Annotated in this window: 53 protein-coding genes and 1 riboswitch (1 of these 54 only partly in view); of the genes, 45 read left to right on the top strand and 8 right to left on the bottom strand. The window is 59.8% G+C overall.

Annotated elements, in window-relative coordinates; all coding sequences use genetic code 11:
• A protein-coding gene (gene zapA / locus BM235_RS04365; protein WP_158544106.1) for a cell division protein ZapA crosses the window boundary here: on the top strand, positions 1-79 show its 3' end. It extends 3,542 nt beyond the left edge of the window; 79 of the gene's 3,621 nt are visible here — the last part of the coding sequence; its start codon lies off the left edge, out of view; its stop codon occupies positions 77-79.
• A gap of 95 nt (positions 80-174) precedes the next feature.
• Here the strand turns inward: zapA and BM235_RS04360 are convergent, their stop codons facing one another.
• Together BM235_RS04360 and BM235_RS04355 are read right to left on the bottom strand one after the other, a co-directional pair.
• Positions 175-543, bottom strand: a complete 369-nt coding sequence (locus BM235_RS04360; RefSeq protein WP_090109811.1) for a cupredoxin domain-containing protein — start codon at positions 541-543, stop codon at positions 175-177.
• Positions 544-741: 198 nt separating this feature from the next.
• Positions 742-1,098 (bottom strand): phage holin family protein, encoded by a 357-nt coding sequence (locus BM235_RS04355; protein ID WP_090109809.1) that lies wholly within the window; start codon positions 1,096-1,098, stop codon positions 742-744.
• A gap of 152 nt (positions 1,099-1,250) precedes the next feature.
• On the opposite strand from BM235_RS04355, the gene BM235_RS04350 reads away from it, so the two are divergent.
• The 16 genes from BM235_RS04350 (at position 1,251) to BM235_RS04275 (ending at position 15,068) form a co-directional block, all read left to right on the top strand.
• Positions 1,251-3,620, top strand: coding sequence for an endonuclease MutS2 (locus BM235_RS04350; RefSeq protein ID WP_090109808.1), 2,370 nt, complete (start codon positions 1,251-1,253; stop codon positions 3,618-3,620).
• A gap of 17 nt (positions 3,621-3,637) precedes the next feature.
• Positions 3,638-4,069: a DUF350 domain-containing protein gene (locus BM235_RS04345; protein ID WP_090109806.1), complete on the top strand. Its 432-nt coding sequence runs from the start codon at positions 3,638-3,640 to the stop codon at positions 4,067-4,069.
• 112 nt (positions 4,070-4,181) lie between these two features.
• Positions 4,182-4,748, top strand: a complete 567-nt coding sequence (locus BM235_RS04340; protein ID WP_090109804.1) for a hypothetical protein — start codon at positions 4,182-4,184, stop codon at positions 4,746-4,748.
• Positions 4,749-4,758: 10 nt separating this feature from the next.
• A complete protein-coding gene (gene cysK, locus BM235_RS04335; protein ID WP_090109802.1) occupies positions 4,759-5,679 on the top strand; it encodes a cysteine synthase A in 921 nt (306 codons plus the stop codon).
• Between the two features lie 206 nt (positions 5,680-5,885).
• On the top strand, positions 5,886-6,110 hold the full coding sequence (locus BM235_RS04330) for a hypothetical protein (protein WP_090109800.1): 225 nt from the start codon (positions 5,886-5,888) through the stop codon (positions 6,108-6,110).
• A 30-nt stretch (positions 6,111-6,140) separates the two neighbouring features.
• A complete protein-coding gene (locus tag BM235_RS04325) occupies positions 6,141-6,509 on the top strand; it encodes a spore coat protein (RefSeq protein ID WP_090109797.1) in 369 nt (122 codons plus the stop codon).
• A 140-nt stretch (positions 6,510-6,649) separates the two neighbouring features.
• Positions 6,650-7,141: an Lrp/AsnC family transcriptional regulator gene (locus BM235_RS04320; RefSeq protein WP_090109795.1), complete on the top strand. Its 492-nt coding sequence runs from the start codon at positions 6,650-6,652 to the stop codon at positions 7,139-7,141.
• Positions 7,142-7,182: 41 nt separating this feature from the next.
• Entirely contained in the window at positions 7,183-8,394 is a 1,212-nt protein-coding gene (locus tag BM235_RS04315) for an aminotransferase class I/II-fold pyridoxal phosphate-dependent enzyme (protein WP_090109793.1), read from the top strand.
• Between the two features lie 94 nt (positions 8,395-8,488).
• Positions 8,489-8,749, top strand: a complete 261-nt coding sequence (locus tag BM235_RS04310) for an aspartyl-phosphate phosphatase Spo0E family protein (RefSeq protein WP_090109791.1) — start codon at positions 8,489-8,491, stop codon at positions 8,747-8,749.
• Between the two features lie 124 nt (positions 8,750-8,873).
• Positions 8,874-9,479 (top strand): bifunctional adenosylcobinamide kinase/adenosylcobinamide-phosphate guanylyltransferase, encoded by a 606-nt coding sequence (locus BM235_RS04305; protein ID WP_090109789.1) that lies wholly within the window; start codon positions 8,874-8,876, stop codon positions 9,477-9,479.
• Between the two features lie 17 nt (positions 9,480-9,496).
• Complete coding sequence (locus tag BM235_RS04300; RefSeq protein WP_090109787.1) at positions 9,497-10,123, top strand: cob(I)yrinic acid a,c-diamide adenosyltransferase; 627 nt, start codon at positions 9,497-9,499, stop codon at positions 10,121-10,123.
• Positions 10,124-10,128: 5 nt separating this feature from the next.
• Positions 10,129-11,109: an RluA family pseudouridine synthase gene (locus BM235_RS04295; RefSeq protein ID WP_090109785.1), complete on the top strand. Its 981-nt coding sequence runs from the start codon at positions 10,129-10,131 to the stop codon at positions 11,107-11,109.
• 33 nt (positions 11,110-11,142) lie between these two features.
• On the top strand, positions 11,143-11,508 hold the full coding sequence (locus BM235_RS04290) for a Spx/MgsR family RNA polymerase-binding regulatory protein (protein ID WP_090109783.1): 366 nt from the start codon (positions 11,143-11,145) through the stop codon (positions 11,506-11,508).
• Entirely contained in the window at positions 11,498-12,748 is a 1,251-nt protein-coding gene (locus BM235_RS04285) for a site-2 protease family protein (RefSeq protein ID WP_255374122.1), read from the top strand. The genes BM235_RS04290 and BM235_RS04285 overlap by 11 nt, the downstream gene beginning before the upstream one ends.
• A gap of 41 nt (positions 12,749-12,789) precedes the next feature.
• On the top strand, positions 12,790-13,986 hold the full coding sequence (locus tag BM235_RS04280) for an aminotransferase class I/II-fold pyridoxal phosphate-dependent enzyme (protein ID WP_090109781.1): 1,197 nt from the start codon (positions 12,790-12,792) through the stop codon (positions 13,984-13,986).
• Positions 13,987-14,081: 95 nt separating this feature from the next.
• A complete protein-coding gene (locus tag BM235_RS04275) occupies positions 14,082-15,068 on the top strand; it encodes a 5'-3' exonuclease (protein ID WP_090109779.1) in 987 nt (328 codons plus the stop codon).
• A 152-nt stretch (positions 15,069-15,220) separates the two neighbouring features.
• On the opposite strand, the gene BM235_RS04270 is transcribed toward BM235_RS04275, so the two are convergent.
• The 3 genes from BM235_RS04270 to BM235_RS04260 form a co-directional block, all read right to left on the bottom strand.
• Complete coding sequence (locus BM235_RS04270) at positions 15,221-15,484, bottom strand: hypothetical protein (RefSeq protein ID WP_090109777.1); 264 nt, start codon at positions 15,482-15,484, stop codon at positions 15,221-15,223.
• 81 nt (positions 15,485-15,565) lie between these two features.
• A complete protein-coding gene (locus tag BM235_RS04265) occupies positions 15,566-15,862 on the bottom strand; it encodes a DUF3055 domain-containing protein (protein WP_177244191.1) in 297 nt (98 codons plus the stop codon).
• 21 nt (positions 15,863-15,883) lie between these two features.
• Positions 15,884-16,990, bottom strand: coding sequence for a nitric oxide synthase oxygenase (locus BM235_RS04260; RefSeq protein WP_090111012.1), 1,107 nt, complete (start codon positions 16,988-16,990; stop codon positions 15,884-15,886).
• A gap of 288 nt (positions 16,991-17,278) precedes the next feature.
• Between BM235_RS04260 and BM235_RS04255 the strand changes: the two genes are divergently transcribed.
• Both BM235_RS04255 and BM235_RS04250 read left to right on the top strand, forming a co-directional pair.
• Positions 17,279-18,283 carry an HRDC domain-containing protein gene (locus BM235_RS04255; protein ID WP_090109775.1) on the top strand — a complete coding sequence of 335 codons (1,005 nt, stop codon included), beginning with the start codon at positions 17,279-17,281 and terminating at the stop codon, positions 18,281-18,283.
• Positions 18,284-18,411: 128 nt separating this feature from the next.
• The gene (locus BM235_RS04250; RefSeq protein ID WP_090109773.1) at positions 18,412-19,797 is read left to right on the top strand and encodes an MATE family efflux transporter; all 1,386 of its coding nucleotides are present in this window, start codon (positions 18,412-18,414) and stop codon (positions 19,795-19,797) included.
• Between the two features lie 87 nt (positions 19,798-19,884).
• Here the strand turns inward: BM235_RS04250 and corA are convergent, their stop codons facing one another.
• Positions 19,885-20,820: a magnesium/cobalt transporter CorA gene (corA, locus tag BM235_RS04245; RefSeq protein WP_090109771.1), complete on the bottom strand. Its 936-nt coding sequence runs from the start codon at positions 20,818-20,820 to the stop codon at positions 19,885-19,887.
• A 413-nt stretch (positions 20,821-21,233) separates the two neighbouring features.
• Positions 21,234-21,351, top strand: a riboswitch (SAM riboswitch).
• A 91-nt stretch (positions 21,352-21,442) separates the two neighbouring features.
• Between corA and metA the strand changes: the two genes are divergently transcribed.
• The 11 genes from metA (at position 21,443) to BM235_RS04185 (ending at position 34,690) form a co-directional block, all read left to right on the top strand.
• The gene (gene metA, locus BM235_RS04240) at positions 21,443-22,360 is read left to right on the top strand and encodes a homoserine O-acetyltransferase MetA (RefSeq protein ID WP_090109769.1); all 918 of its coding nucleotides are present in this window, start codon (positions 21,443-21,445) and stop codon (positions 22,358-22,360) included.
• A gap of 119 nt (positions 22,361-22,479) precedes the next feature.
• Positions 22,480-23,646 (top strand): PLP-dependent transferase, encoded by a 1,167-nt coding sequence (locus BM235_RS04235; protein WP_090111010.1) that lies wholly within the window; start codon positions 22,480-22,482, stop codon positions 23,644-23,646.
• The gene (locus BM235_RS04230; RefSeq protein WP_090109767.1) at positions 23,643-24,812 is read left to right on the top strand and encodes a PLP-dependent transferase; all 1,170 of its coding nucleotides are present in this window, start codon (positions 23,643-23,645) and stop codon (positions 24,810-24,812) included. The genes BM235_RS04235 and BM235_RS04230 overlap by 4 nt, the downstream gene beginning before the upstream one ends.
• Positions 24,813-24,933: 121 nt before the next feature.
• Positions 24,934-26,316, top strand: a complete 1,383-nt coding sequence (locus BM235_RS04225; protein WP_090109765.1) for an EAL domain-containing protein — start codon at positions 24,934-24,936, stop codon at positions 26,314-26,316.
• Between the two features lie 113 nt (positions 26,317-26,429).
• On the top strand, positions 26,430-27,566 hold the full coding sequence (gene mqnC, locus BM235_RS04220; protein WP_090109763.1) for a cyclic dehypoxanthinyl futalosine synthase: 1,137 nt from the start codon (positions 26,430-26,432) through the stop codon (positions 27,564-27,566).
• Positions 27,567-28,176: 610 nt separating this feature from the next.
• On the top strand, positions 28,177-29,058 hold the full coding sequence (locus tag BM235_RS04210; RefSeq protein ID WP_090109759.1) for a putative sporulation protein YtxC: 882 nt from the start codon (positions 28,177-28,179) through the stop codon (positions 29,056-29,058).
• Between the two features lie 438 nt (positions 29,059-29,496).
• Positions 29,497-31,437, top strand: a complete 1,941-nt coding sequence (gene thrS / locus BM235_RS04205; RefSeq protein WP_090109757.1) for a threonine--tRNA ligase — start codon at positions 29,497-29,499, stop codon at positions 31,435-31,437.
• A 71-nt stretch (positions 31,438-31,508) separates the two neighbouring features.
• On the top strand, positions 31,509-32,042 hold the full coding sequence (locus BM235_RS04200) for a 3D domain-containing protein (protein WP_369803470.1): 534 nt from the start codon (positions 31,509-31,511) through the stop codon (positions 32,040-32,042).
• Between the two features lie 83 nt (positions 32,043-32,125).
• The gene (locus BM235_RS04195) at positions 32,126-32,662 is read left to right on the top strand and encodes an RNA polymerase sigma factor (protein WP_090109753.1); all 537 of its coding nucleotides are present in this window, start codon (positions 32,126-32,128) and stop codon (positions 32,660-32,662) included.
• A gap of 133 nt (positions 32,663-32,795) precedes the next feature.
• Positions 32,796-34,253, top strand: coding sequence for a methyl-accepting chemotaxis protein (locus BM235_RS04190; RefSeq protein WP_158544108.1), 1,458 nt, complete (start codon positions 32,796-32,798; stop codon positions 34,251-34,253).
• Positions 34,254-34,348: 95 nt separating this feature from the next.
• A complete protein-coding gene (locus BM235_RS04185; RefSeq protein WP_143106627.1) occupies positions 34,349-34,690 on the top strand; it encodes a hypothetical protein in 342 nt (113 codons plus the stop codon).
• Between the two features lie 96 nt (positions 34,691-34,786).
• Here BM235_RS04185 and BM235_RS04180 read toward each other — a convergent pair whose 3' ends face one another.
• Positions 34,787-36,325, bottom strand: coding sequence for a sulfatase family protein (locus BM235_RS04180; RefSeq protein ID WP_090109746.1), 1,539 nt, complete (start codon positions 36,323-36,325; stop codon positions 34,787-34,789).
• A gap of 127 nt (positions 36,326-36,452) precedes the next feature.
• Between BM235_RS04180 and BM235_RS04175 the strand changes: the two genes are divergently transcribed.
• The 8 genes from BM235_RS04175 to BM235_RS04140 all read left to right on the top strand — a co-directional run bounded on the left by BM235_RS04175 (position 36,453) and on the right by BM235_RS04140 (position 48,283).
• A complete protein-coding gene (locus BM235_RS04175; protein WP_369803469.1) occupies positions 36,453-37,328 on the top strand; it encodes an AraC family transcriptional regulator in 876 nt (291 codons plus the stop codon).
• A 21-nt stretch (positions 37,329-37,349) separates the two neighbouring features.
• Positions 37,350-39,140: a sensor histidine kinase gene (locus BM235_RS04170; RefSeq protein WP_090109744.1), complete on the top strand. Its 1,791-nt coding sequence runs from the start codon at positions 37,350-37,352 to the stop codon at positions 39,138-39,140.
• Between the two features lie 3 nt (positions 39,141-39,143).
• Positions 39,144-40,751 (top strand): response regulator, encoded by a 1,608-nt coding sequence (locus BM235_RS04165; RefSeq protein ID WP_090109741.1) that lies wholly within the window; start codon positions 39,144-39,146, stop codon positions 40,749-40,751.
• Positions 40,752-40,875: 124 nt separating this feature from the next.
• Complete coding sequence (locus BM235_RS04160) at positions 40,876-42,462, top strand: extracellular solute-binding protein (protein WP_090109739.1); 1,587 nt, start codon at positions 40,876-40,878, stop codon at positions 42,460-42,462.
• Between the two features lie 123 nt (positions 42,463-42,585).
• A complete protein-coding gene (locus BM235_RS04155) occupies positions 42,586-43,545 on the top strand; it encodes an ABC transporter permease (protein WP_090109737.1) in 960 nt (319 codons plus the stop codon).
• A gap of 15 nt (positions 43,546-43,560) precedes the next feature.
• A complete protein-coding gene (locus tag BM235_RS04150) occupies positions 43,561-44,454 on the top strand; it encodes a carbohydrate ABC transporter permease (RefSeq protein WP_090109734.1) in 894 nt (297 codons plus the stop codon).
• A gap of 41 nt (positions 44,455-44,495) precedes the next feature.
• Entirely contained in the window at positions 44,496-46,526 is a 2,031-nt protein-coding gene (locus BM235_RS04145) for an alpha-L-arabinofuranosidase C-terminal domain-containing protein (RefSeq protein ID WP_090109732.1), read from the top strand.
• Positions 46,523-48,283 carry a glycoside hydrolase family 2 protein gene (locus BM235_RS04140; RefSeq protein ID WP_090109730.1) on the top strand — a complete coding sequence of 587 codons (1,761 nt, stop codon included), beginning with the start codon at positions 46,523-46,525 and terminating at the stop codon, positions 48,281-48,283. Before BM235_RS04145 ends, BM235_RS04140 begins: the two co-directional genes overlap by 4 nt.
• Positions 48,284-48,383: 100 nt before the next feature.
• Here the strand turns inward: BM235_RS04140 and BM235_RS04135 are convergent, their stop codons facing one another.
• Positions 48,384-49,661 carry an ammonium transporter gene (locus BM235_RS04135; RefSeq protein ID WP_090109728.1) on the bottom strand — a complete coding sequence of 426 codons (1,278 nt, stop codon included), beginning with the start codon at positions 49,659-49,661 and terminating at the stop codon, positions 48,384-48,386.
• A gap of 254 nt (positions 49,662-49,915) precedes the next feature.
• On the opposite strand from BM235_RS04135, the gene liaF reads away from it, so the two are divergent.
• The 7 genes from liaF (at position 49,916) to BM235_RS04100 (ending at position 57,651) form a co-directional block, all read left to right on the top strand.
• The gene (gene liaF / locus BM235_RS04130; protein WP_090109726.1) at positions 49,916-51,130 is read left to right on the top strand and encodes a cell wall-active antibiotics response protein LiaF; all 1,215 of its coding nucleotides are present in this window, start codon (positions 49,916-49,918) and stop codon (positions 51,128-51,130) included.
• A 6-nt stretch (positions 51,131-51,136) separates the two neighbouring features.
• Positions 51,137-52,177, top strand: a complete 1,041-nt coding sequence (locus BM235_RS04125) for a sensor histidine kinase (protein WP_090109724.1) — start codon at positions 51,137-51,139, stop codon at positions 52,175-52,177.
• Positions 52,178-52,184: 7 nt separating this feature from the next.
• Positions 52,185-52,862, top strand: coding sequence for a response regulator (locus BM235_RS04120; protein WP_090109722.1), 678 nt, complete (start codon positions 52,185-52,187; stop codon positions 52,860-52,862).
• A gap of 160 nt (positions 52,863-53,022) precedes the next feature.
• The gene (locus tag BM235_RS04115; protein ID WP_090109719.1) at positions 53,023-53,436 is read left to right on the top strand and encodes a YugN family protein; all 414 of its coding nucleotides are present in this window, start codon (positions 53,023-53,025) and stop codon (positions 53,434-53,436) included.
• 223 nt (positions 53,437-53,659) lie between these two features.
• Positions 53,660-55,354, top strand: coding sequence for a S1C family serine protease (locus BM235_RS04110; RefSeq protein WP_090109717.1), 1,695 nt, complete (start codon positions 53,660-53,662; stop codon positions 55,352-55,354).
• 71 nt (positions 55,355-55,425) lie between these two features.
• The gene (locus BM235_RS04105) at positions 55,426-56,112 is read left to right on the top strand and encodes a response regulator transcription factor (RefSeq protein WP_090109715.1); all 687 of its coding nucleotides are present in this window, start codon (positions 55,426-55,428) and stop codon (positions 56,110-56,112) included.
• Between the two features lie 288 nt (positions 56,113-56,400).
• Positions 56,401-57,651, top strand: coding sequence for a sensor histidine kinase (locus tag BM235_RS04100; protein WP_369803468.1), 1,251 nt, complete (start codon positions 56,401-56,403; stop codon positions 57,649-57,651).
• Positions 57,652-57,671: the final 20 nt, after the last annotated feature.

Here is a 57,671-nt window from a genome sequence, read left to right as displayed (position 1 = left end):
CGAGGCGCTGAAGATCGAGTACAACAAGCTGCAGATCGAGTACAACGAGTGGATCGACATGCTCGAAGAGCACACCTGACGGTCGCAGAAGGCCCGACGGTCAGTACGTCAAACCAAAAAATCGCCCTTCCGAACGGATCAGATCCGGCAGGAAGGGCGATTCCTTTATCCTGTTTATTCTACGATCAGCGTGGCCTTCATCGACAAATGCCCCTGCCCGCACACGACGCTGCATTTGATCGTGTAGGTGCCGGCCGCCAGCGTCGCGACCTTGGACTTTTTGCCGTTGCTCAGCTTGACGCCCGCCTTTTCGATCTCGACGCCGTGCGCGCCCTGCTCGTTTTCGAGCATGTAGCGAATCGGCGTATCCTTCGGCACCTTGTATTCGGCTTGGTCGAACTTCCAATTGGTTGCCCGAATGATCAGGTCCTGCGACGCGACGGCCGTCTCCTGCTCCGCAGCGTCGTCGTTCTTGCCTCCGCAGGCGGCGAGCGCGCCCGTGAGCGCGAGCGCGACCAACGCGGCGGCTATTTTTTTTCGCATATGTATTCCCCCATCCCATGATCGCCGGGTATGAGCGGGTCATGCCCAGACTTTACTATATTAGCATATCCTGCCGCGAGGATAAAAAAGGAAATAAGCCAGCTCCGCGACTGGCGTGCGGTATACGAAAAACCTCGCGGCTCCGTTACCGGAGGCCGCGAGGTTTTAGGGGGGGGCCGAGACCGTTGCGCGATGCTGTCAATCGTGGCGCTTGCCGGCTTTGTACGGGTTGCCGATCGGGATGAACAAGTCGATGATCCCGATGACTAGCGCCGCGAGCAGCGCGCCCAGAATCGAGGCGGAGACGCCGCTTACGACGAACTGCGCGAGCCAGATGACGAGCGCGCTGCATAGGAAGCCGACGATGCCGCGCCCGAACGGGGTCACGTTTTTGCCGAAAATCGCCTCGATGATCCAACCGAGCACGGCGATCACCAGCGCGAGCATGAGGGCGCTCCAGAAGCCGCCGACCGTGAAGTGCGGAACCAGGTATCCGACGATCATCAGGACGATCGCGGAGACGATAAAGCGTACGACATGGCCTAGAAAATGCATGGCTTGATTACCTCCCGTTGTGGGCTGTCGTCCGGCGTGCCGCCGGCATTAAAGGTATTGTATCCAGTTTGATCTCCTGTTATAACGGAGGCGTAATGCAAGCGCAGCCGCCATCGGATATAATGAGAGGCGAGAGGAGTTGTCGCAACGCCGTGAACGACAAGGCGCTATATACATTGGAATACCATAAAATCAGCGAGCGGCTGCGCGAGCTCGGAGAGACTTCGCTCGGCAAGGAGCAAGCGGCGCTCAATCGTCCTTCTTCCGATCTTAGGGAAGTGAACAGGCGGCTCGATACGACGGCCGAAGCCGTGCGCGCGACGGACGTCAAGGGCGCGCCGCCGTTCGGCGGCATCACCGACGTTCGTCCCGCGCTGGGGCGGGCGAAGCTCGGGGCGATGCTGCTTCCGTCGGAGCTGATCGACATCGCCCAGTTCATCATGGGCTCGAGGCGCATCCGCAAATACGTAGGCGCCGTATCCGAAGAAGCGGACATTCCGCTGCTCGAGGATCTATGCGAGCCGCTCATCGACGCCAAGCAGCAGGAGGACGAGATCCGCCGGTGCATCGACGAGCAGGGCGACGTGCTGGATGCCGCGAGCGCCGAGCTGGCCGCGATCCGCAGGGAGATCCGCACGAACGAAGGCCGCGCCCGGGAAAAGCTCGAAGGCATGATCCGCTCGTCCTCGGTGCAGAAAATGCTGCAGGACGCGCTCATCACGATGCGCGGAGACCGGTACGTCATCCCGGTCAAGGCCGAATACCGTTCTCACTTCGGCGGCATCGTGCACGACCAGTCGGGCAGCGGCGCGACGCTGTTCATCGAACCGGAGGCTGTCCTTCAAATCAACAACAAGCTCCGCGAGCTCAAGCTGCGCGAGACGCGCGAGATCGAGCGCATCCTGCGGCAGCTGTCCGAGAGCGTCGGCGTGAAGGCGGAGCTGCTCATCGGCGACGCCGAGGCGCTCGGCTACATCGATTCGATCTTCGCGCGGGCGAAGCTGGCCGACCGGATGCAGGCGACCAAGCCGCAGATGAACGGCGAAGGCCGCCTGCGGCTCAAGCGCGCCCGGCATCCGCTGATCGACCCCAAAAAGGTCGTGCCTACCGATATCGAGCTGGACGATACGCATTCGGCGATCATCGTCACCGGTCCGAATACGGGCGGCAAGACCGTGTCGCTCAAGACGGTCGGCCTGCTCAGCCTGATGGCGATGTCCGGCTTGTTCGTGCCCGCCGACGAAGGCACGATCCTGTGCGTCTTCGACGGCATTTATGCCGATATCGGCGACGAACAGAGCATCGAGCAAAGCCTGAGCACGTTTTCCAGCCATATGACGAATCTGATCGGCATGCTGGGCCAGGTGACGAGCCGCAGCCTCGTCCTGCTCGACGAGCTGGGCGCGGGCACCGATCCGGCCGAGGGCTCGGCGCTCGCGATCGCCATCCTCGAGCATCTGCACCGCTTGCGCTGCCGGCTGCTCGCCACGACCCATTACAGCGAGCTGAAGGCGTACGCGTACAATCGCGAGGGCATCATGAACGCCAGCATGGAGTTCGACGTCGCGACGCTGAGTCCGACCTACCGGCTGCTCGTCGGCGTGCCGGGCCGAAGCAACGCCTTCGCGATCGCGGAGCGGCTCGGTCTGCCCCGGTCGATCATCGACCGCGCGCGCGGCGAGGTGTCGGACGACGAGCTCAAGGTCGATACGATGATCGCTTCGCTCGAGCGGGACCGCCGGACGGCCGAGTCCGACCGCCAGCTGGCGGAGCGGATCAAGCGCGAGGCCGAGGAATTGCGCCTGAAGCTCGAAGAAGACCGCGCGAAGCTTCAGGATCAGCGCGTCAAGCTGCTCGAAGACGCTCGCGAGGAAGCCCGGCTTCAAGTGGCGAAGGCCCGGCGCGAAGCCGAGGAGATCATCGCCGACCTGCGCAAGCTCGCGCTCGAAGAAGCGGCCAGCGTCAAGGAGCACAAGCTCATCGAAGCCCGCCGCAGGTTGGACGACGCCGTCCCGGCGCCGGTCGAGAAGCCGCGTCCGGCCGCATCCAAGAGCGCGAAGCTCGGGCCTGGCGACGAGGTCAGGGTGTATAGCCTCGGCGGCCAAAAGGGGCACATCGTCGAGCTGGCGGGCAGCGATGCGTTCGTTCAGCTCGGCATCATGAAGATGAAGGTGCCGCTGGCCGATCTCGAGCCGGTCAAAGCGCCGAAGGATACGGGGGCCAAAAAGACGCAGCCCGTCCCTTCCGGCGCGACCGTGAAGCGCGCGGCCTCGGACCAGATCCGGACGGAGCTCGATCTCCGGGGCGCCACGCTAGACGAGGCGATCATCGAGACGGACCGCTTCCTCGACGAATCGTTTCTTTCGAATCTGCACCAGGTTTATATCATCCATGGCAAAGGGACGGGAGCGCTCCGAACGGGCATTCAGGAGTTCTTGCGCAGGCATAAGCACGTGAAGAGCTATAGGCTCGGCAATTATGGCGAGGGCGGCGCCGGCGTTACCGTGGCGGAGCTGAACTAGCGTTAGGAGCGTTCCGCATGAATGAGCCAAGTAGCATCGACCGACTGCTGTCCCATCCGGCGGTCGCGATCCCGGCGTATTTTTCCGTAGGCATCCTGATGCTGATCATCTGCCTCTATTGCTTCGAGCGGGTGACCAAATACGAATGCTGGCAGGAGATCCGCAAAGGCAACATCGCGGTCGCCATGGCGACCGGCGGCAAGATATTCGGCATCTGCAACATTTTCCGGTTTTCCATTCAGACCAAAGACAGCATTTACGAGAGCATGCTGTGGGCGGGCGGCGGATTTCTGCTCCTGCTCGCCGCGTACCTGCTGTTCGAGTTCGTCACCCCGGTATTCCGGATCGACGAGGAGATCGGCAAGGACAATCGCGCGGTGGGCCTGATCTCCCTGCTCCTGTCCGTATCGCTGTCCTATATTATCGGCGCGGCGGTGACGCTGGATTGACGGCGGCCGCCGCAGGAGGTTTCGTATGAAGTATTTATGGGGAACGCTGTTCGCGCTTGCGGCCCTTTTCTTTATTCTTGGCGTCGTTTATATGATGAGGGAGGGTTAAGCCTTGGCTGCCAACGTGATCATTTGCCCCTGGTGTCAATCCGAGATTATTCAGGAGGCGGGGGAAGAACCGGACAAGTTCTGTCCCGTCTGCGACAACGAGCTCAGCGGTTACCGCACGCTCCGCTTCGGCCTGGGAGACGAGGAGCCGGCAGAGGACGAGGAAGAGGCCGAGGACGATGCGCTTTATGGGCGCCAAGGCCTCGGCGACCTGCCGGAGGATCTGGAAGGGCTCGGACTGGACGGCGACGACGACTTGCGCGGCAAGGACGAAGCGCTGCTCCGATACGAGGACACGGTCGAAGCGATTCTGGACGAGCAGGAGTTCGTGCCGGAATGCCCGCAGTGCCGGGAGTACATGGTCGAGACGGGGCGGCAGGTCGTGCAGGCTGCCTCGTTCGCGCCCAAGCGGCCGGAGCGGCTGCGCGGCGGGGCGATTATCGAGGCTCCTTTTTCAATGACGTTGTATATGTGCCCCTCGTGCTTCACGATGGCGTACGCGCTGTCCGAGGAGGACCGCAGCCGTATCGGAGACCGGTTGAGCCGGGATCCCGAAGCCGACCGAAAGTGAGACGACGCGCATGAAGAAGCTTGTGTATCAAAGCGTAACGGAACTGATCGGCGATACGCCGGCCGTTCGGCTGAACCGATTGACCGGCCCCGGCGACGCGGAGGTGCTCGTCAAGCTCGAGCGCTTCAACCCGAGCGGCAGCGTCAAAGACCGGGCGGCGAGCTCCCTGATCGAAGACGCCGAAGCGAGGGGGCTGATCGGTCCGGGCTCGCTTATCGTCGAGCCGACGAGCGGCAACACGGGCATCGGCCTGGCCATGAACGCGGCGGCCAAGGGCTACAGGCTCATCCTCGTCATGCCGGACAATATGTCCAAGGAACGAATCGACTTGCTGAAAGCTTACGGCGCCGAGGTCGTGTTGACGCCTGCGTCCCAGCGTATGCCCGGGGCGATTCGGGAAGCGCAGTCGATCGCGGCGGGCACGCCGGGCAGCTTTATGCCGAATCAATTCGACAACGCCGCCAATCCCGATGCCCATCGCAGAACGACGGCGCTGGAGATTCTTGAACAGACGGACGGGCGTCTGGACGCGTTCGTTGCCACGGCGGGCACGGGCGGCACGATCACCGGCACGGGCGAAACGCTGAAGGAGAGGCTGCCGAACCTTCACGTGACCGTCGTGGAGCCGGCGGGCTCTCCCGTGCTGTCGGGCGGCGTGCCTGGCCCGCACAAGCTCGTCGGCACGAGCCCCGGGTTCATCCCGTCCATCCTTAATACGGACGTCTACGACGAGATCGTGCAGGTGACGGACGACGACGCGATCGCGACGATGAAGCGGCTGGCGCGCGAGGAAGGGATATTGGCCGGACCGTCGTCCGGCGCGTCGGTATGGGCCGCGCTCCAGCTGGCCCGCAAGCTGGGCAAAGGCAAGCGGGTGCTGTGCATCGCGCCGGATACGGGCGAGCGGTACCTGTCAATGGATTTGTTTTAAGCTCGCGTCGCGAAGCTGACGATCTCAAGAGGTCATTATTTGTCGTGGCGCGATCCCGCTGAGAGGCTCTGTATAGAGCCTCTTTTTCATTGGCGGCGTGGTACTGCAATTTAGCGCTGTAGAGCGCTTCTTTACAGTATGATGGGATAAGCATCCGAAGTTGGCCGCATACTATGCACGATTGTCCAATTACAGGAGGGATCGTCATGCTTCAACCGATCACCGGCAAGGAACTCGAGTACATCGCGGATTCGATGTCCAACGAGGACTTGCTCATCAAGCAATGCACGGCCGCGTCCGCGTCATGCTCGAATCAGCAAATCAAGCAGGTGCTCGACCATCAGGCGCAGGTGCACACGCAGCATTACCAGACGCTGATGTCGCTGCTCCAACAGCACCAGCCGCTCGCTCCTACGCAACCTCAAGCCTAATATCGCATCCGAAAAGGAGGCCACACTTTCATGGCGCCAGCAAACCAATTTCTGCCTGACGAGGATTTGGCTTATACCGTGCTCGCGGATCTGAAGCGCGTGACGCGCGAATACGCGACGGCGGCTACCGAATCGGTCTGCCCGACGGTCCGCCAGCAATTCACCCAGCTGCTGAACGTAACGCTGCAGATGCAGGGCGAATTGTTCAACGCGATGCAATCGGCCAACATGTACAACGCCTCCTCGCCGACGCTGAAGCAGGAAATCGACAAAAACCTGAAGACGTATCAGGACACCCAAACGAAGACGCAGCAGTTCGTGCAGCAAATCAAGCAGAGCGCGATTCCGGCCTGGCAGCAGCCGCAGCAAAACGCCCAGCAGCAAATGCAGCAGCACTGAGCATAGAGCATGCTCCAGGCATCATCCTCCCCCGGACGTCAGTATCCGGCGGGAGGTTTTTTGTAGGCGGACGAATTTGAAATTTCTTTTCACGGGACCTGTATTTGATGTAATATGAGAGGTATTCAGGAGGGATCCCCATGAACGAATTTAAGTTGAAGATTCTGGATCTGCTCAAGGAAGACGCGAGATTGTCCGCTTCGACCATCGCTACGATGCTTGGGGCGGACGAAGCCGACGTGTCTGCCGCCATCGCGGAGATGGAGCGGGACCATGTGATCGTGAAGTACGCGACGGTCGTCAATTGGAGCAAGGTGGACGACGAGAAAGTAACGGCGCTGATCCAAGTCGAATGCACGCCGGAGCGCGGCCGAGGCTTCGAGAGCATCGCCGAGCGCATTTATCTGTATCCCGAGGTGAAGTCGGTATACTTGATGTCAGGCGCGTACGACTTGCAGGTGGAGATCGAAGGCAAGACGCTTAAGGAAGTTGCGTCGTTCGTCTCCAACAAGCTCTCGACCATCGAATCCGTTATCGCGACCAAGACCTTTTTCATTCTTAAAAAATATAAACAGGACGGTATCATCTTCGAGGAATTCGAGGACGATCAACGCCTGCTCGTCTCGCCTTGACGCGATAAGGGAGCGAGTATTTCGAAAAGGACGGTTGTCCAATGATTACGAACCAACAGACGCGCGGCAAGGCATCTACCGGGGGGATGGATCGTTATTTGTCCGCCGGCGCGCGCGCCATTCCGCCGTCCGGCATCCGCAGGTTTTTCGATCTGGTGAGCGCCAGCAAGGACAGCAGCATCATCTCGCTCGGCGTGGGCGAGCCGGACTTCGTGACGCCGTGGCACATTCGCGACGCAGCGGTCTATTCGCTTGAAAAAGGCAAGACGCAGTATACGTCCAATGCGGGCATGCTCGAGCTGCGCGAAGAGATCGCCGCCTATTTGAGCAAGCAGTTCCATATGCAATACGAGCCTGAAAACGAAATTATCGTGACGATCGGCGGGAGCGAAGCGATCGACCTTGCGATCCGCGCGCTCGTCGAGCCCGGAGACGAAGTGCTGATCCCGGAGCCCAGCTACGTGCCGTACAATCCGATCACCTCGCTCGGCGGCGGCGTTCCGGTCGGCATCGAAACCTTCGCCAAGGACGGCTTCCGGCTGACGGAGGAGAGCCTGCGCGCCGCGATCACGCCGCGTTCCAAGCTGCTGATCCTCTCCTACCCGAGCAACCCGACTGGCGCGATCATGAGCTACGAGGATATGCTGCCGATCGCCAAGCTCGTCGAGGAGCACGATCTGATCGTCGTCTCCGACGAGATCTACGCCGAGCTGACCTACGGCTCGAAGCACGTCAGCTTCGCGTCGTTGCCAGGCATGAAGGACCGCACGATACTGGTAAGCGGCTTCTCCAAGGCGTTCGCCATGACCGGCTGGCGCATGGGCTACGCTTGCGGCCATCCCGAGTTGATCGGCGCGATGCTGAAGATCCACCAGTATACCGTTATGTGCGCCCCGATCATGGGCCAGGTCGCCGCGCTCGAAGCGCTCAAGAACGGCATGGACGAAATGTATCGCATGGTCGAGTCCTACAATCAGAGAAGAAGGCTCGTCGTTCAAGGCTTCCGCGAGATCGGCCTGGACTGTCACGAACCGCAAGGCGCGTTTTACGTGTTCCCTTCGATCGAATCGACCGGGTTGTCGTCCGAGGAGTTTTCCATGCGGCTGGTGAGGGACGCAAAGGTCGCCGCCGTGCCCGGACACGTATTCGGCACCGGGGGCGAGGGCTTCATTCGCTGTTCCTACGCCTCCTCCGTCGCGCAGTTGACCGAGGCGCTGGAACGCATCGGACAGTTCGTTCAGCAGCTTAAATAGGGGAAATGGAAAAAGGATGTTATTTTTTCTGAAGTTCTGCTATAATTACCCTTGTTTTGCAGACTTGCCCGTAGCTGCGGAGAGGGGGAAAACGATGGCGACAGCAAGCAATCATTCTTTGGAACCGGCTCAGCCCGCTTCATGGGTATCGGCCAGGAATGCCTACAGTGAAGTCGGCGCGCCTCCCTCTTATAACGACCGAAGCCTCATCGAAGAAATCGATCTGCTAAGGCGACGCATGACGGAGACTTTCTTGCGGGAGGACTCCTTCACCGCGGAGCCCGTCATGGAACTCAGCCGGATGCTTGACGTGAAGATCAACGAATATATGAGACTCAGCTATCATGCCCGTTAAGTCCGGAGCTTCGCTCCGGACTTTTTATTTTGCCGCGCGCTTGCGCCGGATCGGCGCTTTTTCAAGTCGCCCCGCGATTGTGCTATAGTTAAGCTAGATATTTTTGCGCCTGGGAGGTGACGGGATGCTCCTGTTGGTAACCGGCGGCACGGGTTCGGGCAAATCGGCGTACGCCAAGCGGTTGGCGGAGTCGCTGGGCCGGGAAGCGATCGGCTTTACCTGTCCCGCCTGGCCTCTGACCGGCGCCTGCCGGAAGGACGGCTCGGGCGCGGCGTCCGGCGAACCTGCCGCGAGGGCGTTCGCCGACGCGAAGCATGCGCCGGGACGGCGCGGATTCGCGTGGACGCAGCTGCCGGCGGACGGCGCCTGCGCGCAGGCGCTCACCCGCGTCAATCTGGATTCGAATCCGTATCGGGCCGAGCGAAGGGCGCTTGTGTTGGACAGCCTGTCGGGCTGGCTCCGGCACCGGGTGCTCGAGGCCCGTCCGGGCGAAGGGGACGAAGGGCAGGCGGCAGCCGAAGCGGGCAAGCTGCTCGGCGCGCTGCTGGAATTCGAGGGCGTCGTCATCGTCGTGACCGAGGAAGCGGCCGCAGGTCTGGTCTCGGATCCGCGCGAGCGAACTTATATCAAGCTGCTGGCCGAATCCAACCGGAGACTGGCCGCGGCGTCGCATACGATCTACCGTCTGTCGTTCGGGATCGCAGAGACGATCCGGGGCGAACGGATCTGACTCGGGAGGACTGGGCGATGAAGCTGTATACGAGAACCGGCGACAAAGGCACGACCTCGGTCATCGGCGGCAAAGTGAACAAGGACGACGAGCGCGTGGAGGCGTTCGGGACGATCGACGAGCTGAACGCGTTCGTCGGCCAAGCCGCGGCGACCGCGAGGGCGGGAAGGGAAGCGGGTGTTTCAACCGAGGCGACGGAAGGACTCCGCGGGTTCGAAGCCCGGCTGCTCGAGGAGCTGACCGTCATCCAGCATGAGCTTTTCGACTGCGGCTCGGATCTTTCCTACGCGGCGCCGGAGCCGGCGCAGCTGAAGGTGAAGTCCGAGCTGGCGGAGCGGCTCGAAGCTTGGATCGACCGCCACGAGGCGGGCAATCCGCCGATCGCGAGGTTCATTCTGCCCGGGGGGACGGCGACGGCCGCGGCGCTCCACGTCTGCCGCACCGTATGCCGCCGGGCGGAGCGCGCGGTCGTGACTTTGGCGGCCACGGGCAGGTCCTGCCCGCCCGAAGTCGGGAAGTATCTCAACCGGCTGTCGGACTATTTTTTTGCGGCGGCGCGCGCCGCCAATGCCAAGGCGGACGTGCGGGACGTCGAATACGAGAGGGGAGCGGCGGTATTCCGCCGCATCGGCAAGGAGCTATAGCATCGATGGAATGGGAACGAACGGAAGGCTATTACAAACCGCTTGTCCACGTCGCGGACGAGCGGGACGAGGGCCGCATGCTGCGCGACGTGCTGCGCAATCGCATCGGCATTTCGCGGCGGCTGTGGACGAAGCTGAAGGCTTCGGAGGAAGGCGTGACGGTCAACGGGAACGCGGTGTTTTCCAGCTTTATTTTATCGGCGGGCGATATCGTGGCGCTGCGCATGGCGGAGGAATCCTCGGAGGATATCCTGCCGCAGCCGATGGCGCTCGACATCGTGCACGAGGACGACGACCTGCTCGTGCTGAACAAGCCTGCCGGCGTCATCGTCCACCCGACGACCGGACACTACGCGAACACGCTCGCGAACGGCGTCGTGCATTACTGGCGGGAGCGCGGCGAGCGCTGCCGGTTCCGTCCGGTCAACCGGCTGGACGAGGACACGTCCGGCCTCGTGATCGTTGCCAAGCACCCATACGCGCAGCAGCAGCTGTCCGCCCAGATGTCGGCCGGCACGGTGCTCAAGTTGTACCGCGCATACGCCTATGGACGCCCGCCCGCGGACGAGGGCGAAGTGAACGCGCCGATCGGCCGCGTGCCCGAAGACCCGCACAGGCGGGCCGTCCGGGAAGACGGTCAGCCTTCGCTTACGTATTATTCGTTGTCCGAGGCGTACCCCTGCGGCGCTAGCGCGCTGGACATTCGGCTCGGCACGGGGCGGACGCACCAGATCCGCGTGCATATGGGCGCGATCGGATGCCCGCTTGTCGGAGACGCCTACTACGCCGATCCGGCATGGATGCGCACGCCGCTCGCCGACGCGCTCTCCGGCGCGATCGGCAGGCAAGCGCTGCATGCGGCTCAGCTCGCGTTCCGCCATCCGGTGACCGGCGCGGAGACGAAGCTCGAAGCGCCGCTCCCCGCGGATCTGCGCGAGCTGGAGCGCGTCCTGCGCGAGCTTCCGCCGCGCCTGGACGTCCAATGAGATGCATCTATCGAATCTGGAGGATACGCAGCGATGCCTAAAAAGTTGACCGTATACCAATACCCGTCCTGCGATACCTGCCGCAAGGCGATCAAGACGCTGCAGGCAGAGGGACATGAGCTCGAATTGATTCATATCAAGGAATCCCCGCCTTCCGTGAAGGAGCTTCGCAAGCTGGTCGCGGACAGCGGACTGCCGATCGGCAAGTGGTTCAATATCGCGGGCGACGCATATCGCTCGATGGGTCTGAAGGATCGAATGGCGCAACTGTCCGACGACGAGAAGCTGGAGCTGCTCGCCGGCAACGGCATGCTCATCAAGCGCCCGGTCGTCTCCGACGGGCACAAGGCGACCGTCGGTTACCGCGAGGAGGAGCTGAAGCGTGCCTATGCCGAATGACGGCCGGGAGCCGGAAGGAACGCACGACGACGATACGAAGCCGACTGGCAGCGGGACGGAAGGGCTGAGGGATCCGGGCATGCAGCCGGGCTCGGAGCTGCCGACGCCGAAGCCGATCGACCCGAATGCGCCGCCCGTGCCGCCTTCGCATGGCGACGAAGAACAAAGGCCGCCCGACGATGAAGGCGGCAAGCGCAAAGGGAACGGCGGCTCCTGGGCGTTCGGCGCCGTGCTCGCTTTTTTGCTGGGCAAGGGCAAGGCCGCGCTTCTGCTGTTCCTGAAGTTCGGCAAGCCGCTGATCTCGATGGCGATCACGGTAGGCGCGTACGCCATTATTTATCCTTGGTCGTTCGCGATCGGGCTCGTGGCGCTCATCTTCGTTCACGAGATGGGGCATGTGTGGGTCGCGAAGCGAAAAGGATTGCCGGTGACGGCGCCGTTATTCATTCCTTTCCTCGGTGCCGCAATCATGATGAAGCGCAATCCGAAGGACGCGGCGACCGAGGCGGATATCGCGCTCGGAGGGCCGTATCTGGGGGCGGCCGCTGCTTTCGTCTGCTACGGCATCGGCGTCTATACGGACAGCGGCGTATGGCATATGCTGGCGTATGTCGGCTTCTTTCTAAACTTGTTTAACTTAGTGCCGATCCGTCCGCTCGACGGCGGCAGGATTGCGTCTGCGGTAAACCGTTGGATCTGGCTCGCGGGCGTCGTGATCGGTCCGTTCGTCATCTGGTACACGCACAGCGTTATTTTCATCCTGATCTGGGTCTGGTTCCTGTTCTCGACATACCGGCAGTTCAAGGCGAAGAAGGGCGAAGGGCCGGTTCACATCGCCGAAGGCGTCTATCAAGCCAAGGCGGACCCCGCCCTGCCGGATTGGTATTACCGCGGCTCCAGCCATTTGCGCGAGCTGCCTTATACGGCCTACTGCAAGCTGGACGGCCAGCACGTGGTCGAGTTCGAATGGGAGGCGCTATCGTTCAAGGGAGAGCTGCCGATCGACCAGGCGATCCTCGTCCGGCGCGTCTATGCCCATCAGCTGGAAGGGCCGGACGGCGAGCAGAACTTGACCTTGAAGGTGCGGGTCGAAGGCAACGTGTACGAGCCGGACAATTATTACGAAGTGAAGAGCCGCGACAGATGGCGGATCGGCAGCTTGTACGTCGGGCTTATTATGATATTGGTGTATATGATGTGGGTCATTCAAGAAGCAGGCTGGACGAACCCGGCACAATAGCGCGGCCGGGTCGTGCGCGCATGGGAAGGAAGCTGTAAACGATGAATCGGCAAGCTTGGAGATCGGATCGGCTGGACCGTCTGGGTTCGGCTATATTTTCGGAGGTGGCGGGTTGGAAGGCGGCGGCCCGATCGGCGGGCCTGGACGTCATTCAGCTCGATATCGGCAGTCCCGATAGGCCGCCCGCCATGAGTATTCGCGAGCGGCTGGCAGAGGCCAGCCTGCGGCCTGAGCTTTACCGCTATCCCGGCACGGACGGCAGTCCCGCTTTTCGATCGAAAGTCGCGGAATGGTTCAAGCGCCGGTTCGGCGTCGCGCTCGACCCCGAGCGGGAGGTCCTCTCGCTCATGGGGACGCAGGACGGTCTGGCCCATCTGGCGCTGGCCGTGACGAATCCCGGGGATGCGGCGATGCTGCCCGACCCGGGATACCCCGTCTACCAAGCCGGCTTGGCGGTAGCCGGCGTGGAGACCGTGCCGCTGCCGCTGACGGCTGAGCGCGACTACCTGCCCGATTTCGACGCCGTCCCGGAAGGCGTCTGGGACAAGGTCAAGTTCATGCTGCTCAGCTATCCGAGCAATCCGACGGCCGCGGTCGCGGACTTGTCGTTCTTCGAGGAAGCGGTCGCCGTCGCGAAGCGCCGAGGCGTTCTGCTCGTGCACGACAACGCCTACAGCGAGATGGCCTACGACGGCTTCAAGCCGCCGAGCGTGCTGGAGGTGCCCGAGGCCAAGGAGATCGCGATCGAGTTTCACTCGCTGTCCAAGTCGTTCCATCTGGCCGGCGCGCGCATCGGCTTCGCGGTCGGCAATCCCGAGGTGCTGGACAGCCTTCGCGCGCTGAAGAACAATATCGACTTCGGCGTGTTCCTCGCCGTGCAGGAAGCGGCGGTCGAAGCGCTCGAGCTGGACCTGACGTGGCCGGATCCCGTCGCGCCCGAGTACGAGTGCCGCAGGGACGCCTTCATCGCGGCGATGGCCGAGGCGGGCTGGGCGATTCCCGCGCCGCGCGGATCGATGTTCGCCTGGGCGCCCGTGCCTGCCGGCTGGAGCTCGCGCGCGCTGGCCAGGGCGATGCTGGAACATGTCGGCGTGGCGGTCATTCCAGGCAACGCGTTCGGCGCGCTCGGCGAAGGCTATGTGCGCTTCGCGCTTGTCGAGCCGGAGGAGCGGCTGCGCGAGGCGGCGGCGCGCATCGGGCGGTTTTTGCGGGAGCATGCCCCGTCCGACGCGCGCTGATCCGAATCCGGCCGCTGGATAAATAAGGCGCCGGGATCAATACGCGCGGTATGCTATAATAGGTTGATAGTCTAACGCGCGAGGGTGAGAGATCGATGAACGGCAACCATCAACGAGTGCTGCTGGTCGACGGCATGGCAATTTTATTCAGGGCCTACTTCGCGACCTCCTATACCGGATACATCCGCAAGACGAAGGCGGGCCTGCCGACCAACGCGGTCCACGGCTTCATTCAATATTTTTTCGACGCGATCAAGACCTTCCGTCCGACGCACGTCGTGTGCTGCTGGGACATGGGGAGCTCCACGTTCCGGACCGAGCAGTTCGGCGCATATAAGGGCAACAGGCCGGAGCCGCCGCTAGAGCTCATCCCGCAGTTCGATCTGGTCAAGGAAGTCGTCGCGGAGATGGGCGTGCTGAACGTAGGCATGCGCGGCTTCGAGGCGGACGACTGCATCGGCACGCTCGCTTCGGCGCTCAGCGCGGACGCCGAGGTGTACGTGCTCACCGGCGACCATGACCTGCTGCAGCTCGTCTCGGACCGGGTGAAGGTCGTCATCATGAAAAAAGGCAAGCTGAATTATGCGGTATACGATCTCGATACGCTGATGAGCGAGAGGCAGCTGATGCCCGAGCAGGTCGTCGATCTGAAGGCGTTCATGGGGGATACGAGCGATAACTACCCGGGCGTGCCTGGCATCGGGGAGAAGACGGCGCACAAGCTGCTGCTCGAGTACCGGTCCGTCGAAGGCGTGCTGGAAAACCTCGATAAGCTGGCCAAGGGCGTGCGCGCCAAGATCGAGGCGAACCTGGAGCTGCTGCACCTGTCGCGCGAGCTGGCGAAGATCCGCCTGGACGCGCCGATCTCCTGTACGCTGAATGAGTGCGTGCTGGAAATCAGGCAAGAGGCGGCGGCGCGCAAGTTCGCGGAGCTGGAGTTCGGCGGCTTGTACAAGCTGCTGGGCGCCGCTGAATTGCTGGGCCGAGCCGAAGCTGCTGCGGCGGCGGAAGATCCTTTTGCGGAGCCGGAGGTTCTGCAGGGCGAGCTAACGTTTGCCGACGCGGACGCCAAGCTCATATAAGGGAAGTACGAATCGCCGGGAAGGCTCCGGCGATTTTTGTTTTATTCCACCGCTTTCTCATGTCGGCGCAAAGTCCACCGCATACAAAATTGTCGCGGTGCCCACGGCGGCACAGTTTCGGGGGATTCCCATTCTCACCGTTCTTTTTTACATTAACGGTCTTCGTCAGTGTCGCCCAGCGGGTCTTCTCCAGGGTAAACGCGGGGCAGGTCCTCGTGAAGCTCGATATTTTCGTAGCCGGCATGCGTATCCTGGTCGATGCGCCAAGGTTTTGAACGGCCCAGCTTCAGATTCGTGACGAGAGCGGCTCCGTAAGGTCCTTCCGGGAATTCTTCCAAAAATAAATCGTTGCGGGCAGACTCCACGGTGCTCAGATCTGTCGTGGTCCGACGGTCTTCAGAGAGGAAGCGGGACATGGAATAAGCCCTCCTTTAATAAGGATGGGCTTATTGTGCGTTCCGGATGGGCAGTTCATGCATGAGAATTGTACCGCACGGTCAGTCCGTAAAATGAACCTCGCCCAGGACGAGCGCCAAGAACTGGGACAGCTCGGCTGCTGCTTCTTCCTCTAAGCGGAAGACGGACCCGATGACGCCTTCTTCCTCGAGATCGTCGTAAGCGAGCACGCCGCTTCGGCCGGACTGCATGTCGACGACAAGCTTTTTGCCATAAAACCGGTTTGTCGTCACGATCGCCAAGTCGAAGCGGTTCAATCCCGGAGATACAAAGGTCACGAACCGCGTGGACGTTTGCTCGGTACTGTCCGAAAGAAAATCGAAGTCTGTCAATTCCATACGGAAAACTCCCTTCACTTTTTATGCGTAAGGCGGATTTTGATGAATGAATTGCGGGCTGACGATGCGATCTTCATAGCTCTTGTGGAACACGGACGTAGCGGAAGGGGACATTGGCGGAATCAGCCAGGACCAACGGCCGGTGACGTCTCTGCCGGCTTTTTCTTCATTGCGCTCGAAAATGCTGAACTGCTGCGCGGCCGTATGATGATCGACGATCGTCACGCCGGCAAGGCGGTAGGAGTGAAGCACCGCGGCATTAAGTTCGACCAGCGCCCGATCCTTCCAGAGCGTCGCATTCGAAGACGTATCCAGACCAAGATTGACCGCAACACGGGGCAGCAAATTGTACCTGGCCTCGTCGCCAAGGTTGCGCGAGCCGATCTCCGTGCCCATATACCAGCCGTTAAAAGGTGCCGCAGGGTACCGGATGCCCCCGATCTCGAGCAGCATGTCGGAAATGACGGGAACGGCGTACCATTTGGCAGAAAAGCCGGCGAACACATCCCGGTCCGGATGGCTGAGAGGAACCTCCAGCGCGTGCGTACGCGGAATTTCGAACAAGCGCGGCGGCTTGCCGCCATGCTGGACGGCGAGCGGCAGCAGATCGAACGGCGTACCTTCGCCGCGCCAGCCGAGCCGTTCGCAGATCCGGGTAAACCCGACCGAAGCGGGGTCGCCCACAATGCCTGCCGTACTCTCGTAGCCTGCGTACCGCAACAGCTGGTGATTCCAAATCCGAAACGATTCGCGGCCCTCTCCGGCCTGCGGCAGAATCGTGATCGCAGGCCGGATCTCCCCGCCGTTGGTAGCGAACGCGAGATGCCGCAGCAGTGCGTCGAACACCTCTTGCTCGCTGGCAGCACCGCGTTCGTCGAACACATGCATCCGGTTCCAGAACAATCGCCCGATGCAGCGGTTGGCATTGCGCCAAGCCATTTTAGCGCCGTGAATCAGCTCTTCGCGGGTATGGCTATATGTGCCCGTCGCCGTAATCTCGGCAAGTACTTCACGACGTCTGGCAGCGATTTCCTCCATTCCGGTTTCCTCCGCAAAACGCGCCAGAAAAAGCTCGGCTTCGGATTGAATCGATTGTACGCCAATTTCGGCTGAAGTCGTACTTTGCATCGACATCGGCTCTCCTTCGCGGCCATGTGGGCAAGATGTTGAGTTTACCTTAACATAACGGTTCTGACCCGGCAAAAGTCGATCCTGTGAATATCGTCGCCTGGAGCCTCTTGTCAAAACGGCCTGTTTTTGATACGCTGTAGCAGAACAGGTCGAACGGACGAGGAAGCACCTCTATCGCCAAGCGCGGGACGAGGTGCTTTCTTTTTTGTCGCCCTTTTTCTCCCTTGGACGACTTGTTATCCCAGTGCCGGCCGACGCCGGACCCATACAAGGAGGACAAAGGCTATGAAGATCGTGTTTTTGAATCGGCTTGAGCAAGACAGCGGTTACCCGGCGGGGCGCGAAGGACAAGTGTTCATCGGGGAGGAGCAAGGCAATTGGACCGCAGGCTGGCAGGAGACGGCCGAAGGCGGAGATGCGGAGCGGACGATCTGGTACGAGGGCACGAGCTGGGAGGAGCTGCTGTCGTCGTTCCGTCATGGCGTCGCCGGAAGGATGAAGGAAGGGTACCGTCCGATGCTGGACGGCATGCTCGAGGATACGCCCTTCTGGGAGCGCAAGCCGCAGCTGCAGACGCTGCTCCAGTGCTATGCGGACGGACAGCCGGCTTCGGACGAGGTCGTCGAATCGCTTCGCGTATGGCGACGGACGAAGGCGGCCGAAGAGAAGCGCCCGGCGTATATGATCGCGACCAACCGGGAGCTTCACGGATTGGCGGTATTCCTGCCGCACAGCCAAGCGGAGCTGCAACAGGTGCCCGGCTTCGGCAAGCTCAAGGCCGAGCGGTACGGCGCGGAGCTGGTCGCGATGCTGGCCAAGACGGAGCGGAGCCATGCGTTCCCGCTGGACTGGGTATCCGCGGCGGTGACCTCCGAGCGGTACGCGGCCTGGATGTTCGCCCAGCGGGAGGACCGCTACGGCAAGAGCTTGTCGCTCATTCAGGAGAAGCGCAAGCTGCTGGCGGGCATTCGGGAGGGGAGCTCGCTCGCGGAGCTCGCCGAACGGATGCAGTGCGCGCGCAGGGAGCTGATCGCGAGGATCGAGCAGCTCGACGAGGAAGGCTACGACGTGCTGCCGCTGATCGATCAGGAGCTGGCCGCCGTGCCGGAGCAGGAGAAGGAGGTCGCCTTGGGCGCCATGGACGAGTTGGGCGACCGTTTCCTTAAGCCGCTGCAGCAGCGGGTGTACGGGGGCGCGGCGGGCACGGAATATGCCGAGACCGAGCGACAGTACGAGAAGCTGCGCATGCTTCGCATAAGCTTCCGTAGAAGCAGGAAGATCGCGATTTAAGGGCGAATTTCGCCATAAACCCGCGTTCATGACAGCGAGGCGCCCTTTTGCAGGCGAACCGGACGTGATATGATGCCAAGGATATTGAATCGGCACGCATGCGGGTTCGGCGAGGGGCGCTTACTGACATGGAATTGGACAAAAAGATGAAGCTCGGCCGTCTCACTTGGCCTATAATGATCGAGATGTTCCTGGCGTTCGCCATCGGAACGTCGGATACGCTGATGGTGAGCCGCATCTCAGACGACGCGGTGGCCGTCGTCGGCTTTTCCAATCAGTTTTTTAATGCGGTCATCGTCGTTTTCATGCTGGTCGCGAGCGGCGCGGGCATTTTGATCGCCAACCGGCTCGGCGCGGGCGAGGCATACGAGGCGCGCAAGCTGGCGATCGTGTCCGTCGTGCTGACCGGCGCGATCGGGCTCGTCGTCAGCCTGCTGATGATATTCGGGGCGAGCCAATTCGCCGGATGGCTCGGCATGCCGCACGATATCCGTCCGCTCGCCCAGGATTATATGGCGATCGTGGGCGGGGGCATGATCTTTACGGCTATCGGCAATGCGCTGTCAACCGCCGTCCGCAACACCGGCAATACGCGTTCTCCGATGTACATCGCGATCATGATGAACGTCGTTCACATCTTTCTGAACGCGCTGTTTATTTTCGGTCTGCTCGGCTTTCCGAAATGGGGGCTGTTCGGCGTGGCGCTGTCGACGCTGTTCGTGCGGGCGGCGTCGGTCGTGCTGCTGCTTTACGTGTTCCGCTCGGCATTCGGCGGCCGGATCGGGTTCCGCGAATTCATGCGTCCGGACTGGAGCAAGTCGAAGGAGATTTTGCGGATCGGCTGGCCGCTCAGCATCAATGGCGGCTCTTGGCAGATCTCGCAGCTCGCGATCACGGGGATCATCGGCGTGATGGGCGCGCAGGAGCTGGCGGCTCGGACGTATATGAATACGATGGAATCGTTCGCGTTCACGATCGGGTGGTCGTACGCGATGGCGGTGCAAATCTTGATCGCCTACCTGTTCGGGCAGGGAAGGCTGAGAGAGGCGTATCGAAGCGCGTACCGGGCGATGGGGTACGGCATGGCGTTCGTCATGTTCAACACTGCGCTCATGCTCCTATTCCGCAAGCAGATCATTACCTTTTTCACGGACGATCCGTGGATCGTGGATATGGCGATCATACTCCTGTGGCTGAATTTGATCCTGCAGCCGGGCAAGATGCTCAACATGGCGCTCGGACAATCGATCGTGGCGGTCGGCGACAGCCGCTATATGATGAAGATCTCGATTCCCAGCCAGTGGCTGGTGTCCGTCGGCCTTACTTATTTGTTGGGCATTCAGCTGGGATGGGGACTGTACGGCGTTTACGCGGGCATGATCCTCGACGAGTATATCCGGGGCGTCGTACTGTACCTCCGTTGGCGGCATCACCGCAAGCGCGGCCTGTTCGCCGACAGCGGAGACCGCGGCGCGGTCGCGGTGGCGGCGACGGCGGGCGGCATGCAGGTCTAATCTTTCTTTCAACGACAAAGGCGCTCCCGCTCGCTGCTGCTGCAGCGTATCAGGAGCGCCTTGTCTGCGATGACGGGCCGGCGTCGTTCATAGCCAATCCTTCTTCCGGAAGATATAGAACATGCCGAAGCCAAGACCGATCATGATGCACAGCAGCACCACGGATCCGTACTGGTCGTGCATGCCGGGAATGTAATCGAAGTTCATGCCGTACACCCCGGTAAGGAAGGTGAGGGGCATAAAGATCGTCGTCAGCGCCGTGAACACGCGCATGATCTCGTTGGCCCGGTTGGCGACGCTGGACTGATAGGCTTCGCGCAAGTTGCCCATCAGGTCCCGGTACGTTTCGAACGTTTCGTATATTTTGACGGCATTTTCGTGAATGTCGATAAAGTACTTTTGCAGCTGATGATCGATGAGCCTGAGATCCCGCTTGTTCAGCGTGGCGATGACGTCGCGCTGCGGTCCCAGCACTTTCTTGAGCCACAGAATCTCGCTTCGCAGACCGATGATCTCGGTCAGATGGGACTTCTTGGTGTGCATCAGAATATCCTCTTCGAGCTGCTCGATGCGGGCTTCGATCCGGTCGCCGACGGAGAAATAGTTGTCGACGACGATATCGACGAGATGGTACATCAAGCGGTCGGCGGTGTTGACCTCCTGCTCCCAGAGAATCGGCTTGATGCTGCGCAGCTCGTTGATCTTCTGGCGGGTGACGGTGATGAGATAGTGCCGTCCCAGGAAGACGTTCAGGGCGCGGAGGAAAATCTCCTCGTCGTCGAACCGGATGCTGTTGATGACCAGGAAATAATGGCTCTCGTAAACCTCGAGCTTGGGGCGCTGCTCTTCCTCGGTCATACAGTCTTCGACGGCCAGATCGTGGATGCCGAACAGCGGCTGCAAGACGACCAGATCGTCGATGTCCGCGTCGATCCAGTAAAAGCCTTCCTCCGGCGGAATAAGCGTTTCGGTGATATCTTCAACAGGCGTGAATACGCCTTGACGGACCAGGCGGATTTTCATGGTTATCGCTCCTTGTCATAATCGGCTTAAGCGCCGTCCGGCGCGCCTGTAGGAGGCGCATGGGTACGGCGCTGTCGTATTATGCAGGGCGAACATCCGCGCGCGAAGGGGTTTACTCGGCGGAGCCGGGCAAGCGCGGGGCTTCGGTGGCGGACTCTCGTCCTGCGGCAATGCGTCTTGAAGTGCGACTTGGCCCAGGATGATCTCCTTCCATGACCGGCTCCCCCCTTCCGTTTTTCGGATCGATGCTTAGCTTCGAATTTGCCCTGTCCGGGCGCAATCCGTGTTAAGTATAATCCTCCGCTTCATCCCTTTCAAGGACAATTTCGAGCGGCAGTCCAGGCGCTTGACGGAAGCGGGCCGATCGGTTACATTAATTGTAGTTTAACCCATACAACCGAATAGTTTTGCCCATCTTATCAAGAGCAGGCGGAGGGACTAGCCCGATGAAGCCCGGCAACCGGCGTAGCGTACGCACGGTGCTAATTCTTGCGATGACGTCCGTTTGCGGACGTTTCTGGGAGATGAGAGAGGCGATCGCGTAACCGTTTGTTAACGACGACCCCTTTCCGACGAAAGCGGGTCTTTTGTTTTGCCAACACACCTGAACAGGAGTGATATTATGCCCATCAAGGTACCCGACAATCTGCCCGCCAAAGAGACGCTGGCCGGAGAAAACATATTCGTCATGGACGAAAGCGTCGCCTACCATCAGGATATTCGGCCGCTGCGGATCGCGATACTGAATTTGATGCCGACGAAGGAAACGACCGAAACGCAGCTGCTGCGCCTGATCGGAAATACGCCGCTGCAGGTGGAGGTGGTGCTCCTCCATCCGAAAACCCATACGTCCAAAAACACGTCTTCCGAGCACCTGGAGAGCTTTTACAAGACGTTCGACGAGATCGCCCATCAGCGCTACGACGGTCTAATCATCACGGGAGCGCCCGTCGAGACGCTGCCATTCGAAGAGGTCAACTATTGGGAAGAGCTGAAGGACATCATGGATTGGAGCGCCAAGTACGTAACCTCGACCTTCCATATATGTTGGGCGGCCCAAGCCGGACTGTATCACCACTTCGGCGTGCCGAAGCTTCCGCTCGAGGAGAAGCTGTTCGGCGTTTTCCCGCATACGATCTCGAAGCGCAACGTGCCTCTGCTGCGCGGGTTCGACGAGATGTTCTACGTGCCGCAGTCCAGGCATACCGAGGTGAGGCGCGAAGATATCGACAAAGTGCAGCAGCTCGAGGTTTGGGCCGAATCCGAGGAAGCGGGCGTGTACATCGTGGCGTCGCGCGGGGGCAAGCAGATTTTCGTGACCGGACATTCCGAATACGACCCGAACTCGCTGAAGTGGGAGTACGATCGCGACAAGGCGAAGGGGCTTCGGATCGACGTGCCGAAAAATTATTTTCCGAAAGACGATCCGTCCAAAATGCCCCTGTCGACGTGGCGCGCGCACGCGAACCTGCTGTATTCCAACTGGTTGAACTATTATGTATACCAGGAAACGCCGTACGATCTTGGCGCGGGCATCTGAGCGGAGGAACCGCAAGAGCTGCATAATAAGCATTCATGCTCATAGAAGGAAAGATCGCGATCGATCGCAAGTCCGCCGGCGCCAGGCGCCCAACCTATGACGATGGAGGAATCTTATTCATGAAAATCGAAAGCCGCCTTGCCCAGATCGGTTCGCAGGAGGATCCCGCGACCGGCGCCGTGAGCTTCCCGGTCTACCAAGCGACCGCGTTCCGCCACCCCAAGCTCGGACAGAGCACGGGCTTCGACTATGCCCGCACGAAGAGCCCGACGAGAGCCGTCCTCGAGGAAGCCGCCGCGCAGCTCGAGAGCGGGGACCGCGGGTTCGCCTGCAGCTCCGGCATGGCCGCGCTTCAGACGATTTTCGCCCTTTTTAAGCAAGGCGACCACCTGATCGTCTCCCTCGACCTGTATGGCGGGACCTACCGCCTGCTCGAGATGATCATGTCCCGTTTCGGCGTGACCGCCTCTTACGTGGATACGAACGATCTGGATGCGCTCGAATCGCTTCGTACGCCGGCGACCCGCGCCGTGCTCATCGAGACGCCGACCAATCCGCTCATGATGATCACGGACATCGCCGCGGTCGCGTCCTGGGCCAAGGTGCACGGGCTGCTGACGATCGTCGACAATACGCTGCTCACGCCGTATCTCCAGCGTCCGATCGAGCTCGGCGCCGATATCGTCATTCATAGCGCGACGAAGTACTTGGGCGGTCACAACGACGTGCTGGCGGGATTGATCGTCACGAAGGGACAGGCATTGTCCGACGAGATGGCATTCCTCCACAACTCCATCGGCGCGGTGCTCGGTCCGCAGGATTCCTGGCTGCTGATGCGGGGCATGAAGACGCTGGCGCTGCGCATGGAGCGGCACGAATTCAACTCGGTCAAGCTGGCGGAATGGCTCACCGCTCACCCTGCGGTCGAATCCGTCTATCATCCGGCGCTGTCAGACCATCCCGGCCACGAGGTCCAGAAGCGCCAGGCCTCGGGCAGCACGGGCATCTTCTCCTTCCGCATGAAGGACGCCCGCACGATCGAGCCGATCTTGCGGCATTTGCGCCTGATCGCGTTCGCGGAGAGCCTCGGCGGCGTCGAGTCGCTGCTGACGTACCCGGCCGTGCAGACGCATGCCGACATCCCCGAGGAGATCCGCCGGAAGGTTGGCGTGGACGACCGCCTGCTTCGCTTCTCCGTCGGCATCGAGCATATCGACGATCTGATCGGCGATCTGGGACAGGCCATCGAGGCCGCGACGGCCGAGATCGGAGGGGAGCGCGCGTGACGCATCCGAACGACCGGCACGCGGGAGACCGCGAATTCGCGACCAAGCTAATCCACTTCGGGGCGGAGATCGACGAGGCGACCGGGGCTTCCAGCGTACCGATCTACCAGGCATCGACGTTCCATCACTTCGATCTGGAGCAGCCGCCGAAGCACGACTACAGCCGCTCGGGCAATCCGACCCGCGAAGCGCTGGAGTCTTACATCGCGCTGCTCGAAGGCGGAACGCGCGGATTCGCGTTCTCCTCCGGCATGTCCGCGATCTCCACCGCTTTTCTGCTCCTCTCGGCAGGCGACCACGTCATCGTCACGGAGGATGTATACGGCGGCACTTACCGCCTGTTGACGACCGTGCTGAGCCGGCTGGCGATCGAATCCACCTTCGTCGACATGACGGACTTCGAGCAAGTCGTCGCGGCGCGCAGGCCGAACACGAAGGCGCTGTTCATGGAGACGCCGTCCAACCCGACGCTCAAGATCACCGATATCGCGCGGATCTCCGCTTGGGCCAAGGAGCAGGAGCTGCTCACGATGCTCGACAATACGTTCATGACGCCTTACCATCAGCGTCCGATCGAGCTCGGCGTCGATCTGGTGATACATAGCGCGACCAAGTTTTTGGGCGGCCACAGCGACGTGCTCGCTGGCTTGATCGTCACGGCCGACGAAGAGCTCGGCCGGCGGGTTAAGGCGCTGCAGAACGGCTTGGGGACGGTGCTCGGCACGCAGGAGAGCTGGCTGCTCATGCGGGGCATGAAGACGCTGCAGGTACGCATGGAAGCGAGCGAACGCAGCGCGCGCAAGCTGGCGCAGTGGCTGAGCGAGCATCCGGGCGTGGCGCGCGTCTATTACCCGGGGCTTGACGGACATCCGGGCAAAGAAATTCACGAAAGGCAATCGCAAGGCTACGGCGCCGTCGTCTCGTTCGATGCGGGGAGCGGGGAGAAGGCGCGGAGGCTGCTCGGCAAAGTACGCATTCCGATCGTGGCGGTCAGCCTCGGAGCGGTCGAGAGCATCCTATCCTATCCGGCCATGATGTCCCATGCCGCGATGCCGGCGGAGGTAAGGGCGGCCCGGGGCATTACAGACGGACTCGTGCGGTATTCGGTCGGGCTCGAGGATATCGACGATCTGATCCGCGATCTGGCGCAAGCGTTGGAGGCTTGACTAAGGCTTCGCGAGCGCTTTGGCGGTTGGAACCCGGTTTCCATAATTCGCCTTTCCGAGCCTTCCGATTCGTGATAAAATAACAATATTCGACATTCGAAAAGACAAGGCAGGCGAGGACGTGACCGCGACGATGCTGCTTGAGAGATTTAAGATGATTGCCAAGGCATTTCTTCCGGATGGCCGGTTGAACGCCTTCCCGCCGGATTTTACGATCCGACGGCCGATCCTATCTCTTCTAAGGCGGCGTCTCGGTCGCGGAGAAGCCTGCTTTTTAGCCTTGTACCGCTGGGAGAGCAAGTCCGATCCCGAGCATCGGCAGCATAGCCGGGAGGAAGAAAAGAGACTGTCCGCCGCCAGCCGGAAGCAGTTGACGATGCTCGCTCGCGAGCAGTTCGGCTCGCGCGAGCTGATCGGCATGGACCAGTACGGCCCGCAGGATTACGTCGTGCTCGTCAGCGCGCCGCAGGATCCGGACGAGTCGTTCGTGCCCGTCGCGCTGTTCCGCAGGCTGGAGCTGCTGCGGCACGCCTTCGAAGGCGGCACCGCCGCCGTCATGCCTGAAGCCGCGGAGCAATGGCAGTTGACGGGCACGTACGTGCCCGTATCGAGCGCTTCGTGGGATTGCGACCCGAATGCGGCGGCGGTGCTCAAGGAGACGTTCGACTTCGCGTTGGCGCTCGCAACGGGAGCCGTCACGCCGCAGGTGATCGAAGCGCGCAGACAGCTCGACGAGATTCTGGCCGAGGGCCGGATCTCGGTGCTGGCGCAGCCGATCATGGACCTTAGGAGCGGCGACGTGTACGGCTGGGAGATCCTGACGCGCGGACCCGCCGCGAGCGTGTTCCATATGCCGGACGAGTTGTTCCGCTTTGCGGGCCAGAGCAAGCTGCTCAGCAAGCTTGAATTTATCGTGGTACGGCATGCTTTGGACGAGATCGCAAGCCGGCGCATTTGCGAGCCCGTCTTTCTGAACGTCACGCCGGTGACATTGGCGCATCCGTTGTTCATGGCGCATCTGGAGCAATGCCTGGAGCGTCATCCGTCGCTGTCTCCCGGACAGATCGTGCTTGAGATCACCGAGCGCCACGAGATCCACGATCTTGCGGAGATGTCCCGGATACTGGACCGATTCCGCGAGAAGGGATACCGCTTCGCGATCGACGATGCCGGATCGGGATACTCGAGCCTGCAGTGGATCGGCGAGCTGATGCCGGAGCTGATCAAGATCGATCGCTCGGTCATCCAGTTCGTGGACCGGTACAAGGTCAAGGAGAGCCTGCTGCGCGCGATCGTGACCGCCGCCGAAGAGATGAACTGCGACGTCGTGGCCGAAGGCGTCGAGCGCGAGGAAGAAGCGGACGTGCTTTTCCGGCTGAACGTGAGTATGGGGCAAGGCTACTATTTCGCGCGCCCGAATCCGCTTATGCACGAGCATGAGCGCGGCATTTTCCAAGAGATGAAGGAACGGATACAAATTCGGCGCGGCCTGGTTGCTTCCTGATTATGGGGAGCACCTTTTTATTCGGCATTAATCGTGATTTATTTCACAAAGAAATGCATGACAAGGACGGCGAACAGCGTTAGAATAAAAGCATAATGAAGGAGGCTTGAACGATGAGTGCGGTGGATGGAATACTATCACGCGCGCTGCAAGGCCAGCGCTTGGAATTGGAAGATGTCGTCAAGCTGTTCGAGTCGGACGAGATCGAGAAAATGGGAGCGGCAGCGAATGAGCTGATGCTGCGCCGCCACCCGGACCCGATCACTACTTTCGTCGTTGGCCGCAACGTGAATTATACGAATATTTGCGACGTATACTGCCGTTTTTGCGCTTTCTACCGCGCGCCGGGCTCCAACGAGGGCTACGTGCTGCCGGACGAACTGATTTTGCAAAAGATTCAGGAAACGGTCGACGTCGGCGGCACCGAGATTCTGATGCAGGGCGGCACGAACCCGAACCTGAAGTTCGGCTATTACCTGGACTTGCTGCGCAAGATCAAGGCACGTTTCCCCGATATCACGATGCACTCGTTCTCCCCTGCGGAGATTCACAAGATGAAGGACGTTTCGGACGGCTTGTCGCTCGAAGAGGTCATTCGGCAGATCCACGAAGCCGGACTCGACTCGCTGCCCGGCGGCGGCGCGGAGATTTTGGACGATCGCACGCGCAAGAAGATCAGCCGGCTGAAGGGCTCCTGGCGCGACTGGATGGACGTCATGACGACCGCGCACAAGATCGGCATGAACACGACCGCGACGATGGTCATCGGCTTCGGCGAATCGATGGAGGAGCGGGCGCTGCATCTGCTGCGGGTGCGCGAAGCGCAGGACGAATGCCTGAACAACGGCTATCCGTCCAAGGGCTTCCTGGCGTTTATCCCGTGGACGTTCCAGCCGGACAATACGAACATGAAGCGCGAGAAGGCGACGCCGGAAGAGTACCTGAAGACGCTGGCGATCAGCCGCATCGCGCTCGACAACATCGACAACTTCCAGTCGTCCTGGGTTACGATGGGGCCGGAGGTCGGCAAGCTGTCGCTCACCTACGGCTGCAACGACTTCGGCAGTACGATGATGGAAGAAAACGTCGTCTCGGCCGCAGGCACCACGCACAAGGTTAATATCGAACTCATCCTGAAGCTGATCCGCGAGGCAGGAAAGATCCCTGCGCAGCGGAATACGCGGTACGAGATTTTGAAAGTGTACAACGAGGACGAGAGCGTCGCGCGGGACTTTATCATGCAAAATTGATTGGTTTGATTTAAAAATGCCTTTCTGGCTGCTCGATCGAAGAGCGGCCGGAGAGGCTTTTTTGCGGAGATGCCATAGCCGCTTCGAGAAATAGGGGGGCCATATCGCGGGCCGACGGCCCTCATCGCCTTTCGTTGTGAAGGCGAATGCCCGAACCGCGGGCCAGCGGATCCAATTGCCTACTGTACAGAAGGCGATCGCCCGAATCGTGGGCTAGCGGATCCAATCGCCTGCTGTACAGAAGGCGATCGCCCATATTGTGGGCTAGCGGATCCGATCGCCTGCTGTACAGAAGGCGATCGCCCATATCGCGGGCCAAGGGCCCTCATCGCCTTTCGTAGAGAAGGCGATCGCCATCTCGTGAGCTGGCGGATCAATCGCCTGCTGTACAGAAGGCAATCGCCCATATCGTGGGCCGACGGCCCCGATTGCCTGCAATCGCTTCGCCTTCTCCTTTTTCCGCCGCCCCCCGCGCAACTCCAAAATCATCTCAGCCGAATCCGCATTTTACCAGCCGAAAATTAATAAAATATACCACATGCAACGAGCGATCGTATATCGCGATTCCGGTCACCATATAGCTTAAGAACAGGAAGCCGGGGGTGAGCGGATGAACAAGGAGCAATGGGCCGTTAGTCTGTACGGGGGCCTGGAGGCGCGAAGCAGGCTGCAGCGCATGATGAACGATGCATTCGAGGGGCTGGCAGACAGCGCGGGACAAGGTCCGTGGCGCCTCGCCGAACGCGGCGACGCCATCGTGTGCAAGCTGGATTTCTCGGCGGGACAACGGGAGTTTTGCGACAAAGTCGGCATGGTGCTGGCGGAATTCGTGCTGTCGGTCAAGGAGCCGCAGACGCTCGAACGGTTTATGCAGCGTAGGCTGGGGACGCGCGACCTGAAGGAAATCAAGACGGGAATGCGGGAAGCGATCGTGCTGTTGAACGGCGAGCTGCCTGACGGCGAAGCCGGCGATTCAGGAGCAGGCGCTGGCGAGGGCAGGAAACGTAGACTGGTCAAAATCGCGGCGAAGCTCGGCGATTATCTGTGGCGGAACGGCTCGCTTCATTTGGACGGCTTCATGCGGTTTCGCTTGCGCGAGCACTCGGAAGAACTGCGTGAAGCGGCCGAAACGGCGGTCGAAGAAATGCTGATGGACCGCCAATATCAAGAGTTCATGCGCCTGCTCCAGTCGATGGTCAAAGGTCAGGAGACAGGCCTGCCTGCTATCCATGTGCTGCACGGCGGGGGGCAAGGACCGACGCTGCTCGACGAGAAAATGCGTCCGCTGCAGGACGAACCCGTCACCGAGCCGATCCTGCAAGCGGCGTCCGATCAGCAGGATCGCGAGAGCTTGCTGGTCACCAGGCTGCTCGCGGCGAGCCCCAGACGGCTATACATCCATACCGACGAACCGGATGCGCAGGTCGTGCGGACGCTGATGGGCATTTTCGGCGAGCGAGCCGCGATCTGCGACCATCCGATGCCGCGTTGAAGCGGTCGCTTTAGGCGATATGCGGCTTGACGCACGCGGTTGCATACGGGTATAATGCAACGTATCGGCTGTGAGAAAGACAGCGGCGCTGCAACGGACGGCCCAGAGAGAGGAACCTTGGCTGCAAGTTCCTTCCGGCAACGGCAAGCGTCGACCCCTTTCGAGCCGCAGTGCCGAACGCGAAGGGCATTCCTGCATGATTCGTTTGCTAACGAATGCCAAGCAGCTGCGCCTGCATCGCCATTAAGTATTGCCGGGTCATGACCGTTACTCATGCCTAGAGAATCGTCCGTACGCCGTTTGAGCGGCACGCGACGGTTGAACGAGGGTGGAACCACGGACGCCATAGACTGGCGCTCGTCCCTTACCGGGGACGGGCGCTTTTTTGCGTTGCTTTGTCCCCAACATCAATTCCACGCTGCCGAGGAGGCCATCGCAATGACTGTACAAATCAAACTGCCCGACGGAGCGGTCCGCGAATACGAGGACGACTCCAATATCGCCGACGTTGCTGGCTCGATCAGCCCGGGACTGAAGAAAAACGCCGTAGCCGGCAAGCTGGACGGCAAGGTCGTCGACCTGAATGCAGAGCTGACGCAAGGCGCCAAGGTTGAGATCGTGACGCTCGATTCCGCCGACGGCGTCGAAGTGATGCGCCACAGCACGGCTCACCTTATGGCTCAAGCGATCAAACGCATTTACGGCGATACGACCGTGAAGCTGGGGATCGGTCCGGTAATCGAAGACGGTTTTTACTACGATATCGACATGGAGCAGTCGATCACGCCGGAAGACCTGGCGAAGATCGAAGCCGAGATGGAGAAAATCGTCAAGGAAGACTTGCCGATCGTCCGGCGCGTCGTCAGCCGCGAAGAAGCGCTTCGCATTTACACCGAGCTGGGCGACCCGCTCAAGCTCGATCTGATTAACGGGTTGCCGGAAAACGCGGAGATCACCATCTACGACCAAGGCGAATTTTTCGACTTGTGCCGCGGGCCGCACTTGCCGTCAACCGGCCGCATCAAGTCCTTCAAGCTGCTGAGCGTGGCGGGCGCCTACTGGCGCGGCGACAGTAAGAACAAGATGCTGCAGCGCATTTACGGCACCGCCTTCGCCAAGAAAGCGCAGCTCGACGAGCATCTCCATTTCCTCGAGGAAGCGAAGAAGCGCGACCACCGCAAGCTCGGCAAAGAACTGGGCATGTTCACCTTCTCCCGCGAAGTCGGCCAAGGCCTGCCGCTGTGGCTGCCGAACGGCGCCAAGGTTCGCCAGATGCTCGAACGCTACATCGTCGATCTCGAGGAGAAGCTCGGCTACCAGCACGTATATACGCCGGTGCTCGCGAACGTCGATCTTTATAAAATCTCGGGTCACTGGGAGCACTACCAGGAGGACATGTTCCCGCCGATGCAGATGGACAACGAGGAGCTCGTCCTGCGTCCGATGAACTGCCCGCATCACATGATGGTTTACAAGAGCGAGATGCGCAGCTACCGCGATCTGCCGATCCGGATCGCCGAGCTCGGCACGATGCACCGCTACGAGATGTCCGGCGCGCTGACCGGCCTGCACCGCGTGCGCGCGATGACGCTCAACGATTCGCACATCTTCTGCCGTCTCGACCAGATCAAGGAAGAGTTCAAGCGCGTCGTACAGCTGATCCAGCGCGTCTACGAGGACTTCGGCCTTAAGGAATACCGCTTCCGGCTGTCCTACCGCGACCCGGCTGACAAGGAAAAGTACTGGCCGGACGACAACATGTGGGAGACGACGCAGCGCATGCTCCGCGAAGTGGTCGACGAGCTCGGTCTGCCTTACTTCGAGGCAGAAGGCGAAGCGGCGTTCTACGGGCCGAAGCTGGACGTGCAGGTGAAGACGGCGCTCGGCAAGGAAGAGACGCTCTCCACCGCGCAGATCGACGTGCTCTTGCCTGAGCGCTTCGAGCTCGAGTATGTCGGCGACGACGGCAAAAAGCATCGCCCGGTCGTCATTCACCGCGGCATCATCAGCACGATGGAGCGCATGACCGCGTTCCTGCTGGAGAACTTCGCCGGCGCGCTGCCGGTATGGCTGTGCCCGTTGCAGGCCAAGATCCTGCCCGTCAGCCAAGCGTTCGAGGGATACGCGCGCGAGCTCGAAGACAAAATCCGCGAATCCGGCGTACGCGTCGTCGCGGACCTGCGCAACGAGAAGCTCGGCTACAAAATTCGCGAGGCGCAGCTGGAAAAGGTGCCTTACATGCTCGTCGTAGGCGAGAACGAATCCGCTGCCGGAACCGTATCAGTCCGCCGCCGCGGCGAAGGCGATATCGGCGCGGAGCCGGTCGACGCGTTCATCGCGCGCATTAGAGGCGACATCGACAGCAAACGCACCGACTAAATTAGGCGTTAAGTCACGACGCATAAAGCTTGCGGGCTTTGGACATTCTCCCTCTAGGAGGAATGTTACCGATGCCCGCAAGCTTTTTTTTCAGATCGGCCCTGGCTCTTCTTGTCGTCTCCGCCGCATGGACCGCGCCTGACACCCCGCGAGCCGGCGCGGAAGCGAACGCGGAAGAACAACGCGAGGGAACTCATCCCGCTACCGTCTCCGTCCTGGCGACCGGCTATACGGCAGGCGTGGAGTCGACGGGCAAACGCCCGGGGCATCCTCAATACGGCGTGACGTATTCGGGCGTCAAAGTGAGGCGCAGCAAGGTGTCGACCATTGCGGCCGATACGCGCGTATTTCCGCTCGGCACGCTTCTGTACATTCCGGGCTACGGCTACGGCTGCGTCGCGGACACCGGTTCGCGGATCAAGGGAAGACGCATCGACCTCTATTTCCCTTCGACCCGGCAAGTGTTCAAGGAATGGGGGAAAAAACAGGTCGAGGTCAAAGTCATCCGTCGCGGAAACGGGAGAGTGACGGAGACGATGCTGGACGAGATGAACGAGATCGCCGTGGCGGGTCAGGACTTGTCCGACAAAAAATTCGATTCTTAGTATATTTATGATATTACGATCGGAATCCATATGTTAAAATAAAGGAGATGAGGATCAAAAGGCCTAAGGAGTGACATTGAGGCATGACGAACTCCCGCGGAGAAATCGGAAGTCGCGAACAATCCGCTATCGAGGATGAACTTCTGAACGAGCTGTATCGGGAGATGCTGCGGGTGGCCCGTCACAGGCTTCATCACAAGAGCGACGCGACCGACGTGGTCCAGGAAGCATGGGTTAGAATCTTGGAAAAGCGGGACACGCTCCGGGAGAGCAACAAGATCATCCCGTGGGCGAAGACGATCGCCGCCAATTTGGCGCTGAACGCCAACCGCGCCAGGCGCGTCAAGCCCGTCAGCGAGCTGAGCGAAGCTTATGCGGCCGGTGAATCCGGATCCGCCAGGCAGAGCGAGCCGGAGACGATGGCGGAGCTGACCGACATCCTCGGGCGGCTGGAGCCGGCGACGCGAACGCTTTTGCTTTACAAGTTTTATTACGGGTTCAAGGACGACGAGATCGCGGCTGCCCTGCAGGTGCCGGTCGGGACCGTCAAAGCCCGGATCCACCGGGGGAAGGCAAGGTTGAAGGCCGAAGCCGGAGGCGCAGGAGCCATGGATTTATAGCGATTCGCATATAAGCGAGAGGAACCGAGAGGTTCCTCTTTTATTTTGCCTGCCGGACAGATATAATGTTAGCAATTATTACATTATGTCGATCGATGTAGAAAATGTCGATAGAACTCGGGGGCGATTCGCAATGGCCGAATGGCGGAGATGGTTCAATAGAAGGGACGGAGCCGAGTCGAAGTTGAACGCGTCGGGGATGGTGTCAGGTATGGCTTCCGCCGCGAGTGCGGGACCGACCGGTACGGCGCAGGACGCAGACCAAGATAAGCTGCGGACGATGGTGGGCGAAGCGGTCGTTATCTCCGATCGCCTTCAAGCCGCAGTCGGCGAGGTGGACTCGAGCGTCGGACAGCTGGAGGCGATCGCGGACCGTTCTGCCGTTCAAGAAGACCGGCTGCGGCAGCAGAGCAGGGTGGCGGCAGGACGGCTGGACGACGCGTTTTCCGCGCTGCAAGAGGTAGCGGCGGCTTCGGAGGAGATCCGCGCGAACGCCCAAAGCATGAGCCGCCAGAGCCAGGAGGCCAGGGACGTCGTCATCGACGTGTGCAGATCGATGCTGCAGACCGACGAAGTCATGAACGATCTCGCGGCGCATCACGGCACGATGGAGGAACGCGTGAGCGGACTCATCGCCGAAGCTTCCAAGATTACGCAGATGAACGAATTGATCCAGGAGATCGTCTCGCAGACGTCCCTGCTCGCGCTGAACGCGGCCATCGAGGCTGCGCATGCGGGCGAATACGGCAGCGGGTTTACCGTCGTCGCCCAAGAGATACGCAAGCTCGCCGAGCAGAGCAGCGTCGCGGTCAAGCGCTCGACGGGGATCGTCCGCGATATCGAGGCGGGCATCCGGCAGGTCGTTGCGTCGGTGGCCGAAGAAAAGCAGTCGGTCTCGCGAGGGCTGAGCGAGATGAAGGTCAATCGCGACCGGATGGACGCGATCTATAATCATATCCTAAAAGTGGACGGACAGGTCGACAAGACGCTGACCGCCGCGGCCGAGCAGGCGGACCGGACCTCCGCGGCCAATGCGATGCTGAAGGATGTCGTCGACTCCGTCAACCAGATGATGGCGAGCATCGACGATACGCTAGCCCAGAATTTCAAGCAGCGAGAAGAAACGGCCAAGCTCGGGAGAGTATCGACAGAGCTCAAGACGGCGGCGGACGAGCTGATCGGGGCTGTCCATCAAGCCGGAGGCAAGGTGTGGGCGGATACAGGACTCGCGGAAAAAGAAAAATGGATGCAATTTTTGAAGACCATGGCGGCAGACCCGGCGCTCGGCGGGCTGGACGACGGTATTCATCGCAAGGTGCTGTCCGGGTGGCTGGCGCAGACGGCTGGCGTGGAGGCGATCTGGTCCAACCGGGCGGACGGGTCCTTTATTTTTTCCGAGCCGATCGCGGGCCTGCTCAATGCACGCAGCAGGGAATGGTGGAAAAAGGCGATGGGCGGCGAGATTTTCGTATCGGAGGTTTACCTGTCCGCGATCACGAAAAAGCCCTGCGTGACGGTGTCGACGCCGCTGCAAGGAGCGGATGGCCGTCCGATCGGCGTCGTCGGCATCGATATTGTCATCTCTTCCTAAAAAATAGCTGACATAAGGGTTCTCATGATGGCGAATTTCCGATACAATTGGCTTACGTGTGATGAATCTTCACAAGAATAGACAGGTGATATTTCATGACGAAGCCGATTGTGCAAGCTGTATCGCCGTCCGCCGCACCGGCTCGGCAAGCGGAGGTGCATTCGTTGCTGGACGCTCTCATACAAAAGCGGCTCGAGGAAGTGGCGGAGATCGAGCAGATGGTTCAGCGCTACGAGCGCCGGGTCCAGAAGGAAGAGCAGGCCTATCGAACGATGTCGGCGCTGCGCAAGTTTCTGAGCGGCAAAAAGCCGGATCATCACGCCGCGGTCGAATACATTCACTACGTCAAAAAGCCGCTGGAAAAGGCCAGGAAGCTGCGCGAGGAGATCGCGCGCTACGAGTCGATGAAGCAGAACGGCGAATATATAGAAGAATAAGCATTTGCGCGGCATGCGCAACATCGAAGAAGCTTTTCCGAGGACCTGCGGGCGCATTCGGAAAAGCTTCTTTCTATTGCTGTCAGGGTCTTGTTGTCACGCGTGATGAATCCGGGGCATCGGCATCGGTTCCTTGCCGAGTTCGGCCCAAATATATTTCATCAGAAGCTCCGTCTTTAACCGCTCCGCTGCCGGCTCGTCCCACAGATTGCGCAGCTCGCCCGGATCCTCCTGCAAATCGAAAATCTCGCCGTAGGTTTGATTGTAATATACGGTAATTTTGTACCGCTCGTCCACGTATGTCTTCTGGTGGATCGTCGTCGGCTCGTGGCGGAACTCGCAGATCGCGTGATCCCGCGCACTGGACCGGTTGCCGAGCCAGGTCTCTTTTTGATCGACGCCCGTCATTGCAGGCGGGATCGGCATGCCGCAGAAGGACAAGAAGGTCGGCGCGAGATCGACCAACGATTGAATGGCGTCCGAACTGCGCCCCGCGGGCACGCGGCCCGGATAACGGACGATAAAGGGGAGCTTGATCAGATCCTCGTAATGAAATCCGCCCTTCGCCTGCAACCCGTGCTGACCGAAAAAGTGGCCGTGATCCGTCGTAAAGACGACGAGCGTGTCTTCAGCCAACCCGAGCTCGTCCAGCCGGTCGAGAATTTTGCCGATGTATTTGTCCATCATGCTGATCATGCCGTAGTAAACGGCGACCAGCTTTTTTTTGTCGTACGCCGTCAATTTGAACTTCGAGCCGTATTCGTAATAAAGATGCGAACGATAGCCATGGATGCCGTATCCGGTCTCGACAAGGTGCGAGAAATCGGGATCTTCCTCTTGCGTGAGTCCGAAGTGCGGCGGATTGCGGTCGTGCTCTCCCGGAACGAGCGCAGGTATCGTCAGCTTGTCCGGGTCGTACATCGTATCCCAAGGTTCCGGCGCCAAATATTCGGGATGCGGATCGAAGAAGCTGGCCCAGAGAAAGAAAGGTTCGCCGGACTTTTTATATTGTTCCATCATCGCGTTAGTCCGCTCCGCGATCCATGTATTGTAATGATACTTTTCCGGAATCGGCCATTTGTACGTCGCCGCGGGGTCCATCGTGCCGGTCGGCGCCAGGAAGTATTCCCGCCAATTCGCGCAGCCTTGCTCCTCCAGCCAAAGCGCATAATGCTGTCCGACATGGGCTTCGTTCGTATGGTTGCGAGCCAGCTCGACATGGTCGAAGCCGTAAAACGGTTTGTCGAAATTCCGCCAGTAGTCCAGGTCCTGCAGGCGCGGATAGGCTTCGAGCGATTCGTATTCGGCGGTCGACTTCAGCGGTTGAAAATGCGCTTTGCCGATCAACGCGGTTCGGTAGCCTCCTTCCGCGAAGTCCTCCCCTACGGTATGTTTGTCCTCTAAAAGCTTCGTGCCGAGCGTCCATGCGCCGTGCTGGCTTGGGTACATGCCCGTCAGGATCGAAGCCCTGCTTGGCGTGCAGGTGGGATTCGGGCAATAAGCCCTGTCGAACGTCGTGCCCTCGCGAACGAGGCGGTCCAAGTTGGGCGTCGATATTTCGGGATTGCGAGCGCCGATCGTATTCCAATGCTGCTGATCGCTGGTAATTAGCAAAATGTTAGGTCTTCTCGACAAGAATGATCCCCTCCTAGTATGATATTAGTGAATTGATAGCGTTTTATAAATAGCAACATGTTAGATTGTTGTTGTCATTTTGTTATCTATTGGACTGAAAAGGAATCGATGGAAGGAGCAGGCGGGGATGATGCAGGAGTACGAATACGAGTATGCGCAATTTATTTACTATACGCCCGGCCGATTGGATAAACAGAGCCAGCTATGGCCGGTCCGGGCGGGACGCAGTATCGCTAAGCCTTCATATGAGGTCGGACCGAAGAGAATCGAGTGCCACAGCCTTCATTTTGTATCCGAAGGTAAGGTCAGAATCGAATGGGCGGGGAACTGGGCGGAGCTGCAAAAAGGCGATCTGTTCTGCTTGTTCCCGGGACGAACGTACTATTACCGTCAGCTGACATCGGAATCGCAGCTTCGAATGAGCTGGCTGGCGCTCGACGGCGCCAGAGCGGGAGCGCTGCTCGAACTGGCTGACGTGACGCCGGATCGGCCCTATCGGGAAAAGGCGGTCACGCCAACCGTCAAGGCGTCGGCCGAGCGCGTCATCGATGCGCTCGCCGTCGCCGAACGCCGTAAGCCGGCCGAAGCGATGGCGCTGCAAGGCATGGTCTGCGAGCTGTTCGCCGGTCTAATCTTGGATAAGACGCCGATGGAGACCGAAGCGCAAACAGGATGGATTCGCGAATGCCTCGATTTTATCGAGCTTCACGCGACGGAGGGCATCTCCGTGCAGCAGGTGGCGGCATTCGCGGGCGTGCACCGCTCTTACTTTTCCAACGTGTTCGCCGAGCAAGTCGGCATGCCGCCGATGAAGTACATTCAGCGTATACGGATGGAAAAGGCCAGACTTCTGCTGACCGAAACGGACGCGACGATTACGGAAGTTGCATTATCGCTGGGCTACCCGAATTTGTACACGTTTACAAGAGCGTTCAAAGGTTATTACAGAGTCCCACCGCTATCCGTTCGATCGACGAGACGCGAACCGTCCGCGGAAAGATGACCGCAAAGGAGAACGCAATCAATGAAGCTGGCGGCTATTCGAAGGCGGATCTCGCCCAGATTGAACATACAAGGAAAGATCTTTATCGCGTTTGCCCTGGTTACGCTGCTATCCATCGTTTCCGTGACAGGCATCGTCTACGTGAACATGCGCGAGACGATCAAGCATAATGCGGTCACGTCGGTGCTGGACAGCATCCGTCAATCGGATGAATCGCTCAATATTATGCTGCAGGAGATCGATCGGCTGAACACGGTCGTCGTGTCCAACAAATACGCCGTCATCGATACGATCATGAGCCCGAGCGACGAGATCAGCTATGAATGGTTTCAGGAGCAGAAGCTGATCACCGGATTTCTCTCCGGACTTGTCGACTATAAGCCCTACATTTCGCGAATCGCCGTCGTGGGGCTGAACGGGAAGGTATTTTTCTCGGGCAGTCCTTGGATCGACCGCACTTTCCTGGAGACGCCGACGATGGACTATATTCTGCGCAACGGCTCCCGTCACGCTTATTTTAAGCCGAAGGGGACGGCAGACGCCATCACGGTAGGGCGCGAGATCAGGTACAATCGCGAAGCGATCGGCGTCGTGATGGTGGATCTGAATTATGACTTTATCAAAAAAACATATGCGGTGAAGCCGACTACGGACAGTCTGCTATACGTCCTGGACGAGCGGGACGAATTCGTCTATGCGACCGAGTCTGCGCCTTCTTCCGCGCCATCGAACGAAACCTTGGTTAGAGTCAAGCAGCGATTCGCGGGGGCGGGAGATGCTGCCGAAATGAAAATCGACGGCAGATCTTACATCGTCGTTCGCCGTCAATCCTCTTACACGGGATGGACGACGCTGGCGCTGATCCCCATGGATTCTCTGCTCAGCGAGTCAACGAGAATCCGCAATCTGATGATCGAAGTATCGGTCATCGTATTCGCCGTCGTTCTGATCGGCTCGCTTCAGATGTCCTCCCGGACGACCATCAACATCAGGAGGCTGAAGTCGATGATGACCCGGGTCAAAGACGGCAACCTATCCTTTCCCAAAACAGAGATCAAAACCAAGGACGAAATCGGCGAGCTCTACCATGTCTTTATCAACATGGTGGAGGAGCTGAAGCGGCTGATGGCAGATATCCGGACCAGCGAGAAAAAGAAGCGCGAAGCGGAGTTGACCGCGCTGCAAGCGCAAATCAGGCCCCATTTTCTCTACAATTCGCTCAACACGATCAAATATTTGGCGAAGATCAACGGAGTGCCCAATATTGAAGAGGCGTCGGGCGCATTGATCGAACTGATGCGGGGCGTGTTGGGCAACTCCAATGAATATCTCGCGGTACGGGAGGAATTGAACTACGTGGCCAGCTACGTCGCGCTCGAGAAATACAAGTTCATGGAGCCGATCAAGCTGCAAACGGAAATCGAAGACGACGAATTGCTGGCGTGCCCGGTACTTAAACTGATGATCCAGCCGTTGGTGGAAAATGCGATCGTTCATGGCGTCGGTCCGTCCGGAGGCGTCGTACTCATTCGCGTCTTTGCGGAACAGGGCGATCTCAAGATCGAGGTGACCGACAACGGCAAAGGCATGACGAAGGAACGCATGGAAATGCTCTTGGGACAGCAGGACGCGTCGGAGCAGCCGTCTCGCTTCTCCGGCATGGGCGTGCGAAACGTCCATGAACGGATTTTCCGGATGTACGGCGAGCCTTACGGCGTGAAGCTGTACAGCGAGCCGGGGCTGTATACGACTGCGGAAGTACGTTTTCCTCTGCTGAAGCAAACGGACCAATCAATGAAAGAGGAGCGTTGAGCCATGTTCCAAGTGCTGCTTGTAGACGACGAACCGTTGGTGCGCCATCACCTGACGACGCTGCTGGATTGGAATAAGGAAGGCTTCGAATTGTGCGGCGAAGCCCATAACGGCGCCATGGCGTTAGCGTTGATCGGAAGATCGGCGCCTCATGTCGCGATCATCGATGTGAACATGCCGGAAATGAACGGCGTGGAGCTCAATCGAACGATTAAAGAAAAGCATCCGTCCGTGCGCACGATTATGCTGAGCAGCTACGACGATTACGACTACGTGCGCGAATGCCTGAAGGACGGCGCCGTCGATTATCTGCTTAAACACCGGCTGGACGAGGCGTCGCTTTTGGCGATATTGAACAAAGCGGTCGAGAAACGGCCGTCGGACGATCGGCAGCGCGGCAAAAATGCCGTTGGGGAAATGTCCGGGGAGCGGGAAAGCTCAGCGCTCGTGCGCGATTTGCTCGCGGACTTGGCGAGGGGGAAGCCGGATGCGGCGGCAAATCTGGAGGCCGCGGCAGATCGGCACGGACTGTTCCGGGGCGCGATAAGCTATGTGGCGGCAGCCGTGCAGATCGTGTCCTTCAGGCTGTTGACGGAGTCCTACAGCGACGTGCAGACGAACCGGCTTGCGCAGCAGGCTGTCGAAATCATGCAGCAGAGTCTCGGCAATATGCAGGATCGGGTCGCGGCATACGCGGAGGACGGGCGCATGATCGTCCTGTTCGCTTTCAAGGAACGAAGCGAGCATGTCGTCGCCGGCGAAGTCGGCAGATTGATCGCGAAGCTTCAGCATGCGCTCGAATTATTGCTGAATCTGAGGTGCATGGCCGCGCCCGGTTATGTATGCGGCAGCTTGGCGCAGTTCGGCGCCAGCTATGGTGCCGCGGTACGGGCGCTCGACGCCTCGCCGTCCTCGGAGCGGCCTAGCTTGTTCAACGATCGCGTCTCGCTGACGATCGAGGAGCAAAAGGAGCTGCTGCTCTCGATCGAGCGGCTGGATAAGGAAGGCATGCACCAGTTGCTGGCTTCCGTGTTTTCTTCCGTTCGCGGACAGCCCGTCCACGCGCAGACCGTGCAGATGATCGTCAGCGAGCTTCTGCATACCGGAGACAAAGCCATCAAGAAATGGATGCCGACGCTGTCGTCCGAAGCAGCCGAGAGCGAACTGCCGTCTCGCGCCGATCTCGGAAAAATCGCTGGGCTCGCCGAGCTGGAGTTATGGCTCCAGTCCTACTATGCCGGATTGCTCAAGCTGCTCAGGCGCCAGCGTGCGAACGGTCCTTACTCCCGTCACGTATCGCAGGCGATCGAGCTGATTCTGGAAAGGTATCAGGGCTATATTACGCTGGAGCTGGCAGCCGGCGCGATCGGTCTCAATCCGTCTTATTTAAGCCGCATTTTCAAAGAGGAGACACGCGCGACTTTTTCCGAATATTTGAATCGGGTGCGGATCGACGTCAGCTGCAGGCTGCTGGAGAGCGGCCGGTATTCGATCAAGCAGATCAGCACGCAGGCGGGCTTCGCCAACTACAATTACTTTTTCAAGGTGTTCAAGGAAATAAAGGGCATGACGCCGCAAGCCTATTTGAATGGCGACCGAACCGTCAAATAAGTGGAGTAAATAGTCATAATATTGCAATTGGCAGCGCTTGCACGTTGTTTAAAATGAAAACACGCCGGTAAAACGCTTACAACGTCGGTTCGGTGAAAACAAAAAATGCGGAGGTCATAGATCTATGCGTAAAAACTGGAAAAGTTACGCGATAGGCACGGTGGTCGCGTCCAGTCTCGTGCTCGCCGGGTGCAGCTCGAATTCCGGCGCAAGCGGAGGGACAGCGCCGGCGGCTTCGTCTGGCAATGCCGTAAAAGCAAACGGATTCCCGATCGTGGATCAGCCGATCAAACTGAAGATGTTCACCCGAACCGCTCCCGTCAACGGACCGTTCAAGGATATGCCGGTGTTCCAAGATTACGAGAAAATGAGCAACGTTCAGGTGGAATTCACCGAAGCGCCTACGGACGGTTTCCAAGAGAAGAAAAATCTGCTCTTCGCGTCCAACGAGCTGCCCGACGCCTTGTACCGCTCAGGACTCTCGCAGCTTGAGGCGACGCGATATGGAGCGGCCGGCCAATTGATTCCTTTGGAAGACCTGATCGATCAATACGCGCCGAACTTGAAGCAGTTGATGGAGCAATATCCGGAGATTCGCGCGGGGATCACGACGCCCGAAGGCCATATCTATGCCATACCGGGCATCGTCACCCTGGACGCCGCCCGTACGGACAAGAAGTGGATCAATCAGGCGTGGCTGAAAAAGCTGAACTTGAAAATGCCGGAGACGACGGACGACTTGTACAACGTGCTCGTCGCCTTCAGGGACCAAGACCCGAACGGAAACGGCAAGAAAGACGAGCTGCCGATGACCGCCCGCGCTCCGGTAGCCGGCCAAGGGTTGCCCATACTCGCGATGATGAGCGGCTCGTTCGGTCTGGATTTGCAGTTCGGCTACAACATTAATCTTGAGAACGATAAAGTTAATATTTGGATGGGCAACGACCGGAACAAAGAAATGCTCATGTATTTGAACAAGCTTTATAAGGAAAAGCTGCTCGATCCCGAGATGTTTTCGCAGAAAGAAGCGGACTATCTGGCCAAGCAAGGATCGGGCAACACCGGATTTTTCTTCGATCAGACGAATAACAACTTCTTGACGATCCAGGATCAGTATACCGGCATCGCTCCGCTGAAAGGTCCGCACGGCGATCAGCTGCAAAGCCAAGGCGCGCCGGTCGCGCGGGATTTCGGGGCATTTGCCATCACCTCCGTCGACAAATATCCGGAAGTCACGATGCGCTGGATCGATTACTTCTATAGCGACGAAGGATCCACGCTGCTGCGATTCGGCAGAGAGGGCGAAAACTATGAAGTGAAGGACGGCATCCCTTACTACACCAAGGCATTCATCGACTCGGGCAACCAGTCGAAGCTCACGCCTTACGCCGGCGGCGGCGCGCCGCACCTCATCAGCGAAAAGGTCGCCTCCTTCATCAACCCGCCGCAAGTGCAGGAAGCGCAAAAGAAGCTTGATCCGTACATGCCGAAGGTCCGCTACGCGGCGCCGATGTTCGACGAAGCGACCGCGCAAAAAGTCAACATCCTGCGCAACGATTTGGACAAGTACTATGAGGAGCAGAGCACGAAGTTCATCGCCGGCGCGCTCAGCTTCGACAAGTGGGATGAATTCCAGGCGACGCTGAAAAAGCTGAAGATCGACGAGTTGCAGCAGATCTACCAGGACGCCTATGACAAGATGAAAAAGTAATCCTGGCTTTAGGCTTCCTCGGAAAAGCGAACAGAAGATGAAAGGAGTCCTCTCTTCGGACGAACTTGCCCGCAAGGGAAGTCCGGAGAGGGGCATCCCCGCTCAGGATAGGAGTAGATACGCATGGAGAGCGTGCAAGCCAAAGCGGCCGCCGCGCCCGTTAGCCGGAAGCGGCAGGGCAGCGGACTGCTGCGACGGATGGCCAAACGGTATGATTTGTATCTGATGCTCCTTTTGCCGATCGCCTGGTATTTGATATTCAACTACGGACCGTTGTACGGGCTGCAGATCGCGTTCAAAAATTTCAACCCGGGCAAGGGCATCACGGGCAGCGAATGGGTAGGATTCGAGCATTTTAGGCGGTTTTTCGAGTCGTATTACTTTAAGAGATTGCTATGGAATACGTTGTCCATCAACCTGTTCTCCCTGCTGATCGCGTTCCCGGTGCCGATCCTTCTGGCGCTGATCGTGAACGAGCTTCGCAGCAAGTCCTTCGGCAAATGGCTGCAGAACATTACCTTTATCCCGCACTTCATGTCGGTCGTCGTCATCGTGGGCATCCTCTCGGTCTTTCTGTCCCCGAGCACCGGACCGGTCAACAAGCTGATCGAGTGGCTCGGCGGAGAGCCGGTCCGCTTCATGGAGTCCGCCGGTTGGTTCAAGACGATCTTCATCAGTTCGAATATCTGGCAGAATATGGGCTGGCAGTCGATCATCTATATCGCGGCGCTCAGCGGCGTGAATCCTCAGCTGTACGAGGCGGCGAAGATGGATGGAGCTTCCAGGCTGCGGCGAATTTGGCATGTCTCCCTGCCGGGGATCGTGCCGGTCATCGTCATTCTGCTTATATTGGATATCGGCCACTTCATGGATGTCGGCTTCGAGAAAATACTGCTCATGCAGAACAACCTGAATCTCGAAACGAGCGACGTCATCTCGACTTTCGTCTACACGACGGGCATCCTCAAGGGCGAATACAGCTATACCGCCGCGATCGGTCTATTCAACTCGCTGATCAATCTGACGCTCCTGCTGCTCGTGAACCGGTTCGCGCGCAAGACCGCGGAGACGAGTCTATGGTAAAGGAGGCAACCCGCGATGGACAAGCCAACGACCGTTAAAAGCGCATCGGACGGCCGCATATTCGACATGGTCGTGAATAGCTTCGCCGTGCTGATCATCCTCGTCGTTTTGTACCCGCTCATCTTCGTCGTCAGCGCTTCGTTCAGCGATCCGGCCAAGGTGCTCGGCGGGCAGGTATGGCTGCTGCCCAAAGGCTTTACGTTGGCCGCCTACGAGAACATCCTGCACAACGGGAAAATCTGGACGGGCTACCGCAATACGATCTTTTACGCCGCGGCCGGCACGCTCATCAATATGATCATGACCGTTCTGGCGGCTTATCCGCTGTCGAGGCCGGATCTTCCGGGGCGCAAGCTCCTCATGGTGATCATTACGCTTACGATGTTTTTCAACGGAGGACTCATTCCTACTTATATGCTGGTCAAAAACCTGCATATGGTCGATACGGTATGGGCGCTGCTCGTGCCCGGCGCGATCGCCACGTACAATCTGATCGTCATGCGGACGTACTTTCAGGCCAGCATTCCCTGGGAGCTTCAGGAGGCCGCCCACATGGACGGCTGCTCGAACTGGCGGCTGCTGTGGAATATTATCCTGCCTCTGTCCAAGCCGATTCTGGCGGTTATGGTCCTGTTTTACGCGGTCGGTCACTGGAATTCGTTTTTTAACGCGCTCATCTATATTCGCCGAGAATCGCTATACCCGCTGCAGCTCGTGCTGCGCGAGATTCTGATGATCAGCCAAAGCGACGCGGTGGACGCCAGCGTGGGGATCGAGGACAAGATCCTGCTCGCCGAGAGCATCAAGTACGCGGTCATCATCGTATCCAGCCTGCCGGTGCTTGTCATGTATCCTTTTGTACAGCGGCACTTCGTCAAGGGCGTCATGATCGGCTCGATTAAAGGTTGAAGGATCATTAAACCAATAATAATGGCGTATGGAGGCCCACATTGAAAAAGAACGCAACGATATCGATCGACTGCGGCCGCGCGAGCGGACATACGATTAACCCTTATCTGTTCGGACATTTCGTTGAAGACATTCGCGATCATATGGACGCGATGCTGGCTTTCCCCCTGAAGGATATGGACTTCGAGAGCGAGGCGGAGGAAAAGCATGCGGTCTCCGGCCGCTGGCGCGCCTATACGAACGGGAAAAACACGCAGTACGCCCTGGAGGCGCCTGCCCAGCGTCATTCGGGACGCGCCCAGCGCGTACGGGTGCTAAGCGACGACGAGGCCTATGCTGGCATTGCGCAGAAGGTGGCGCTGAAGGGACCGATGGTGTACGCGGTCAAACTGGTGGCGCGCGCCTCCGTCGAACTGCGCTATTTGCTCGTCGAGGCGGTCGACCGGCGTACGGAGGCATCGCTTGGCAGCGTCCGCATCGACCTGGCCGGCCACAACTGGCGGGAATACGAGGCGCGGCTGCCGATCTCGCGCGCCTGCGCCGACGCGGAGATTCGCGTGTACGTACCAGCCTCTCATCCGAGGTGGATCGACCACGTGTCTACCGGCATGCTGTGGATCGATCACGTATCCCTGCTCCCCGAGGACAGCGTCGGCATCGTGAAGCGGGAAGTCGTAGAGATGACGCGAGACCTGAACGCGGGCATGATGCGTCTCGCCGGCAACTACATCAGCGCCTACCACTGGGAGCACGGCGTAGGTCCCGCGCTCGAGCGGCCCGTCATGTACAACGAGGCATGGGGCGGTTGGACGAGCAAGTACTTCGGCACGGACGAATTCATCGGCTTCTGCAAGGAGCTTGGGGTAGAGCCGCTCATCTGCGTGAACGACGGATCGGGCTCGCCGGAGGAAGCTGCGCGGTGGGTCGAATACTGCAACGGCGGGATCGACACCCCGATGGGCGCCTTGCGGGCCGCGAATGGATACCCCGAGCCGTACGATGTCCGTTATTGGGAGATCGGCAACGAAGTATGGGGGCAGTGGCAGGTCGGCACCTGCTCCGCCGAGCGATTCGGCGAGCGCTGCGTCGCCTTCGCGCAAGCGATGAAGGCGGCGGACCCGTCGCTCTCGCTAATGGCCTGCGGCCATACCGACCAGGACTGGAACCGGGCCGTGCTCGACATCGCGGGCGAGCATATCGACTATTTGACGCTGCATCTGTATCACGGCTACGGACGCTTCGGCATGAACCGGGAGACGCCGGCCGAGGAGCGGTACAAGGCGATGGCGGCTTTTTCCGAATGGACGCGAGAGGATATAAAGAAGACGGCCGCGCAGATCGCCGCGAATCCGAAGCATGGCCACATCAAGCTGGCGATCACCGAGTACAACACGATGTATTACCCCAATACGATCCGCAAGGGATTGCCCGAGGAGCATACGCTCGGCGCGGCGGTCGCCAATGCCGCCAACCTGAACGAAATGCTGCGCGCGAGCGATCTGGTGCACATCGGCAGTTTTTCCGACCTCGTGAACGGCTGGCTCGGCGGCTGCATTCGCGTCGGCGATTATTATGCGGATCAATACTGCGGCAAAGCAGCGGGCTGGAGCGGACTGCCCCTGACCGTATACGGGACGCCGACGTACGAAGTCATGAAGCTGTACGCGAACAGCGACATCAGTCGCATGCTGCCGGTCGATACGGTCTGCGGCAGCTTCTCCGTCCAATCTCCCAAGCCGGCGCCATTCGCGCTGGACGCGCTGCCGGACCTGGACGTCGCGGCCTGCGCGAACGAAGACGGCAGCGTCGTTACTGTATTTATCGTGAATCGCAGCTTGGAGGAGGTCAGGGCGGAGATTCGATTGGACGATTTCGCGGCATCGGACACGACTACGCTTCACGAGATCACCGGCGATTCGGCGGACGAGATCAACTCCGTATTCGAGCCGGCGAAGATCGCCTGCACGACCCGGTCCGTATCCGACGACGAATGGGAGCGCGGATATCCGCTGCGTCCGACGTCGGTATATGTCCTTGAGATCGCGGCGAGGATCAAGGGGGGCGCCGAATAACGACCAAATCGTATATCAAGGATTATCCGAGGCCGCAGTTCGTGCGCGACAGCTGGCTGAACCTGAATGGCCGATGGAGCTTCCGCTTCGACGACGAAAACGCGGGAGAAAGACTGCGATGGCAGGAAAAGTTCGAAGGCACGCATTCGATCAACGTGCCGTTCACGTACGAGACGCAGGCAAGCGGAATCGGCGAGGAAGCATTCCATCCTTACGTCTGGTACAGCAGGTCCGTTTCGATCCCGAAGGAGGCCGAGGGCAAACGGGTGCTGCTGCACTTTCAGGCCGTCGACTATACCGCCAAAGTATGGGTGAACGGGACGATGGCGGGCGCCCATCAGGGCGGCTATGCGGCTTTTAGCTTCGATATCACGCCGTATCTGGTCTTCGGAGCCGACAATACGATTACGGTCAAGGCCGAAGACAGCGACAGCTGCACGCAGCCGCGGGGCAAGCAGCGTTGGACGAAGGACAACTTCGAATGCTTCTACGTCCAGACAACCGGCATCTGGCAGACGGTATGGCTGGAGTACGCGGCGGAGCGGCGGCTCGATCGCGTCAAGATCACGCCGGACATCGACCGCAATCGGGTCCGCTTCGACTATGAAGTGACCGGGACGGAGGGCGCGAGCGGGCTCCGGCTGGAAGCGATCGTGACGTTGAAGGACAGGCCGGTGAAACGCGTCGGTCTCGATATCGATCGTCAGTGCCTCTCGGTCGAGGTCGACCTCGTGCACGAAGCGAACGGCCCGTGGAAAAGAAGCTGGTGGTCGCCGGACCGACCGACGCTGTATGACGTCGAATTCGTGCTGTATGCAGCCGGCGCCGAGGTTGACCGCGTCGGATCCTATTTCGGCATGCGCAAGATCTCGATCGAGAAAAACAAGGTGCTCCTGAACAACGTGCCGCTCTATCAGCGCTTGATCCTCGATCAAGGCTACTGGACGGAAAGTCACCTGACGCCGCCGAGCGAGGAGGCGCTAATCGACGACATCGACAAGGTGATGGAGATGGGCTACAACGGCGTGCGCAAGCATATGAAAATCGAGGATGCCCGCTTCCTTTATTGGTGCGACGTGAAGGGACTGCTCGTGTGGTCCGAGATGGCGGCTACGTTCGAGTACCACGACCGGGCCGTCGAGGCATTTTCGAAGGAATGGCTGGAGATCGTCCGTCAACAGTACAATCATCCGAGCATCGTCGCATGGGTGCCGTTCAACGAATCGTGGGGCATCTCCTCCATTCTCCGCGACCGCAGCCAGCAGAAGTTCACGGAGGGCATTTACCATCTGACCAAGGCGATCGATCCGAACCGTCCGGTCATCGCGAACGACGGCTGGGAGCATACCGTATCGGACATCCTGACGCTGCACGACTATGTCGAGACCGGGGACGAATTTTTGAAACGGTATACGGGCCTCGAGGCGATCACGGGCAACGATACGACCTGCAACAAGTGGAAGTACGCATTCGCCGAAGGATACGGCTACAGGGGGCAGCCGATCATGATCACCGAGTTCGGCGGGATCGCTTACCGGTCGGACAAAGGCTGGGGTTATGGCCGCCAAGTCGATTCGGACGAGGCGTTCATTGAGCGATTCGCGGGTCTGACCCGCGCGATCCGCAGCGTGGAAGGCATTTGCGGCTACTGTTATACCCAGGTGACCGACGTGCAGCAGGAGATCAACGGATTGCTGACCGAAGACCGCAAGCCAAAGATCCCGCTGGAACGGATTCGGGAGATTAATTTGTCCTAGGCGGATTCATCTTACGTTCCATTGACCGGTTGCCAAATGAAAAGCCGATTCCGGAAGCGTCCGGGATCGGCTTTTCTGATTGGGTGGAATAGGCGGGCCGCTACTCTGTCTTCAGCCGCTCGATATCAAGAAAGTCATGCTCCTGGCTGTACGCGGGTACGCCGTGAATGCCGACGTCCAGACCGACAAGCTCTTCGTCGCGGGAGACGCGCACGGGTCGCCAGGCATTGATGAGCTTAAGGGCGCCCCAGGTGAGCGCGAAGCCCCAGACGGCGACGACGGCAAGGCCGAGGGCTTGAACGCCGAGCAGCTTCCAGCCGCCGCCGTAAAACAGCCCCGCGTTCGCGGAGAGGCTCGGTACGGCGAACAGCCCGACGGCGAGCGTGCCGATGCTGCCGCAAATCCCGTGTACGGCGAATGCGCCGACAGGGTCGTCGACGCGACGACGCTCGAGCCATTCGGTCGCCAGCACCATCGCGATGCCGCTGAACGCGCCGATGAAGATGGCCGCGCCGTCCGACACGAAGGCGCAGCCCGCGGTGATGCCGACGAGACCGGCGAGCGCGCCGTTGATGACGGTAGGCGGGTCCGCTTTTTGATAGCGCAAGATCGTAAACAGAATGCAGGCGGCGCTTCCTGCGGCCGAGGCCAGCATCGTCGTCACGGCGATATGGCCGATATTCGGGTTCGTGGCGCTGAGCGTGCTCCCCGAATTGAAGCCGAACCAGCCGAACCATAGGATGAAGGCCCCTACGGATGCGAGCGGGAGGTTGGACGGCGGGACGATGTTGACGCGGCCGTCATCGGCAAACCTGCCGATGCGCGGTCCGAGGAACAGGGCGGCAGCCAGCGCCGCGAATCCGCCCAAGGCGTGGATCGCAGCCGAGCCGGCGAAGTCGACCATCCCGAGCTTGGCGAGCCAGCCTCCCGCGGACCAGATCCAGTGACCGGAGATGGGATAGATGAGCCCGGTCATGACGATCGTGTAGACGATGTAAGCGCGGAAGTGGATGCGCTCGGCAACGGCGCCGGATACGATGGAGATGACGGCGATGACGAAGGCGCTTTGGAATAGCCAGAAGGTGTCCGTCGAGATGTTCAGGTTTAAATGCGACAAGTCGCCCTTCATGGCAAAGCCCGAAGTCCCGATCAAGCCGCCGGCGTCTTTGCCGTACATTAGCGCGAAGCCGACGACGTAGAACAGCAAGGCGCCGAACGAGATGTCCACGAATACCTTCATGATGATGCTGACCGCGTTCTTTTGCCGAACGAAGCCTGCTTCCAGCAGCGCGAAGCCGCCTTCCATCAATAAAATCATCGCGGCGGTCAATACAACCCAGATTGTATCGACACCGCTGGAGAGCGTCTCCAACGTCATTCTTCTTCCCCCAGAATGCATCGATTTTTTGTCGCATACCCACAATACGAATAAAAATACGACCAAATTATATATTTATAAGTCATATATGTCAACAAAACATGTCATGAAAAATGACATAATATTTGGGCTGGGAAACGACTCAGTCCCGAGACCGAGGCAAGTTCCATCCCGCGCCGCTATGGAAGCGTCCGAACTTTCCTTTATAATGAATCCATCAGAACCTATTCGCACAGAAAAACGGAGGAACCCCTATGCAGCAGTCCGTGCTTCACCGCATTTTTTGGGGCTTTATATTGATCGGAGGCGGCATCGTCTTTCTCTTGAACCAGAGCGGGGTCATCGAGCTCGACATCGGCTACCTGTTCTCGACCTTCTGGCCCGCGTTCGTCATATTGTTCGGCATCCAGGGATTGCTGATTCAACAGCGGAACGGCTTCGGCTGGAATGCGATCGTGGTGCTGGTCGGCCTCTTTTTCCTGGGACGGAACCTTGGCTGGGTGCATTGGGAACTCGGCGACTTGATCAGGTTCGCGATTCCCGCGGCGCTCATCGTGGCGGGGCTTAACATGGTGTTCAGAGGAAGCGGCTGCGGACGGACGAAGAAGAAATGGGAGGAAGGCGGGTGGAACGAAGTGACGCCGCCGCCCGCACCGAAGCCGTTCGACGGCCCGCTGCCGCCGCCTCCTCCTCCGCCGCAGCCGTATGACAGCCCGAACGCATTTGCCGAAGATCCCGCTCCCGGCGAGGGACATTCGCACGACGGGCGAACTGCCGACTCAAGCGAAGGCCGATCGCGAGACCCGGGCGAAAGCCGTCCGCCGGGGCGCGGCTGGGATCCGACGGATCGCCTTAGCCAGCGTATGGAACGGCGCCAGGAACGGATGGAGAATTTCAACGAACGTATGCAGGAGCGCGTCGAAAGGATCCACGCCAAACAGCGCGAGCGTCATGAACGTCACCGCGCCAAGGCGCGGGAGCGTCACGCCAAGCACGGTCACTTCGATTACGACGGCTACGATTCGGGCCACGAGACCGACCGGATGTGGAAGGAATACCATCGGCCGCCCGGCCATTCGATGCGGGGATCGCGGATCGACCACAGCCGGTTCATCGGCGACGTGCATATCGGCCAGGAGATGTTCGAGCTCCAGCCGATGAGCATCTCGCATTTTATCGGGGATACGACGATCGATCTGACGCGCGCCCATATTCCGGTCGGCGAGACCCGGATCTACGTGTCGGCGTTCATCGGGGACGTCAAGGCGTACGTGCCCGGCGATCACAGCGTCGGCATCCGCGTCCTCTCGAGCTGCCTGATCGGAGACGTGAAGGTGCTGGAGCAGAAGCGCGGCGGCGTTTTCAATCAGATGTCCGCGGAGACGCCGGGGTTTCAAGATACGGATAAACAAGTGGTGCTGATCGTCAGCTGCTTCATCGGCGACGTGCGCGTGACGAAGGTGGGATAACGACGGATGCCGAAGCTGCTTCGCAACATCAAGTGGGAGTGGGCTTTTTACGCGGCGATCTCGGGTGCGGTCGTGCTGGCCATCATCTATGGCCTGTGGCGGCCTCATATCAAGGCGCTGCCGGCCGGCGCGGCCATCTACAGGCTGATCCCGCTGCTGATCGCCGTGCGGATCGTCGGCGCCTACTTCCGGGGCAGGCGATATCAGAGCCGGATCGATGCACTTCAGGAGGCGCTCAAGCAGTCGGCCGCCGGCAACTGGGAGGCGAGGCTCCCGGAGGAGCGGGCCGATGCCTTCGCGGGCGCGTACCGCGAATTCAATCGGCTGCAGCAGGGGCTGGCCGAGCGGCTTCGCCTGCTGCAGCAGCTCGGAGAGAAGGAAGTAATGGGCAAGGCGGCCACCGTAGAGGAAGCGGTGCTCGAAGAACGAAGGCGGCTGGCCCGGGATCTCCACGATACGGTGAGCCAACAGCTGTTCGCGATCCACATGAGCGCGTCGGCGCTGCCGGCGCTCGTGGACAAGAATCCGGAGCATGCCGGGCGCGTCATGCAGCAGCTCATCGAGATGTCCAAGGCCGCGCAGCGCCAGATGCGCGGCTTGATCGCGCAGTTGCGGCCGCTGGAGCTGCAAGGCAGGACGCTGCCGGAGGCGCTCGACCGCTGGTTCCCGGATTATTGCCGGCAGAACGGCATGCAGGGAACGCTCGACGTGCGCGTGTCCGCGGCGCTGCCGCCCGCCATGGAGCATCAGCTCTTTCTGATCATTCAGGAGGCGATGGCCAACGTCATGAAGCATTCGGGCGCGGACGAAGTCAGGCTCGTGCTGGGAGAGACGGACAGGCAGGTGCTGCTGTCGATCGACGACGACGGCGAAGGCTTCAGCGCGGATCAGGTCAAGGCAGGCTCGTACGGGCTGTCGACGATGCGGGAGCGCGCGATTCAGCTCGGCGGCGACGTCGAGATCGCGACCAAGCCGGGCGCAGGCACGCGGATCAAGGTCGGACTGCCCAAGTTCGCCCATGTTATGGAAGCAAACGGAAGGGGATAATCGACAAATGAGCGGATTAAACGCGATGCAAAGCCCGAGCGGCGTATTGATCGTTGACGATCACGAGATGGTAAGGGCCGGCATCCGGACGTATCTGATGCTGGACGACCGGTTCGAGGTGATCGGAGAGGCTTCGGGCGGGCAGGAAGCGATCGACCGGCTCGATGCGGGCGCCTTCGGCGGCCGCGTCCCGCAGCTCGTGCTGATGGATCTCATGATGCCCGGAATGGATGGCGTCGAGTCGACCCGCGCGATGCTGGCCAAGTATCCGCATGTGCGGATCATCATACTGACCAGCTTCCTGGAGGACGACAAGATCGTGGCGGCGATCGAAGCGGGCGCCGTGAGCTACGTGCTCAAGACGGTGTCGGCGGACGAGCTGGTGTATGCGATGCAGGGCGCGCTGCGCGGAATGCCGGTCATGAGCGGCGACGTCTCGCAGGCGCTGACCCGCGGCCTTCGCAGGCGAACGGCGCAGGACGAGGACGAAGGCTTGACGGAGCGCGAGCGGGAGGTGCTGCTGCTCATCGCCGAGGGCAAGTCCAACAAGGAGATCGGGGACGAGCTGCATATCAGCATTAAGACGGTAAAGACGCATGTCAGCAATTTGCTCATGAAATGCGAACTGGAGGACCGTACGCAGCTGGCCATTTACGCGCATCGAAAAGGGTGGGTCAAGGCCTAGCTCGGGCGAGGAACTCGGGCAGCGTCCGGCAATCATTCTATTAAGGTAAGCAATTCGCTTCAAGTTGAAAGTATTTCGCCGTAAAGCCGGACTGCCGGCTGTCCAAAGGTTTATCGAACCGGGCAAACGGGCATTCTATGGCTAAAAAGGCGGAATTCCCATGCAACAGCTGTCTTCGCGACTCACCTCGACGCAGGTCGCTTACATTCAGGCGCAAGAAGGCCTCGACGATCTCGGATTCAATTTGGGCGGCAATTGGGATTACAAAAACGGATCTCTCGACCGGGCGCTCGACAGGGAGCATAAAGTGTGGCTGCGGCTCCCCTTCGAGGTCGAGCGCGGCGAGCTCGACGTGGAGGCGGAGAAGACGGATGCGATCATTCGGTTCGGTCAGCCTTACGTTTTGAGGCACGAATACGAGGAAGGATTGGATCAAGATGCGCAGCCGCGCACGCTCGGCGGCTTTTTCGACCAATTCGCCGCGCCTTCGAATCCTGACGCCGCGATTGACGAGTCTTGGATCACCGAAGCCAAGCGCGTGCTGGAGCAAGCGGAGAAACGATTCGTAAACTGACGGCGACCCACCGGATATCCATGCGATCCGTCCGCCCGCGCGGCACGGATATTCGAACGGCACGGCTGCCCTCCGGCGACTCGGAGGGCGTTTCTATTTTATAACTTTTTAATATTGATTCAGTTCGCTTTAAGATTGTTTTAAGGTAAATAGGCGAAGATGTTAACAAGAAGAACAAACGACCGCAGGCGCGATGGCCGCGGCGATATGGGAGGAATCGGGCATGGACGATCAAAACAAAAAGCCGGAAGACAATCTCTTCGGGTTCCGATATGGCAACGAACGCGGAGAGAACGGCGACGCGGGAACGACGGATACGGGAGCGGCGAAGGGTCCGGCGTACCGTTACTCGAATCAAGCGGACGCGAGCGAGGAAGGGCATAGCGAAGCGGCGACCGGCTCGGATACGCCGGAGGCCGGATACGCGCCACGGAGCGAAGAAACCAGATTCACCTACGGACCGTTCGGCGCCGGCTCGGATCGGGATCGCGGGACGGCGTACGGCGCAGCCTACGCGAGCGACGAGAGCGAGCGTCCGGCGACGCCGGCGGTCCAGCCGGCCGACAGGGAGTACCGGCCGTTCACCGTATCGGGCAACGGCAGAAACTGGGAGGCTTCCAAGCCGCCGCGCAGGTCCTCGATCCGATCGGTATTCGCTTCGTTCATGGCGGGCGTGGTCGTCGTCGGCGGGTTGATGTTCGCGGCCGACCGCGGCGACTGGTTCAGCACCAAGGCGGCGGCGCCGGCAGCGGCTGCGGTAGCGTCCGCGAGCGACAACGGCGGCGCGAAGACGGTCGCCAACGTCACCGACACGGTGCGGCCGAACAATATTTCGAAGATTTTCGAGCAGGCGAGCCCGGCTGTCGTCAAGATCGAGACTTACGTCAAGGCTTCCAGCCAAGGCGGCTCGGGCAACAGCTGGATGGACGACAATCCGCTGTTCCGCCAGTTTTTCGGCGATGAATACGGAGACGGCTCCGGCGGGGGCAGCGGCAACGGAAACGGCTCGGACGGCAGCGGTTCGCTGCAGGAGGAAGGCATGGGCTCGGGCTTCATTTTCGACTCCACGGGCTATATCCTGACCAACCAGCACGTCGTCGGAGACGCGGACGAGATCAAAGTCACCGTTACCGGCCATCAAGAGCCTTATACCGCTAAGCTGCTGGGCTCCAGCTACGATCTGGACCTCGCGGTGCTGAAGATCGAAGGCACCGACTTCCCGACGCTTAAGCTTGGCGATTCCGGCGCCTCGAACATGGGCGACTGGGTCGTGGCGATCGGCAACCCGTACGGCTTCGACCACACGGTCACCGTCGGCGTGCTGAGCTCCAACGAGCGCGAGATCAGCATCCAGGATACGGACGGCACGCGCAATTACGAGCATCTGCTGCAGACCGACGCTTCGATCAACCCCGGCAACTCCGGCGGCCCGCTGATCAACCTGAACGGCGAAGTCATCGGCATCAACACCGCGGTCAGCTCGCAGGCGCAAGGCATCGGCTTCGCGATTCCCACGAGCACGATCACCGAAGTGCTGGATAGCCTGAAGTCGAATACCAAGATTCCGGCGAAGCCGTCTCCGTTCATCGGCGCGACGCTGCAGGACATCAGCAGCTCCGCGGCACGCCAGCTGGGACTGTCGAACACGGACGGCTCGCTCGTTAACAGCATCCTGTACAACTCGCCGGCTTACAAAGCCGATCTGCGTCAGTACGACGTCATCCTCGGCATGGACGGCACCACGTACAAGACGAAGGAAGAACTGATCGCCGCCATTCAGAAGAAAGCCGTAGGCGACAAGGCCATACTGAACGTCTACCGCGACGGCAAGAAGATCGATCTGACGCTGACGATCGGCAACAAGAGCGATTTCGAGGATCAATCGACCCAGCAGCAACAGCAACAGCAACAACCATAATCTTTTCTGATACAATAGCGTTAGCGGGGCAGTCGCTTAAGACTGCCCCATTCTTTTAGACGGAGGAACCCATGAGACCGCATATTCTCGTAATCGACGACGACGACAAGATCACCTCGCTGCTCAGGCGCAGCCTGGCATTCGAAGGCTATGAAGTTTCCACCGCATCGAACGGCCCCGCGGGCCTCGGCATCGTCGCGGACAAATCCGCGGACCTGGTCATCCTCGACGTCATGATGCCGGGGATCGACGGCTGGGAAGTGTGCCGTAGGCTCCGGACCGCGGGCATGAACGTGCCCGTGCTGATGCTCACGGCCAAGGATGACGTGCAGGACCGGGTGAAGGGATTGGATCTCGGGGCCGACGATTACCTCGTGAAGCCGTTCGCGCTCGAGGAACTCATGGCGCGCGTGCGCGCGCTTATGCGCCGGCGGCCCGAGTCTTCGGGAGAGAACAACCGGCTGCGCTTCGACGATCTGGTGCTCGACGTGGACGGACGGGAGGCGATCCGCGGCGACAACCGGATCGAGCTGACGGCCAAGGAGTTCGACCTGCTCCACCTGTTCATGCAAAATCCGAAGCGCGTCCTGTCGCGCGATCAAATCATGGACAAGATCTGGGGCTACGACTACAGCGGGGAGTCCAACGTGCTCGAAGTGTACGTGGCGATGCTGCGCCAGAAGCTGGAGGAATTCGGGGACAAGCGCCTCATTCAGACCGTGCGGGGAGCGGGCTATGTCCTGAAGGGAGACAGCTAGGACATGTCGATCAGGCTGCGATTGACGCTTTGGTATTCGGGGCTGCTGGCTGCGGTGCTTGCTATTTTTTGCATATTAATTTACGTAATCGTCTATCAAAATACGGTGGGCGGAATTAAAAGCCGATTAGTAAACGAAGCTGAAAAAATCCGAATAACTCCCACTGTAGACTGGTCTGGTGATTATGATCTTAATGCCCGCTCGATGTTCGCTTTCGATGCGACGATCGGGATCCAGGTGGTTAGTTTTCTTCAAACCAAAGAGGGAAGCATAAGCAAATCCGGGAATTTGGCAGCTTCCAATATCACGTTTCCATATCCGGCATACGAAAAGGTAGCGGAAGGATACCGGCAGGTAGCGATCGGCGACAATCCTTTCATTATTTATAACAAACCCTATTTACTTAACGGGCAACTTGTAGGTTTGCTGCAAGTGGGCGCCTATACGGACAAAGAGAGCAGCTTTCTCTCCCAAATCAGATTCGTGCTCTGGATCGCCGGCCTCGCCAGTCTCGTGCTCGCCTTCGTCATCGGCCTTTTCCTCGCGCGTAAGGCGCTGCGCCCGATCGAGAAGGTCACGGAGGCGGCGGAGCGCGTGCAGAGCGGTTCGGACCTGAAGCTGCGGATCCCAGGAGAGAGCCAGGACGAGATCGGCCGTCTCACGCGGACGCTCAATCATATGCTTGAGCGGGTGGAGAAAGCATACAATGTGCTGGAAGAGTCGAACACCGCGCAGCGCAGGTTCGTGTCGGACGCTTCGCACGAACTGCGGACGCCGCTGACGACGATTCGCGGCAATGTGGATTTACTGGAAAAGGTATGGGCCGAGCCGGCCACGGGCGACGCGGCGGCAGAACGTGGCAGCGAAGTAGCGAAGCCTCGCTTGTCCTTGGCGGAGCGGGAAGAGCTCTCCCGCGAGGCGCTGCACGACATCTCGGACGAAGCAAGGCGCATGAGCCGGCTCGTCAACGATCTGCTGTCGCTGGCGCGCGCGGACGCCGGCTACGTCGTGGACAAGGAGCCGATCGACCTGCTGCCGCTCGTCGAAGAAGCCGCCCGCAGAGCGGGGTTTCTGCCGCGCAAGGCAGAGTGGATCGTCGGTCCGTTGGACGCGCTCGCTGGCGTGCGGGTTGTAGGCAACCGGGATTACCTGATGCAGCTGCTGTTCATTTTTATCGAAAACGGATTTAAATACACGCCTGCCGGCGAAGTCCGACTCGAGGTGTTCCGCCAAGAGGACCGCGTAGGCTTGTCGATCGCCGATACGGGCATCGGCATTGCCAAGGCCGATATGCCCCGCATCTTCGATCGCTTCTATCGGGCCGACGAATCCCGCGGGCAGACGGCCGGCACGGGACTCGGGCTCTCGATCGCCAAGTGGATCGCGGACATGCACCGCGCTTCCCTGGACGTACAGTCCCGCCCCGAAGGCGGCAGCCGCTTTACCGTGTGGCTTCCTGTCGACTTTTCCGAACGCCCGGATTACGGTATAATAGAGGCATCGGTGCGCCCGGCTGTTCCCGATTCGGAACAAAGCTGACAGGTACGGGCGAGAAAGCG

The sequence above is a fragment of the Cohnella sp. OV330 genome (assembly GCF_900112065.1).
Classification (GTDB): domain Bacteria; phylum Bacillota; class Bacilli; order Paenibacillales; family Paenibacillaceae; genus Cohnella.
The sequence above is the reverse complement of the archived record's forward strand: the minus strand, read 5'-3'. Positions and strand labels throughout refer to the sequence as shown.

Excerpts from the sequence above, each read along its gene's own strand:
- metA (WP_090109769.1), top strand. The coding sequence starts at position 21,443 with ATGCCCATCAAGGTACCCGACAATCTGCCCGCCAAAGAGACGCTGGCC.
- BM235_RS04305 (WP_090109789.1), top strand. The coding sequence starts at position 8,874 with ATGCTCCTGTTGGTAACCGGCGGCACGGGTTCGGGCAAATCGGCGTAC.
- BM235_RS04250 (WP_090109773.1), top strand. The coding sequence starts at position 18,412 with ATGGAATTGGACAAAAAGATGAAGCTCGGCCGTCTCACTTGGCCTATA.
- BM235_RS04170 (WP_090109744.1), top strand. The coding sequence starts at position 37,350 with ATGAAGCTGGCGGCTATTCGAAGGCGGATCTCGCCCAGATTGAACATA.
- BM235_RS04135 (WP_090109728.1), bottom strand. The coding sequence starts at position 49,661 with ATGACGTTGGAGACGCTCTCCAGCGGTGTCGATACAATCTGGGTTGTA.
- BM235_RS04310 (WP_090109791.1), top strand. The coding sequence starts at position 8,489 with ATGGCGACAGCAAGCAATCATTCTTTGGAACCGGCTCAGCCCGCTTCA.
- BM235_RS04125 (WP_090109724.1), top strand. The coding sequence starts at position 51,137 with ATGCCGAAGCTGCTTCGCAACATCAAGTGGGAGTGGGCTTTTTACGCG.
- BM235_RS04155 (WP_090109737.1), top strand. The coding sequence starts at position 42,586 with ATGGAGAGCGTGCAAGCCAAAGCGGCCGCCGCGCCCGTTAGCCGGAAG.
- mqnC (WP_090109763.1), top strand. The coding sequence starts at position 26,430 with ATGAGTGCGGTGGATGGAATACTATCACGCGCGCTGCAAGGCCAGCGC.
- BM235_RS04290 (WP_090109783.1), top strand. The coding sequence starts at position 11,143 with ATGCCTAAAAAGTTGACCGTATACCAATACCCGTCCTGCGATACCTGC.
- BM235_RS04110 (WP_090109717.1), top strand. The coding sequence starts at position 53,660 with ATGGACGATCAAAACAAAAAGCCGGAAGACAATCTCTTCGGGTTCCGA.
- BM235_RS04300 (WP_090109787.1), top strand. The coding sequence starts at position 9,497 with ATGAAGCTGTATACGAGAACCGGCGACAAAGGCACGACCTCGGTCATC.
- BM235_RS04255 (WP_090109775.1), top strand. The coding sequence starts at position 17,279 with ATGAAGATCGTGTTTTTGAATCGGCTTGAGCAAGACAGCGGTTACCCG.
- BM235_RS04160 (WP_090109739.1), top strand. The coding sequence starts at position 40,876 with ATGCGTAAAAACTGGAAAAGTTACGCGATAGGCACGGTGGTCGCGTCC.
- cysK (WP_090109802.1), top strand. The coding sequence starts at position 4,759 with ATGAAGAAGCTTGTGTATCAAAGCGTAACGGAACTGATCGGCGATACG.
- BM235_RS04200 (WP_369803470.1), top strand. The coding sequence starts at position 31,509 with ATGCCCGCAAGCTTTTTTTTCAGATCGGCCCTGGCTCTTCTTGTCGTC.
- BM235_RS04325 (WP_090109797.1), top strand. The coding sequence starts at position 6,141 with ATGGCGCCAGCAAACCAATTTCTGCCTGACGAGGATTTGGCTTATACC.
- BM235_RS04295 (WP_090109785.1), top strand. The coding sequence starts at position 10,129 with ATGGAATGGGAACGAACGGAAGGCTATTACAAACCGCTTGTCCACGTC.
- thrS (WP_090109757.1), top strand. The coding sequence starts at position 29,497 with ATGACTGTACAAATCAAACTGCCCGACGGAGCGGTCCGCGAATACGAG.
- BM235_RS04320 (WP_090109795.1), top strand. The coding sequence starts at position 6,650 with ATGAACGAATTTAAGTTGAAGATTCTGGATCTGCTCAAGGAAGACGCG.
- BM235_RS04105 (WP_090109715.1), top strand. The coding sequence starts at position 55,426 with ATGAGACCGCATATTCTCGTAATCGACGACGACGACAAGATCACCTCG.
- BM235_RS04265 (WP_177244191.1), bottom strand. The coding sequence starts at position 15,862 with ATGGAATTGACAGACTTCGATTTTCTTTCGGACAGTACCGAGCAAACG.
- BM235_RS04360 (WP_090109811.1), bottom strand. The coding sequence starts at position 543 with ATGCGAAAAAAAATAGCCGCCGCGTTGGTCGCGCTCGCGCTCACGGGC.
- BM235_RS04345 (WP_090109806.1), top strand. The coding sequence starts at position 3,638 with ATGAATGAGCCAAGTAGCATCGACCGACTGCTGTCCCATCCGGCGGTC.
- BM235_RS04115 (WP_090109719.1), top strand. The coding sequence starts at position 53,023 with ATGCAACAGCTGTCTTCGCGACTCACCTCGACGCAGGTCGCTTACATT.
- BM235_RS04185 (WP_143106627.1), top strand. The coding sequence starts at position 34,349 with ATGACGAAGCCGATTGTGCAAGCTGTATCGCCGTCCGCCGCACCGGCT.
- BM235_RS04270 (WP_090109777.1), bottom strand. The coding sequence starts at position 15,484 with ATGTCCCGCTTCCTCTCTGAAGACCGTCGGACCACGACAGATCTGAGC.
- BM235_RS04120 (WP_090109722.1), top strand. The coding sequence starts at position 52,185 with ATGAGCGGATTAAACGCGATGCAAAGCCCGAGCGGCGTATTGATCGTT.
- BM235_RS04285 (WP_255374122.1), top strand. The coding sequence starts at position 11,498 with ATGCCGAATGACGGCCGGGAGCCGGAAGGAACGCACGACGACGATACG.
- BM235_RS04195 (WP_090109753.1), top strand. The coding sequence starts at position 32,126 with ATGACGAACTCCCGCGGAGAAATCGGAAGTCGCGAACAATCCGCTATC.
- BM235_RS04355 (WP_090109809.1), bottom strand. The coding sequence starts at position 1,098 with ATGCATTTTCTAGGCCATGTCGTACGCTTTATCGTCTCCGCGATCGTC.
- BM235_RS04165 (WP_090109741.1), top strand. The coding sequence starts at position 39,144 with ATGTTCCAAGTGCTGCTTGTAGACGACGAACCGTTGGTGCGCCATCAC.
- BM235_RS04150 (WP_090109734.1), top strand. The coding sequence starts at position 43,561 with ATGGACAAGCCAACGACCGTTAAAAGCGCATCGGACGGCCGCATATTC.
- corA (WP_090109771.1), bottom strand. The coding sequence starts at position 20,820 with ATGAAAATCCGCCTGGTCCGTCAAGGCGTATTCACGCCTGTTGAAGAT.
- BM235_RS04235 (WP_090111010.1), top strand. The coding sequence starts at position 22,480 with ATGAAAATCGAAAGCCGCCTTGCCCAGATCGGTTCGCAGGAGGATCCC.
- BM235_RS04260 (WP_090111012.1), bottom strand. The coding sequence starts at position 16,990 with ATGCAAAGTACGACTTCAGCCGAAATTGGCGTACAATCGATTCAATCC.
- BM235_RS04315 (WP_090109793.1), top strand. The coding sequence starts at position 7,183 with ATGATTACGAACCAACAGACGCGCGGCAAGGCATCTACCGGGGGGATG.
- liaF (WP_090109726.1), top strand. The coding sequence starts at position 49,916 with ATGCAGCAGTCCGTGCTTCACCGCATTTTTTGGGGCTTTATATTGATC.
- BM235_RS04190 (WP_158544108.1), top strand. The coding sequence starts at position 32,796 with ATGGCCGAATGGCGGAGATGGTTCAATAGAAGGGACGGAGCCGAGTCG.
- BM235_RS04330 (WP_090109800.1), top strand. The coding sequence starts at position 5,886 with ATGCTTCAACCGATCACCGGCAAGGAACTCGAGTACATCGCGGATTCG.
- BM235_RS04280 (WP_090109781.1), top strand. The coding sequence starts at position 12,790 with ATGAATCGGCAAGCTTGGAGATCGGATCGGCTGGACCGTCTGGGTTCG.
- BM235_RS04210 (WP_090109759.1), top strand. The coding sequence starts at position 28,177 with ATGAACAAGGAGCAATGGGCCGTTAGTCTGTACGGGGGCCTGGAGGCG.
- BM235_RS04275 (WP_090109779.1), top strand. The coding sequence starts at position 14,082 with ATGAACGGCAACCATCAACGAGTGCTGCTGGTCGACGGCATGGCAATT.
- BM235_RS04175 (WP_369803469.1), top strand. The coding sequence starts at position 36,453 with ATGATGCAGGAGTACGAATACGAGTATGCGCAATTTATTTACTATACG.